The 57,671-nt window shown below is 34.8% G+C and carries 56 protein-coding genes and 9 pseudogenes (1 of these 65 running past the window's edge); 32 read left to right on the top strand and 33 right to left on the bottom strand.

Annotation, left to right across the window (positions count from 1 at the left end):
• From PYW37_RS13170 to hemH, 6 genes and pseudogenes are all read left to right on the top strand, one after another.
• Positions 1 to 490: pseudogene (locus tag PYW37_RS13170) on the top strand (IS6 family transposase); it begins 115 nt to the left of the window's first position.
• A 94-nt stretch (positions 491 to 584) separates the two neighbouring features.
• A complete protein-coding gene (locus tag PYW37_RS13165; RefSeq protein ID WP_021213209.1) occupies positions 585 to 2,114 on the top strand; it encodes a multicopper oxidase family protein in 1,530 nt (509 codons plus the stop codon).
• Between the two features lie 39 nt (positions 2,115 to 2,153).
• Entirely contained in the window at positions 2,154 to 3,527 is a 1,374-nt protein-coding gene (locus PYW37_RS13160) for an MFS transporter (protein WP_044009745.1), read from the top strand.
• Between the two features lie 225 nt (positions 3,528 to 3,752).
• Positions 3,753 to 4,499: a hydrogen peroxide-dependent heme synthase gene (gene hemQ / locus PYW37_RS13155; protein WP_025017229.1), complete on the top strand. Its 747-nt coding sequence runs from the start codon at positions 3,753 to 3,755 to the stop codon at positions 4,497 to 4,499.
• A 19-nt stretch (positions 4,500 to 4,518) separates the two neighbouring features.
• Positions 4,519 to 5,856: an MFS transporter gene (locus PYW37_RS13150; RefSeq protein ID WP_021214661.1), complete on the top strand. Its 1,338-nt coding sequence runs from the start codon at positions 4,519 to 4,521 to the stop codon at positions 5,854 to 5,856.
• A 5-nt stretch (positions 5,857 to 5,861) separates the two neighbouring features.
• A complete protein-coding gene (hemH, locus tag PYW37_RS13145) occupies positions 5,862 to 6,767 on the top strand; it encodes a ferrochelatase (RefSeq protein WP_021214662.1) in 906 nt (301 codons plus the stop codon).
• 201 nt (positions 6,768 to 6,968) lie between these two features.
• Here hemH and PYW37_RS13335 read toward each other — a convergent pair whose 3' ends face one another.
• Both PYW37_RS13335 and PYW37_RS13140 read right to left on the bottom strand, forming a co-directional pair.
• A complete protein-coding gene (locus PYW37_RS13335) occupies positions 6,969 to 7,073 on the bottom strand; it encodes a type I toxin-antitoxin system Fst family toxin (protein WP_017865282.1) in 105 nt (34 codons plus the stop codon).
• A 393-nt stretch (positions 7,074 to 7,466) separates the two neighbouring features.
• Positions 7,467 to 7,688, bottom strand: a complete 222-nt coding sequence (locus tag PYW37_RS13140) for a hypothetical protein (protein WP_021723396.1) — start codon at positions 7,686 to 7,688, stop codon at positions 7,467 to 7,469.
• 291 nt (positions 7,689 to 7,979) lie between these two features.
• Between PYW37_RS13140 and PYW37_RS13135 the strand changes: the two genes are divergently transcribed.
• A complete protein-coding gene (locus PYW37_RS13135) occupies positions 7,980 to 8,534 on the top strand; it encodes a recombinase family protein (RefSeq protein WP_003132846.1) in 555 nt (184 codons plus the stop codon).
• 349 nt (positions 8,535 to 8,883) lie between these two features.
• Here PYW37_RS13135 and PYW37_RS13130 read toward each other — a convergent pair whose 3' ends face one another.
• From PYW37_RS13130 to oppD, 8 genes are all read right to left on the bottom strand, one after another.
• The gene (locus PYW37_RS13130; protein WP_003132844.1) at positions 8,884 to 9,105 is read right to left on the bottom strand and encodes a hypothetical protein; all 222 of its coding nucleotides are present in this window, start codon (positions 9,103 to 9,105) and stop codon (positions 8,884 to 8,886) included.
• 34 nt (positions 9,106 to 9,139) lie between these two features.
• Positions 9,140 to 9,436 carry a BRCT domain-containing protein gene (locus PYW37_RS13125; RefSeq protein WP_003132842.1) on the bottom strand — a complete coding sequence of 99 codons (297 nt, stop codon included), beginning with the start codon at positions 9,434 to 9,436 and terminating at the stop codon, positions 9,140 to 9,142.
• Positions 9,437 to 9,682: 246 nt separating this feature from the next.
• On the bottom strand, positions 9,683 to 11,566 hold the full coding sequence (gene pepO, locus PYW37_RS13120; protein ID WP_014011541.1) for an endopeptidase PepO: 1,884 nt from the start codon (positions 11,564 to 11,566) through the stop codon (positions 9,683 to 9,685).
• A gap of 124 nt (positions 11,567 to 11,690) precedes the next feature.
• A complete protein-coding gene (locus PYW37_RS13115; RefSeq protein ID WP_058222315.1) occupies positions 11,691 to 13,493 on the bottom strand; it encodes an oligopeptide ABC transporter substrate-binding protein in 1,803 nt (600 codons plus the stop codon).
• A gap of 109 nt (positions 13,494 to 13,602) precedes the next feature.
• A complete protein-coding gene (gene oppC, locus PYW37_RS13110; protein WP_003140250.1) occupies positions 13,603 to 14,487 on the bottom strand; it encodes a murein tripeptide/oligopeptide ABC transporter permease OppC in 885 nt (294 codons plus the stop codon).
• Between the two features lie 9 nt (positions 14,488 to 14,496).
• A complete protein-coding gene (oppB, locus tag PYW37_RS13105; RefSeq protein WP_010906163.1) occupies positions 14,497 to 15,456 on the bottom strand; it encodes a murein tripeptide/oligopeptide ABC transporter permease OppB in 960 nt (319 codons plus the stop codon).
• On the bottom strand, positions 15,437 to 16,396 hold the full coding sequence (gene oppF / locus PYW37_RS13100; protein ID WP_010906164.1) for a murein tripeptide/oligopeptide ABC transporter ATP-binding protein OppF: 960 nt from the start codon (positions 16,394 to 16,396) through the stop codon (positions 15,437 to 15,439). Before oppF ends, oppB begins: the two co-directional genes overlap by 20 nt.
• Entirely contained in the window at positions 16,393 to 17,409 is a 1,017-nt protein-coding gene (oppD, locus tag PYW37_RS13095; protein ID WP_011669112.1) for a murein tripeptide/oligopeptide ABC transporter ATP-binding protein OppD, read from the bottom strand. The genes oppF and oppD overlap by 4 nt, the downstream gene beginning before the upstream one ends.
• 277 nt (positions 17,410 to 17,686) lie before the next feature.
• On the opposite strand from oppD, the gene PYW37_RS13090 reads away from it, so the two are divergent.
• The 5 genes from PYW37_RS13090 to PYW37_RS13070 all read left to right on the top strand — a co-directional run bounded on the left by PYW37_RS13090 (position 17,687) and on the right by PYW37_RS13070 (position 22,068).
• The gene (locus PYW37_RS13090) at positions 17,687 to 18,526 is read left to right on the top strand and encodes an IS982 family transposase (protein ID WP_059232551.1); all 840 of its coding nucleotides are present in this window, start codon (positions 17,687 to 17,689) and stop codon (positions 18,524 to 18,526) included.
• Positions 18,527 to 18,845: 319 nt separating this feature from the next.
• A complete protein-coding gene (locus tag PYW37_RS13085) occupies positions 18,846 to 20,000 on the top strand; it encodes a RepB family plasmid replication initiator protein (RefSeq protein ID WP_003129670.1) in 1,155 nt (384 codons plus the stop codon).
• A 145-nt stretch (positions 20,001 to 20,145) separates the two neighbouring features.
• Entirely contained in the window at positions 20,146 to 20,955 is an 810-nt protein-coding gene (locus tag PYW37_RS13080) for a ParA family protein (RefSeq protein ID WP_003129672.1), read from the top strand.
• Position 20,956: 1 nt separating this feature from the next.
• A complete protein-coding gene (locus PYW37_RS13075; protein WP_003129673.1) occupies positions 20,957 to 21,181 on the top strand; it encodes a hypothetical protein in 225 nt (74 codons plus the stop codon).
• 389 nt (positions 21,182 to 21,570) lie between these two features.
• On the top strand, positions 21,571 to 22,068 hold the full coding sequence (locus PYW37_RS13070; protein ID WP_225510063.1) for a hypothetical protein: 498 nt from the start codon (positions 21,571 to 21,573) through the stop codon (positions 22,066 to 22,068).
• 88 nt (positions 22,069 to 22,156) lie between these two features.
• On the opposite strand, the gene PYW37_RS13065 is transcribed toward PYW37_RS13070, so the two are convergent.
• From PYW37_RS13065 to PYW37_RS13050, 4 genes and pseudogenes are all read right to left on the bottom strand, one after another.
• Complete coding sequence (locus tag PYW37_RS13065; RefSeq protein ID WP_003129675.1) at positions 22,157 to 22,825, bottom strand: potassium channel family protein; 669 nt, start codon at positions 22,823 to 22,825, stop codon at positions 22,157 to 22,159.
• A 19-nt stretch (positions 22,826 to 22,844) separates the two neighbouring features.
• Positions 22,845 to 24,164, bottom strand: coding sequence for a TrkH family potassium uptake protein (locus PYW37_RS13060; RefSeq protein ID WP_225510062.1), 1,320 nt, complete (start codon positions 24,162 to 24,164; stop codon positions 22,845 to 22,847).
• A gap of 34 nt (positions 24,165 to 24,198) precedes the next feature.
• Positions 24,199 to 25,341 carry a cation:proton antiporter gene (locus PYW37_RS13055; protein WP_014011544.1) on the bottom strand — a complete coding sequence of 381 codons (1,143 nt, stop codon included), beginning with the start codon at positions 25,339 to 25,341 and terminating at the stop codon, positions 24,199 to 24,201.
• Positions 25,342 to 25,529: 188 nt separating this feature from the next.
• Positions 25,530 to 25,661, bottom strand: a pseudogene (locus tag PYW37_RS13050) (transposase); the annotation flags it as partial.
• On the opposite strand from PYW37_RS13050, the gene PYW37_RS13045 reads away from it, so the two are divergent.
• The 3 genes from PYW37_RS13045 to PYW37_RS13035 all read left to right on the top strand — a co-directional run bounded on the left by PYW37_RS13045 (position 25,661) and on the right by PYW37_RS13035 (position 27,605).
• Positions 25,661 to 25,918, top strand: a complete 258-nt coding sequence (locus tag PYW37_RS13045) for a helix-turn-helix domain-containing protein (RefSeq protein ID WP_225510061.1) — start codon at positions 25,661 to 25,663, stop codon at positions 25,916 to 25,918. The pseudogene PYW37_RS13050 and the gene PYW37_RS13045 sit on opposite strands and share 1 nt — an antisense overlap.
• A gap of 360 nt (positions 25,919 to 26,278) precedes the next feature.
• A complete protein-coding gene (locus PYW37_RS13040) occupies positions 26,279 to 26,836 on the top strand; it encodes a DUF805 domain-containing protein (protein ID WP_021214620.1) in 558 nt (185 codons plus the stop codon).
• 100 nt (positions 26,837 to 26,936) lie between these two features.
• Positions 26,937 to 27,605, top strand: a complete 669-nt coding sequence (locus PYW37_RS13035; protein WP_021214621.1) for a CPBP family intramembrane glutamic endopeptidase — start codon at positions 26,937 to 26,939, stop codon at positions 27,603 to 27,605.
• A gap of 68 nt (positions 27,606 to 27,673) precedes the next feature.
• On the opposite strand, the gene PYW37_RS13030 is transcribed toward PYW37_RS13035, so the two are convergent.
• Positions 27,674 to 28,630, bottom strand: a complete 957-nt coding sequence (locus PYW37_RS13030; protein WP_021214622.1) for a S41 family peptidase — start codon at positions 28,628 to 28,630, stop codon at positions 27,674 to 27,676.
• Positions 28,631 to 28,893: 263 nt separating this feature from the next.
• Between PYW37_RS13030 and PYW37_RS13025 the strand changes: the two genes are divergently transcribed.
• From PYW37_RS13025 to PYW37_RS13010, 4 genes and pseudogenes are all read left to right on the top strand, one after another.
• On the top strand, positions 28,894 to 29,133 hold the full coding sequence (locus PYW37_RS13025) for a helix-turn-helix transcriptional regulator (protein ID WP_021214623.1): 240 nt from the start codon (positions 28,894 to 28,896) through the stop codon (positions 29,131 to 29,133).
• Positions 29,123 to 29,473 carry a hypothetical protein gene (locus PYW37_RS13020; protein ID WP_021214624.1) on the top strand — a complete coding sequence of 117 codons (351 nt, stop codon included), beginning with the start codon at positions 29,123 to 29,125 and terminating at the stop codon, positions 29,471 to 29,473. The genes PYW37_RS13025 and PYW37_RS13020 overlap by 11 nt, the downstream gene beginning before the upstream one ends.
• Before the next feature lie 201 nt (positions 29,474 to 29,674).
• Positions 29,675 to 30,355, top strand: a pseudogene (locus PYW37_RS13015) (IS6 family transposase).
• A 54-nt stretch (positions 30,356 to 30,409) separates the two neighbouring features.
• Positions 30,410 to 30,850: pseudogene (locus tag PYW37_RS13010) on the top strand (tyrosine-type recombinase/integrase); the annotation flags it as partial.
• On the opposite strand, the gene PYW37_RS13005 reads toward PYW37_RS13010, so the two are convergent.
• Positions 30,847 to 31,269: a hypothetical protein gene (locus PYW37_RS13005; RefSeq protein ID WP_021214628.1), complete on the bottom strand. Its 423-nt coding sequence runs from the start codon at positions 31,267 to 31,269 to the stop codon at positions 30,847 to 30,849. The pseudogene PYW37_RS13010 and the gene PYW37_RS13005 overlap by 4 nt on opposite strands.
• A 169-nt stretch (positions 31,270 to 31,438) precedes the next feature.
• Here PYW37_RS13005 and PYW37_RS13000 point away from each other — a divergent pair, with 169 nt between their 5' ends.
• The 8 genes and pseudogenes from PYW37_RS13000 (at position 31,439) to PYW37_RS12965 (ending at position 37,772) form a co-directional block, all read left to right on the top strand.
• A complete protein-coding gene (locus PYW37_RS13000; RefSeq protein WP_021214629.1) occupies positions 31,439 to 32,221 on the top strand; it encodes a DUF2971 domain-containing protein in 783 nt (260 codons plus the stop codon).
• Between the two features lie 132 nt (positions 32,222 to 32,353).
• Positions 32,354 to 32,689, top strand: a complete 336-nt coding sequence (locus tag PYW37_RS12995) for a bacteriocin immunity family protein (protein WP_021214630.1) — start codon at positions 32,354 to 32,356, stop codon at positions 32,687 to 32,689.
• A gap of 268 nt (positions 32,690 to 32,957) precedes the next feature.
• A complete protein-coding gene (locus tag PYW37_RS12990; RefSeq protein WP_011834695.1) occupies positions 32,958 to 34,277 on the top strand; it encodes an IS4-like element IS1675 family transposase in 1,320 nt (439 codons plus the stop codon).
• Between the two features lie 217 nt (positions 34,278 to 34,494).
• Positions 34,495 to 34,791 (top strand): BRCT domain-containing protein, encoded by a 297-nt coding sequence (locus PYW37_RS12985; RefSeq protein WP_021215331.1) that lies wholly within the window; start codon positions 34,495 to 34,497, stop codon positions 34,789 to 34,791.
• A 30-nt stretch (positions 34,792 to 34,821) separates the two neighbouring features.
• Complete coding sequence (locus PYW37_RS12980; protein ID WP_021214632.1) at positions 34,822 to 35,277, top strand: hypothetical protein; 456 nt, start codon at positions 34,822 to 34,824, stop codon at positions 35,275 to 35,277.
• 3 nt (positions 35,278 to 35,280) lie between these two features.
• Positions 35,281 to 35,878, top strand: a pseudogene (locus PYW37_RS12975) (recombinase family protein).
• A gap of 580 nt (positions 35,879 to 36,458) precedes the next feature.
• Positions 36,459 to 37,610, top strand: coding sequence for a RepB family plasmid replication initiator protein (locus PYW37_RS12970; RefSeq protein WP_021214637.1), 1,152 nt, complete (start codon positions 36,459 to 36,461; stop codon positions 37,608 to 37,610).
• The gene (locus PYW37_RS12965) at positions 37,611 to 37,772 is read left to right on the top strand and encodes a hypothetical protein (RefSeq protein WP_021216441.1); all 162 of its coding nucleotides are present in this window, start codon (positions 37,611 to 37,613) and stop codon (positions 37,770 to 37,772) included. It abuts the gene before it with no gap.
• A gap of 19 nt (positions 37,773 to 37,791) precedes the next feature.
• Here PYW37_RS12965 and PYW37_RS12960 read toward each other — a convergent pair whose 3' ends face one another.
• Together PYW37_RS12960 and PYW37_RS12955 are read right to left on the bottom strand one after the other, a co-directional pair.
• Entirely contained in the window at positions 37,792 to 38,169 is a 378-nt protein-coding gene (locus PYW37_RS12960; RefSeq protein WP_050428207.1) for a hypothetical protein, read from the bottom strand.
• 5 nt (positions 38,170 to 38,174) lie between these two features.
• The gene (locus PYW37_RS12955; RefSeq protein ID WP_021216438.1) at positions 38,175 to 38,456 is read right to left on the bottom strand and encodes a hypothetical protein; all 282 of its coding nucleotides are present in this window, start codon (positions 38,454 to 38,456) and stop codon (positions 38,175 to 38,177) included.
• 249 nt (positions 38,457 to 38,705) lie between these two features.
• Here PYW37_RS12955 and mobQ point away from each other — a divergent pair, with 249 nt between their 5' ends.
• Entirely contained in the window at positions 38,706 to 40,727 is a 2,022-nt protein-coding gene (mobQ, locus tag PYW37_RS12950; RefSeq protein WP_025017233.1) for a MobQ family relaxase, read from the top strand.
• Positions 40,728 to 40,956: 229 nt separating this feature from the next.
• Here the strand turns inward: mobQ and PYW37_RS12945 are convergent, their stop codons facing one another.
• The gene (locus PYW37_RS12945) at positions 40,957 to 41,787 is read right to left on the bottom strand and encodes an AAC(3) family N-acetyltransferase (protein ID WP_015081734.1); all 831 of its coding nucleotides are present in this window, start codon (positions 41,785 to 41,787) and stop codon (positions 40,957 to 40,959) included.
• Positions 41,788 to 41,869: 82 nt separating this feature from the next.
• Positions 41,870 to 42,760: pseudogene (locus PYW37_RS12940) on the bottom strand (IS982-like element ISLll1 family transposase).
• 716 nt (positions 42,761 to 43,476) lie between these two features.
• Here PYW37_RS12940 and PYW37_RS12935 point away from each other — a divergent pair.
• A complete protein-coding gene (locus PYW37_RS12935) occupies positions 43,477 to 43,656 on the top strand; it encodes a putative holin-like toxin (RefSeq protein WP_098384394.1) in 180 nt (59 codons plus the stop codon).
• An 886-nt stretch (positions 43,657 to 44,542) separates the two neighbouring features.
• On the opposite strand, the gene mscL is transcribed toward PYW37_RS12935, so the two are convergent.
• The 10 genes and pseudogenes from mscL to lacA form a co-directional block, all read right to left on the bottom strand.
• A complete protein-coding gene (mscL, locus tag PYW37_RS12930; protein ID WP_025017224.1) occupies positions 44,543 to 44,917 on the bottom strand; it encodes a large-conductance mechanosensitive channel protein MscL in 375 nt (124 codons plus the stop codon).
• A gap of 250 nt (positions 44,918 to 45,167) precedes the next feature.
• A complete protein-coding gene (locus PYW37_RS12925) occupies positions 45,168 to 46,067 on the bottom strand; it encodes an aldose 1-epimerase family protein (protein WP_021214647.1) in 900 nt (299 codons plus the stop codon).
• A gap of 20 nt (positions 46,068 to 46,087) precedes the next feature.
• Positions 46,088 to 46,359, bottom strand: a pseudogene (locus PYW37_RS12920) (DUF3884 family protein).
• Positions 46,359 to 47,765, bottom strand: a complete 1,407-nt coding sequence (gene lacG / locus PYW37_RS12915) for a 6-phospho-beta-galactosidase (RefSeq protein ID WP_003131735.1) — start codon at positions 47,763 to 47,765, stop codon at positions 46,359 to 46,361. Before lacG ends, PYW37_RS12920 begins: the two are co-directional and overlap by 1 nt.
• Positions 47,766 to 47,869: 104 nt before the next feature.
• Positions 47,870 to 49,576 (bottom strand): lactose-specific PTS transporter subunit EIIC, encoded by a 1,707-nt coding sequence (locus PYW37_RS12910; protein ID WP_021214650.1) that lies wholly within the window; start codon positions 49,574 to 49,576, stop codon positions 47,870 to 47,872.
• Between the two features lie 3 nt (positions 49,577 to 49,579).
• On the bottom strand, positions 49,580 to 49,897 hold the full coding sequence (locus PYW37_RS12905) for a PTS lactose/cellobiose transporter subunit IIA (RefSeq protein ID WP_014011534.1): 318 nt from the start codon (positions 49,895 to 49,897) through the stop codon (positions 49,580 to 49,582).
• A gap of 27 nt (positions 49,898 to 49,924) precedes the next feature.
• Positions 49,925 to 50,905: a tagatose-bisphosphate aldolase gene (lacD, locus tag PYW37_RS12900; protein ID WP_003131732.1), complete on the bottom strand. Its 981-nt coding sequence runs from the start codon at positions 50,903 to 50,905 to the stop codon at positions 49,925 to 49,927.
• A gap of 2 nt (positions 50,906 to 50,907) precedes the next feature.
• On the bottom strand, positions 50,908 to 51,840 hold the full coding sequence (gene lacC / locus PYW37_RS12895) for a tagatose-6-phosphate kinase (protein ID WP_002290553.1): 933 nt from the start codon (positions 51,838 to 51,840) through the stop codon (positions 50,908 to 50,910).
• A 10-nt stretch (positions 51,841 to 51,850) separates the two neighbouring features.
• On the bottom strand, positions 51,851 to 52,366 hold the full coding sequence (gene lacB / locus PYW37_RS12890; protein WP_021214651.1) for a galactose-6-phosphate isomerase subunit LacB: 516 nt from the start codon (positions 52,364 to 52,366) through the stop codon (positions 51,851 to 51,853).
• 16 nt (positions 52,367 to 52,382) lie between these two features.
• Positions 52,383 to 52,808, bottom strand: coding sequence for a galactose-6-phosphate isomerase subunit LacA (lacA, locus tag PYW37_RS12885; RefSeq protein ID WP_003131727.1), 426 nt, complete (start codon positions 52,806 to 52,808; stop codon positions 52,383 to 52,385).
• 477 nt (positions 52,809 to 53,285) lie between these two features.
• On the opposite strand from lacA, the gene PYW37_RS12880 reads away from it, so the two are divergent.
• Together PYW37_RS12880 and PYW37_RS13330 are read left to right on the top strand one after the other, a co-directional pair.
• Positions 53,286 to 54,053: a DeoR/GlpR family DNA-binding transcription regulator gene (locus tag PYW37_RS12880; RefSeq protein WP_021214652.1), complete on the top strand. Its 768-nt coding sequence runs from the start codon at positions 53,286 to 53,288 to the stop codon at positions 54,051 to 54,053.
• A 270-nt stretch (positions 54,054 to 54,323) separates the two neighbouring features.
• Positions 54,324 to 54,425, top strand: coding sequence for a type I toxin-antitoxin system Fst family toxin (locus PYW37_RS13330; protein ID WP_109009866.1), 102 nt, complete (start codon positions 54,324 to 54,326; stop codon positions 54,423 to 54,425).
• A 125-nt stretch (positions 54,426 to 54,550) separates the two neighbouring features.
• On the opposite strand, the gene PYW37_RS12875 is transcribed toward PYW37_RS13330, so the two are convergent.
• Positions 54,551 to 55,132 (bottom strand): recombinase family protein, encoded by a 582-nt coding sequence (locus PYW37_RS12875; RefSeq protein WP_021214655.1) that lies wholly within the window; start codon positions 55,130 to 55,132, stop codon positions 54,551 to 54,553.
• Between the two features lie 92 nt (positions 55,133 to 55,224).
• Between PYW37_RS12875 and PYW37_RS12870 the strand changes: the two are divergent.
• Positions 55,225 to 55,757: pseudogene (locus PYW37_RS12870) on the top strand (IS3-like element IS981 family transposase); the annotation flags it as partial.
• On the opposite strand, the pseudogene PYW37_RS12865 reads toward PYW37_RS12870, so the two are convergent.
• Positions 55,744 to 55,863, bottom strand: a pseudogene (locus tag PYW37_RS12865) (O-methyltransferase); the annotation flags it as partial. The pseudogenes PYW37_RS12870 and PYW37_RS12865 sit on opposite strands and share 14 nt — an antisense overlap.
• 2 nt (positions 55,864 to 55,865) lie before the next feature.
• Positions 55,866 to 57,671: an oligoendopeptidase F gene (pepF, locus tag PYW37_RS12860; RefSeq protein WP_003132689.1), complete on the bottom strand. Its 1,806-nt coding sequence runs from the start codon at positions 57,669 to 57,671 to the stop codon at positions 55,866 to 55,868.

Raw genomic sequence — 57,671 nt, 5'->3', positions numbered from 1 at the left:
AGCAAAATAGACCGTCCTTCCCTTCTTGGAAAATGGACGAAACCTATATCAAAATTAAGGGACGTTGGCATTATCTTTATCGTGCAATTGATGCGGACGGCTTAACCTTAGATATCTGGTTACGAAAGAAACGGGATACGCAAGCAGCCTATGCTTTCTTAAACGACTCCATAAACAGTTTGGTGAGCCGAAAGCAATTGTGACCGATAAAGCACCTTCTCTTGGCTCCGCCTTTAGAAAGTTACAGAGTGTGGGTTTATATACTAAGACAGAGCACCGAACTGTGAAGTATCTTAACAATTTAATAGAACAAGACCATCGACCAATCAAACGACGCAATAAATTTTATCGAAGTCTACGAACTGCCTCAACCACGATTACGGGCATGGAGACCCTTCGAGGAATATACAAAAAGAACCGAAGAAATGCAACGCTCTTCGGATTTTCGGTATCTACTGAGATTAAGGTCTTAATGGGAATATTAGCTTAAGAACAAGAAGGATTATAAACCTTGTATTTGATTTTTAAACTTTGCAACAGAACCCTAAAAAGTGTTAAAATTCTTGTCAGAGGGGGAAATCACGATGAAAAACTATACGGACTATTTCTTTGATGAGCCAGCGTTTGATCTCCACGATGGCGGATACGTGCCGCTTGAGGTCAGTGATGCGCCTGAGAAGCCCTTAAATGTGCCGCCGTTGTTGAAACCGGATAAAGAGACGGCGACCGACGTTTATTACACGGTGACAGCAGAGGCTGGGGAAACGCAACTGTTACCTGGGGCGAAGACCAAGACGTGGGGCTATAATACCAGTCTGTTAGGTCAGACGATTGTGTATCGCCGTGGTCAGCATACGCATGTGACACTGAAAAACACCCTGCCTGAGTTGACCACTTTTCATTGGCATGGGGCTAATGTCAGTGGCCCTTATGTTGATGGCGGATGCCATGCGCCGGTTTATCCGGGTGAAAGTAAGCATATCGACTTCACATTGGAACAACCTGCGACGACTTTGTGGCTGCACGCGCATCCGTGCCCATCCACAGCCGAGCAGGTTTGGCATGGTTTGGCTGCCATGGTGATTGTCAAAGACGACCATGAAGCCAGCCTGCCATTGCCAAGGAACTATGGCGTTGACGATATTCCGGTCATTTTGCAAGACCGGCGTTTTCATGAGAACAACCAGTGGGACTACCGGGCTGATTATGATCCTGACGGTGTTGCTGGGCCAACTGCAATGATTAACGGTACAATCAATCCCTATTTTGATGTCACCACGCAAAAGGTCCGGTTGCGTTTTCTGGATGGTGCTAATCGCCGTGAATGGCGGTTGCATTTTTCCGATGACCTGCCATTTACGCAAATTGGCGGGGATGGCTCACTGTTACCGGAGCCGGTCAAATTTACCCATTTGATGCTGACTTGTGCTGAGCGTGCCGAAGTGATCGTTGATTTTGGCCAATACCATGAAGGCGACGAGGTCACCTTATATACGGATGATGTGCCATTGCTAAAGTTCCGCATTCATGCGTTCAAACCGGATCAGACTACCTTGCCTGATAAGTTGTTCGATGTGAAGGCACCAGTGGTTGACCCGGCTTTGCCAGTTCGCCACGTTGTGATGCAGGGGATGGACGAAGGTGTTGCGATTGATGGTAAAAAGTTTGCCATGCAGCGGATTGATGCCACGCAACCAATTGGCAAAGCCCAGTACTGGGATGTTACCAATAGCAATGATGCGCCTGGAATGGTTCATCCATTCCATGTGCATGGAACCCAATTCTTAGTCTTGTCGCGGAATGGGCATGCGCCGTATCCAAATGAACATGGTTTCAAAGATACCGTTGGCGTGAATCCTGGTGAAACGGTTCGGCTGCTGGTTCGCTTTGATTTGCCAGGGGTTTATATGTATCACTGCCATATCATTGAGCACGAAGATGGCGGCATGATGGCACAGATTGAAACATTCGATCCAGCCAAGCCAAAGCAAGAATATAAATTGATGGATATGGATACGTTAATGATGGCCTTGGCTAAAGAACGTGGCGTCAAACCATCTGAGATTTGGATGGGCGGTATGCAGTCTTATGAAAAAATGGGAATGAAAATGTAAACGTCCCACAATACTAATATAGAAAAAGATGATTTTAATATGCACTCTCCAACGATCAAACATCGCGGGGCTTTTGTCGCCACGTTACTGACAGGTACCTTTTCGATGTCAATTTCTCAGTCTTCTTTAAGCACCGCTTATCCTGCTTTTATGAAAGCTTTTGGTTTAGGAGCGGATACAGTTGCTTGGCTGACAACCGGCTTTATGTTGGTGATGACCTTGATGATTCCGGTTAGCCCATGGCTGTTGCATAATGTTACTTTCCGACGGCTTTTCCAAGCGATTGAACTCATTTTTGCCATTGGGACAGGCTTATGTATCTGGGCACCGAGTTTTACCGTGCTCATGATTGGCCGGTTGCTTGAAGCGATTGCGGTCGGGATTATTTTCCCGAGTTTCCAGACCGTGTTGCTGACGATTACGCCGCATAGTGAGCGTGGTCGGGTGATGGGCACGGCGGGATTGGTCATGGGCTCAGCCTTGGCAGTCGGTCCGATTATTTCCGGTGTTTTGCTGACATGGTTCCCTTGGCACGCTTTATTCTTGTTCTTCTTGGTCGTTTCGCTGCTTGTGCTGGCCGTTTCAACGGTGACCATTGCGTCTGTCATGCCATTGCAACCGACGCAACTGGACTGGGTGTCCTTCCTTTTATCCGCAAGTTTTCCAATTCTACTTTATGCCTTGGGTGCTTTGTCGAAAAAAGGCTTAACTGTTGGCGTGGTTGGTTTGTTGATTTTAGGCGTTCTGGCAGCTGGTATTTTCGTTGTTCGGCAATTGAATCGCCAACCACCAATGTTGCAAATGCGAGTTTTTGCCACTGGTATGTTTATTAAAGCGGTGTTTCTGACCGGAATTTCATACGTCGGTTTGATTGTCACCACTATCCTGATGCCGCTTTACTTTCAAACGCTACTTGGTTTGTCACCGTTGATTTCTGGCTTGTCCTTAGTGCCAGCTGCGGTGTTGCTGAGTATTTTGAATCCAATTAGCGGGCGCCTACTGGATCGCTTTGGACCGCGTGTCGTGGCCATGATTGGCATGTTGTTGATTACTGGCGGCTTTGGTCTGTTAGCAGTCTTTGCCCATCATTTACCGCTGATTGGGGCAATTATGTTGGCGATGGCGACTGAAGCCGGCAATGCCTTTGTGATGATGCCTTCAGTGACGGCTGGCGCGAATGCTTTGCCGAATGAGCTCGTGGCAGACGGCACTGCGGTTACAACGACGGCTCGTCAGTTATTCGGTTCTGCCGGTGTCATGTTCGCCACAGTGTTGTTGGATGGCATGCAAACCACGCTGCGAAGTCATGCTGGCGGTTTTGCTGTTACCTTCGCTGTGTTTGCTGGCGTGGGCCTGATTGGCTTGCTGTTGGCGTTGACGTTACCAAAGGAAGTCGCGAAGAAAGCGGTATAGCTGCGAATTCGTGATTTGCATCTACAAAAATGATCGCCTACCAGGTTCTGTTGCAAAGTTTAAAAATCAAATACAAGGTTTATAATCCTTGTATTTGATTTTTAAACTTTGCAACAGAACCTATGATATACTATTTATGTACACAAATATTAGTTTTTAAGGAGAGAAGAAAATGAAAAAAATCTATTGAATTTTCAGACAATAAAGAAAGGAAGGAAATAAATGATTGTTGAAGCAGTAGAAACATTAGATGGATGGTATTCACTTCATCTCACGTATCAAATGGATTGGGCAGCTTGGAATCAAGTAGCACAACCAAAAAAACAAGCGGTTGTAGCGGAATTAATCGCATTGTTGACTGAATGGGAGGAAATTGAACAAGCCAAAAAAGGGAGTCATTATGTCTGGAATGTGACTGGTCATAAAGGCGATATTGGTTTTTTTGTTTTACGTCCGGAATTAAAAGATGTAAATGCTGAAGAAAATCGTTGGCATCAGCTAGCATTATTTGATTACTTAACACCGTTACATAGCTATGTATCAGTGATTGAGCTGGGAACATATAGTGGGAAACCGACAACAGAAAAAGCCATGGAGAGAACGACGCAACATCTTTATCCAAAATTACCAAAGGATGACGAATATATTTGCTTTTATCCTATGAATAAAGTTCGTTCGGGTGATATTAATTGGTATACCTTGCCTTATGAAAAACGGCGAGAATTAATGAAAGAACACGGTATGATTGGTCGTAAATATGCGGGGAAAATTCATCAATTTATTACCGGATCGATTGGGTTAGATGATCATGAATGGGGAGTAACCTTATTTGCAAATGATCCATTAGAGTTTAAAAAAATTATTTATGAAATGCGTTTTTCTGAAGCAAGTAGTGTTTATTCGGATTTTCCTTATTTTATCGTGGGCGTATCATTAAATAGCCAAGAAAAAATAACAAATTATTTCAAGTAAGAATAGAGGAGTCTTTATAGTGGATGTACCAGTAAGTCAGTCGAAAAACAGAATCAATTTATTATTACTGATTAGTTTATTTATTACGCAACTTGATTCAGGTATCATGAGTACGAATTTGTCTTCTATTTCACGTACCTTTGCGCTCAGTCCTCAAGAGAAAAGCTGGGTGGTAGCAGTTTATACCTTAGGTTTACTTTTTGCGACGCCCATTATGGGGAGTTTTATTGATCGGTTTGGATACCGTACTGTTTTTTTAATGGAATTAGGCTTTTATTTTATAGGAGTTGTGGGGATTGCGACTAGTTCATCATTCACGGCATTATTAGTAGCACGTATTATTCAATCATTTGGCAGTAGCTCTATTTTGACACTCGCATTATCTCGAGTATTTATGATACATACACATAAAGTTAGTGGCAAAGTAGGAAATGTTGGAGCTTTAGTCGCATTGGCTACGATTGTGGCCCCAATTATCAGTGTTGTCAGTTTGGCTAAAACACAGGATTGGCGCGCTATTTATCTTGTATTAGCGGCAATGATTTTCCTTATTTTCCTTGTGGCATGGGTCATGATACCAAAAGAAATTTTATCGAGCACGGAAACATTTGACGTAAAGGGCAACACCCTCTTTGTCTTGGCCTTAGTTGCGTTTAATTTATTGTTAAGCCGATTATTTATTAGTGGTAATTTAGTCGAATTACTTGCTTATGGAATTCTATTTTGTCTTACGATTGGTAGTTTTTTAGTGATTGAAGCACGCCGCGAAGCAAATCAAGAAAAAGTAGTATTTTCGCGTAAATTATGGACGATAGCGAAATATCGGATGAGTTTAATTGGAGGGATTGTAACGGGGTTAAGTATGTCTTTATTTGCGTTTTTCCCATCGATGATTGAAGTGACATTTCAATTAAACGCGCGTAAAGCGGGCTCATTTATGACGATTATGGCCATTGGAACATTAATTGGCTCAAAATTAGCAGGTTATTGGACTGGGAAAAAAAGTGCGTATCATGCCACTCGCGATAGTATGATTGCAGTGATTATCAGCTTAATTATCCTGTATTTCTCGGTTGCTTCCTTACCACTTTTTTTAATGGCACTATTTTTATTTGGTATTGCAATCGGGATGATTATGACCGTACCGTTACAGGTCTTAATTGTGGAAGCTTCACCGCAAGATCGGAATACTTCCTTAAGTCTTTTATCTGTTAGTAAAAAATTAGGGATGACAATAGGCATTACATTAATGAGTATTTTTGCTCATTTCACACAAGCAACTGGTGTTCATTCAATGATTTTAGTCTTAATGGTGCTAACAATCGCTTTTGTGTGGACAATTCGACATAAGGAGTAGGGAAGATGGAAAAACAAGCTGTTTTATTAATGAGTTATGGTACACCAAATCGCACAGAAGAAATTTGGGATTATTATACCCATATTCGTCATGGAAAAGAACCTTCACAAGCATTATATGATGAATTAGTGGGGCGTTATGAAGAAATTGGTGGTGTTTCACCATTGGCGCATATTACAGAAGCCCAACGAGCAGCGATTGAAGAAAAATTAAATGAATCAGGAACTGGTGAGTATCAGGTTTTTAATGGATTACGCCATATTCATCCATTTATCGAAGAAACTTTAACAGAAATTTTAAATCAAGGTTTTACAAGCATTCATGGCTTAGTATTGGCACCTCATCGTTCAACATTCATCGATCAATATCATGAGCGAGTGGAAGCTAAATTGCAAACACATCCAGAGGTAACCTATCATCCACACTATCATTTTTGGCAAGCAACAGGTTTCTTAACTTTTTGGTCTGACCAAATTCAAGCAGCCTTGCATCCTACCCGCAAACAAAAATTTTTGTTTACAGCACATAGTTTACCCGAGCGTCTATTAGCAAACGGAGATCCGTATGTGGATGAAATTAAAGAGGCAGCACAAGCCATTGTGAATCAAGTGGAAGGCACTGTTGATTTTGCTAATGCTTGGCAAAGTGTCGGTCGAACAGCTGATAAATGGATTGGACCGAATGTGGAAGATGTAACAGAAGCATTAGTAACGCAAGAAAATTATGAAGAAATTATTTATTTACCTTTTGGTTTTGTAGCAGATAATTTAGAAACCTTATATGACAATGATATTGAGTGTAAGGAGCAAGTTGAAGCTTTAGGCGGTCACTATAAACGGCTAGCAATGCCGAATGTTCACCCTGACTTTATTGCAGGTGTGGTGAGCGAATTGTTGTCATCCAATGAGTAGTAAGTGAAAAAGTTATCTTGACAGATTTTTTGGTAATAAAAGGGTTGTATAATTGGACAAGATGTTGTACAATAAGTTTAACGAATAGAATTTGGAGTGTTAATTCACAACAGATTCAAAAGGGTCACAGGGAGCTGTGGCTCTTTTTTTATGCAAAAAAACTGTCAGATTGAGTAAGTCTGACAGCTTAAAAATGTGGAATTAGTGGCGCTTGTTGTGTTGGTCTTTCAACCAGCTCTTGATTATCTCAAGAGCAACACCTACCACAAGAGGTGCAACTACAGTTACGAATAGAATTTGAAGCATATAATTCACCTCCTTCCTAAGGCAGTAATGCTCCAAGAAGGTGCGCCAAAAATCATTATATCATAATGCAAACAAAAAAATCGTCTAAGTTGAAAACTTCGGCGTTTTTTTGTTTTTTCGCCCCCTGCGATAAGAGAAAATTGAATTAATCTCTATTTTTGGAGTAGTTCTCTATCCAATCTTTTACAGTTCGCATATCTTCTTCCGTAAAGGAGTATGTGTAGGGTTTCTATGAAGATAGGTCAAGGTATGCAACAACACCTTTTAAATATTTTGATGGTACTCCTAAAATATTAGTGATTTTAAGGGGTTTAACCCCCTCGCTCCCATTGACTGTAACACGAACAAAGCGTAGATATTAGAAATGATATTCTTATAGAGTTTTATATATTATCATCTCCACTTTTGTCTTGAAGGAAGTAATGTATGTTCAGGAATAGTCTTTAAGATATCGTTTAATTGGTCTTTTGATTCTTGACTTATAATAGGACTCATTACGATTTCAAGGCCTTTTAGTGTTTCTTCTTTGAAAGGAATATCAAAATACTCGTACTCAATGGGATTATTTCCTATAGAGTTTAAAAATTCATTACTATTAAATGGAATTCCATGCATTGTGTTTTTTATTAGTGTAAAAATACCAATAGGCTGTGTGAATAATTGATATCGCCACTCTTTGGACTAATGTCAAATATTTAGACACAAAATGAGATACATCTTCTTAGCCCAATGTTCTTTTATATTTGAGTGTTCAGAAAATGGTCATTTTCTGGACACTCTTCTTTTGTTATAAAAACTCTCAAAATCATTTACATTTCTCGTTCATTAACCCGTAATTTATTCTATGTTCATTTATATATATATTTTTAAGTTATGATACAATAAATTAGAACAAAGGAGAATAAAATGAATATCGGATATGCACGAGTTTCAACTGGACTTCAAAATTTGGATTTACAAAAAGATAGTCTTAAAAAATATGATTGTGAGAAAATATTTACTGACCATCTGTCAGGAAGTAAAAAAGATCGACCTGGTTTAAAATCCGCCATCGAATTTTCTCGTTCTGGAGATACAATTGTTGTTTGGCGGTTAGATCGATTAGGAAGAAATATGGAGGACTTAATTAGCATAGTTAATTCACTTAATGATAAAGGAGTAAGCTTCCATAGCTTGCAAGAAAATATTACAATGGATAAATCAAGTTCGACTGGACAATTGATGTTTCATTTGTTTGCGGCTTTTGCGGAATTTGAGAGAAATCTTATTTTGGAGCGTTCTGCCGCTGGTAGAGAAGCTGCACGTGCAAGAGGACGACTTGGAGGAAGACCTGAGAAATTTTCGGAGCAAGACGTAAAGCTTCTTAAAACCTTGGTAGAAAGTGGTACGCCGATTAAGTCGATTGCGGATTCTTGGGGAGTGTCAAGAACAACGATTTATAGATATATTAATAAGTTTTAGAATAAACTAAAAAACCAGCTCACAACTATTAAGGTGCAAGCTGGTTTAATTTTTTTACTTTGGTATAATTAGTAACTCATACTAATTTTACAATCTTCGATAAGATATTGACTGATATTTCTAACAAAAGATTTCAAGCGTTCCTTTTTGTTATGTAAATCTAACGCTGGTTGATTTTCCCAATTTTCTGCAATTACATATTGAGTACTGTCTTGGACAACGAACTGAACCAACTTTGCAATAGGTTGCTTTCAGTGAATCTTGGGCGAAATGAATATGAATTCTCTCCAAGGTCAATAAGTTAAGCAAGATACAAAAAGCTTATCATTATGATAAACTTTTTACGTTTTCAGTTTAAGTATTGCATATTTTCAACTCGTTTTTCCGACCATTTGTGGCATACTTTTAACAATTCTACTTTTTGTTCTTCATTCAATTGCTCGAAGTAAGCTCGTGGGTCATTGGGGACATGATTGGGGATAACTCCCATCAGATATCCTGGTGGAAGTTGGAAGTATTGGGACAAAACTAAAGCAATTTTATTAGCAATAGCTTTTCCTAAAGTTTTCATAATTCCTCCTCTATCAATAATATAACAAGCATAATTATAACCCTTTTGAGAGAAGTTGAAAAGTTTGAGCTAAAAATTCGATAAATTCTTTTTCAGTCATTATCATTATTCGTTGTCCTTTTCGTTTAGATTGCTTAGCCTCTGATATTTTATGCGAATGATGATAGCCTTTTATTAAATCAATCGGAAAATTGCCTGTGACTAGTCTAGTCGTTTTTTTAGTCACAGCGTTCTGATTATGCCCTTTTAAACCTATAATGATTGATTGTGCTTGTTTTCTTGTCATCGTTGTAAGGGTGCCAGTAAATACAAAATATTCATTCTCTAGCATTAAACCACCTCTGCTGTTTTTCTGAATGGACTCGATGATCAACTTATTTGACCTTCTAGGAATCCAATTATATCAGAAAATAAATATAAACCTTTGAAGTATACTCTGGTATCCTAACCGTGCTAGCAATAACTCTTTTTATAATATATCAAAAAGTGGAAAAAGCACTCATAACTTTGTGATTATAGGTGCTTTTTCTAAATTATTTGACTCAATTTAAATATATCATTAATATAAATTCAATGATTACCAAATTTTAAGACGATTTTCTGGTGCACGATACATCTTATCTGTTTCTTTAACATCAAAAGTATCGTAAAATTCTTCGAGATTTGTTGGAGGAATATTTGCACGAAGTTTAGCGGGTGCATGAAAATCCATTGACAAAAGCATTTGTTGGAATTCTTTACTTGCTTTCATGCGCCAAATCTTAGCCCACTGACTAAAGAAAGCTTTCAAATCAACGTCTTTCTCATCTTTAGCTGCTGTCAGTGCCGCTGTAATTCCTCCTTGGTCAGCAATATTTTCTGACACAATGAGTTTTCCGTTTGCTGGACCAGCTTCGGTTTCTACGCCGTCAAAGAGTGCAATCATTTCTTTTTGCTTTTCTTCAAAAGCTTCATAATCTTCATCTAACCACCATTTGTTCAAATTTCCTTCTTTATCGAATTGGGCACCGTTGTTATCAAAAGCGTGAGAAATTTCGTGAGCAATAACTGTGCCGATTCCACCGTAATTTTGTGATGAAGATTGTTCAAGAGAGTAAAAAGGAGCTTGCAAAATTGCTGCTGGAAAAACAATTGTATTACTATCAGGACTATAATAAGCATTGACCATATGAGCAGGCATATGCCAGCTTGTTTTATCAACATCTTCTGAGAATTTTTCAAAAGTTCGAGCAGTCAAAATTTCATCGAATTTAAGGGCATCTTCATAGAGAGAGCCAGAAGTTGTTTTTAAACGACTATAAATTTCAGGCAATTTATCTGGGAAACCAATGAAAGGAGTAATAGCATCCAATTTTTCAATGGCTTTTTCAGCTGTTTCTTGACTGAGCCACTCATTTTTAGACAAACGCGCTTGGTAAACTTTAATCATTGCAGTGACCATCCGTTTGACATCGGCCTTACCAGCTTCACCAAAATATTTTTTACCATAGAATAAACCAATCACTTGGCTAAAATAAGACTCAGTCAAATCAAGTTGATGTTTTTCTTGACTTCTTGCTTCTTGAACATTTGAAAGGAAACGTCCATAAGCTCCACCAAGAATTCTAAGGTCTTCATTGAAGAAAGAAGTAGCGCCACGTGCAATTTTTGTCAGCATCCAAGCTTTAATGAGTGACCAATTTTCTTCATTGATAAGTGAATCAAATGATTCATAAAAACGATCTTCGTAAACAATGACTTTATCAGGTTCAGTTTTTACTAAATCTTTAATTAAAGATTTTAAATCCAGGTTTTTAACTTTACTGACAAAGCTGTCAGTAGAAATTGGATGATAAAGTTCAGCATATTTTGCCCACTCTTCAGAAGTATTTGCTGATGGAACTAAAAGAGCATCGAATTTAAGGGCAGACTTTGCAATCTCTTCTGCATTTTCAACATCAAATGTCTTTAAAATTTCGCTTGTGTTTTTAGCCCAAAAATCAAGTAATTCTTTTTTTCTAGGGTGTTCATCATTATAATAAGTGGTATCAGGTAAAATCAAACCCGGGCCAGAAAATCCAAGAGAATAGTGAATAGCATCTTTCATATCAGGTTCAACACTAAAAGAAAACGGAAGAGGTGCCTGTGAATGGAAAACGAGTTGAGTCAAATTATTTTTAAAATCTTCAAAAGTATTTAAAGTTTCAACTTTAGCAAGTTCATTTTTTACGGCAGAAAAGTCCGCTTTTTCTCTGGTTTGCCAATCTCCTGCTTTATTATAAAATTTGATTGCTTCAAGCAACTCTGGATTATCAGTAGGTAGGTTTTGTGATAAATCAGCTAAATCTTTAGCCAAATTTTTCTCATTTTTTAGTACTAATTCATCAAAAGCTGAAATTCTTGGTTTGTCTGCAGGAATTTCTGCATTTTCTAACCATTCAGCATTAACAGTAGCGAATAAATCATCTTGAATCCTTGTCATATCAAACTCCTTTTTTAATAAAAGAAGCTCAAATCATAAATTTGAACTTCTGTGACTTTAGAATTGCGAAAACTAAAGTGAGGGTATTTTTACAAAAAAACTTGTAAACAAAAGTTAAGTAAAACTATTTGGTGGCCAACTTAGCAGAAGAAACACCAATTTCTGACCAAGTATTCATTGCACCATAATCAAGCGTCATTCCAACTACACGTTTGTTAACAGGAGTATAATTCAACATAAAGTTAGTTGGAATCACATAAGCTTTTTTATTCATATCTTCTTGATATTTAACGAAAGCTGCTTTACGGTAAGTTAGATTTTCAGACTTGGCAGAATCAATATCATTTAAATCCTTAGTGATTTCTGAATCATTAAAGTGACCAAAGTTATAAGGTGCTGCTGCTGAGAACAAATCTTGTTGAGAAGGTTCAGATGCCAATGACCAAGAACCGTCAGTGATATCCCAGTCATTTGCTCCTGGAGGAGTCGTCATATGGTCGACCCAAGAATTAAATTCCATCAATTTACCGTTATAAAGACTCACTTTTACCCCAATTTTCTTCCATTGTTGGATATAGTTTTGGGCAATGGTTTCAGCGTTTGCATCACCTACACGAGCCGCATAAACAAGCGATAATTCTTTTCCATCTTTTTCACGGTAGCCTGTAGATTTATTCAATTTCCATCCGTCTTCATCCAAAAGTTTATTAGCTTTATCAAGATCTTGTTTTTCATATCCTTTAACTGATGAACTCGTAAATTGTTTAAAGATAGGTGGAATCAAACTATTTGCAGGAGTTGAAAGTCCGTTTGAGAACTTATTATCCACTTCTGCGACATTTCGAGCATAACCAATGGCTTGACGAACATTTTGGTCTTGCAATGGCGTTTTACGATCTTGGACATTAATTGAATTTTTAGCATCATAGTGCCCTAAGTTATAGTACATTAAGGAAATATACATCGCTTGTTGTCCTAAAACCTTGTATCCCTTTAAGTTTTTCACTTGCTTATACTGGCTACTAACCATGCCGTTAATAATATCATATTTACTTGATGAAAGTGCTGCGACTGATTTTGCTGTTGATACAACTTCATAAGTAATTGAATTTAGTTTTGGTTTTTCACCCCAATAGTAAGGATTTGGGACATATTTAATAGATTCACCAGCAACAACATTTTCCGGTTTAAAAGGCCCTGTAACTAATGGTTTCGTTGTCGTTTTTGGACTAGAAGCCAAATCTTTAGGAGCGACATCTTTCAAATATTGATAAGGCGCTACCGTTTCAAGGAAGTAACCATTTCCTGATTGAGTCATCCCCGGTTTCATTTCTTTAAATTGAACCTTGATGACTTTTCCATTTTCACCATCAGGGAAAGTGATCCCTGAGATTGTTTTAGCTTTACCCGTATGATAATCACTCAAGCCAACAATATTTGCCAGAGAATCAGTCCAACGGTCGGAACCATAAGCAGGATTAGCAATCGTTTCATAGGTAAATTCATAATCTTTAGCCGTTACTTCTGAACCATCAGACCATTTCAAATCTTTACGAAGGGTAATCGTTGCCGTTTTAGACTCTTTATCTAGAGCAACATCGGCAGCTCCTCCCTTAATAAATTTGAATCCACTGTCTGTGAAGAACAAACCATCTTGACCTCCACCAGGACCAGACATTGTAGCAAAAGTTGCATCATTAGAAAGTCCCGATAACCATTGTGCTTTCATTGGAGAATCACTTTGATATGCGACTTTTAAATTTCCACCTTTGATTGCCTTGTCTGGATTTTGATAAGCAACGTCAAAGTTCCCCGCTTTTAATTTTTTTGTACTTGTACTTGAGCTTTGATTAGAACCACAAGCACTTAGGAGTGTAGCTGCTAAAACTACACTACTTGCCAATAAAGTTACTTTTAATTTGTTCATCTTAGTTTCTCCAATAATTTCTTTTTATTTCTTGCTTGCTTCAATATAATATTTAATTTATCATATCCATTTTTAATAGATAAACATTTTTATCACTCTTGAATGTTGTTTATCTTGTAGCTTGTCTTTGGTCAGCCACTCGTCTTAGTGCATTTCCGATAAAGATAATAGCAAGCACCACAATTAGGATGACCACTGTTGCTGGAACCCAAGTCCAAGGCTTATCAGTCATTGTTTCTGGATTAGTCGCTTCATTTATCATTGTTCCCAAAGATGGTGTCCCCGCTGGAAGTCCAAAACCTAAGAAAGAAAGCCCTGTTTCTAAACCAATATTTCCAGCAAAAACAAGCGTTGCTTCAGCAATGACTAAGGTGGACAAGTTGGGCCATATTTCCCGAAACATAATTTTAAAATCAGAGGTTCCCGAAGTTTTTGATGCTCGAACATAATCTCGATTGACTTCCGTCATTGTTCTTGCCCGAATCAGACGCGTTGTCCCTATCCAACTAAAGATACTGATAATCCCAATCAAAGACCAAGAATTAAACCGTGGGATGATAGTTACAAAAACAATAATGATCATCATTGATGGTAAAATCATGACAAAATCAGTGAAACGCATGAAGATTAAATCAAACCTTCCGCCAAAGTAGCCCGTAATTACCCCTAAGATATTTCCTACAACTAAAGTAATGAGTGTAACTGCAAAAGCGATATTGAAAGAGTTTCGTGCAGAAATCATTAACATCATGATAATATCTCGTCCACCATTATCAGTTCCCAGTAAATGTCCATTCGTCAGCGGTGCCAGATATTGGTCCATGATATTCACATCAACATAATTTGATTGTTTTAAAAACATCGAGTAAATATAAACGATTAGAAAGACAGCAACTAGAAAAATTGTTGAAATCATCGCTAATTTATCTTTTTTTAGTTCTTCTTTGATTGAGTGAACTAATGATAAAGAATTTTTGTGTTTTTTTTCTGTCATTTTCACTCCTTATTGAATCCGAATTCGTGGGTCAACCATTGCCATGATAATATCCGACAGGAGGGCTCCAAGAAGTCCCAAAAAACCATTTAATAAAATCAAAGCCGTAATCATTGAATAATCTCGCCCAGATATTGAAGTAATAAAAAGTTGTCCTAAGCCAGGATAGCCGAAAATTGTTTCAGCAAATATTGCTCCTCCCAAGAGTCCAGTAATCACAAATCCAAAATTAGAAGCAATTGGTAATGAGGCATTTCTCAAAATATGACGTCTAAAAATCACTTTTTCCTTAACCCCTTTGGCTCGAGCCGTTCGTACATAATCTTGTGTTTGTTCATCTAAAATTCCTGAGCGGAAGTAAGTAAAGATTCCAACTGTTCCAAAGACCGCCAAACTAAAAGCCGGAAGAATCATGTGATAAATCTTACTAAAGAAAACAGGAATTATTCCCATCGCATCTGGACTTACCGTCCCACCTGTCGGAAACCAATTAAGACTATAACCAAAGATAAAGATAATCAAGAGATAGAATACGTAAGGTGGAATACCAAAAGTAATTGAATTATAGGTCAACCACAATTGGTCTTGCCATTTTCCTTCATTTCGAGCTGCAACTATCGACATCGGAATAGCAAATAAGTAAGTTAAAATAACTGACAAAAGTGACATCCAAAAAGTATTAATCGCTCTATGTCCAATGACAGTCATCACAGGCTCTTTGAGATTATAGGACATTCCTAAATTCCCATGTATGGCATTCCCTAGCCACCTGAGATACTGCTCCCACCAAGGGTCATATAAACCTGCTGCCCGTCTTAATGCTTCAACTTCATGTGGGTCGGTATGAGGACCAATCAACCCTGAAAAAGGATCACCAGGCATCAATTTAGCAAAGAAGAAAACAAGAATACTCAAGATAAATAATTGAGGGATCATCAATAAAATACGTCTAATAATTACTTTCCACATTTTCCCCTCCTTTTGGCAAAGCAGCCCAATGACTTTCACTTAATTTTTTTAAGGGCAAAGCGTGTCCATCTTTGTCATAAAAATTTGCTTTTTTATCCTCAAAGTCTTGTTCAACTTTTAGACGGTTTTTCCGATTTTCCGCTCTTCTTGTAACATCAATCGAAGGGATAGCAGATAAGAGTCGTTTAGTATAAATGTGCTGTGGCTCATCAAAAATATCTCTTCGTGTTCCTTTTTCGACAATTCGACCGTTGTGCATGACTGCAATATTATCAGTCATATGGCGGACAACCCCTAAATCATGAGAAATAAAAAGAAATGCAATTCCCAAGTCCTTTTGAATGAGCTTCATGAAATTCAAAACCTGAGCTTGAACAGATAAGTCTAATGCTGAAACTGGTTCATCTGCCACAATTAACTTAGGATTAGTAGCAACTGCCCGTGCGATTCCAATTCTTTGTTGTTGACCTCCAGAAAATTGGAAAGGATACTGTTCTAAAGCTTGTTTAGGTAGTCCAACAATATCCAATAATTCATGAATCCGTTTATTTTCCGTATTAGCATCTATTTTTTCAAAATTTCGAATAGGCTCCGCAATGATATCGTAAATTGTTTTCCGTGGATTCAAACTCGAAAATGCATCTTGAAAAATCATTTGAACATCTTTATTGTATTTGAGCTGGTTTCTTATCTTTTTTTTGCTGACATCTTGTCCTTTGTAAATCAATTGTCCTGATGTCATTTGTTCTAAACCAACAATTGTTTTGCCAATCGTTGATTTTCCAGAGCCAGATTCACCAACTAAACCGACAGTTTCTCCTTCATGAATCGTTAAATCTACTCCATCAACGGCTAAAACATTATCTGTCACTCGATTAAAGAAACCAGATCGAATAGGATAATAAACTTTTAAGTCCTTTAAATTAAGAATTTCGCTCACTTTTTACCCCCTTTCAATTTTTGATCTGGAAATTCAAATTTTTTCCAAGCCTGACCTCGAACAAAATGATTTGAAGAAATTTCAGTCATTTTTTCCGAAATTACTTTTTGAGCTTCTTCTTTCATCCAAGGCACTCGAGCGAGAAATAAATCTTTGTCATACTCAATTTCTGACAGAGAAGGCACAGACCCTGGAATCACATATAAATCATCCGAAACTGTTTCGGCAGATGGATTTGAACGCAAAAGTGACCGGGTGTATGGATGTTTGGGATTTTGAAAAAGCTCTTCAACAGAAGCTTTTTCGACGAGTTGTCCGGCATACATCACCGCCACTGTATCAGCAACTTCAGCAACAACCCCTAAATCATGAGTAATTAGAATAACCCCAGCATTCTTCTTCTTTTGTATTTCTAAAATCAAGTCTAAAATCTGAGCTTGAATGGTAACGTCTAAAGCAGTCGTTGGCTCATCAGCAATAATCAAATCTGGGTCATTGGCAATGGCTATTGCAATCATTACTCTTTGTCTCATCCCGCCTGAAAGTTGGTGGGGAAATTGATTAACGACTCTTTTAGGATTTGGAATTCCTACTTGTTCTAAAAGTTGAAAGATTCTACTTTCATACTGATTTTCTGGATAAACATCATGCACGGCCAGCATTTCCTTGATTTGCTGCCCAATTTTCATCAATGGATTAAGCGCAGTGAGTGGATTTTGAAAAATCATTCCAACTTTACTTCCTCGAATACTTGCCATGGAGTCACCCGTTTTACCAATCACTTCTTCCTCATCCAATAAAATGGAGCCTGTAATTTGAGTTTGATTTGGGTTGTGTAATCCCATAACAGCAGTTGCCAAAGTTGATTTCCCAGAACCTGATTCCCCAACAATGGCTAAAACTTCACCACGTCTAAGACTTAAATCAATATCATAAATTGCTTTTTGAAATTTACCAGCAATCCGAAAGGCAACACTCACTTGTTTTGCTTCCAAAATATTTTCACTTTCCATATTTACCTCAATGAAATCTTTCTAAATAGACTTAATAAAAGTATACTGCTTTTTCTGTATATTTGCAAAAAATTATCATTTTGGATATCTTCATGAATTTTCTGAACATTACGGGAAATGAAGGTAAAACAACAGTTTTGGAGGAAATAATAAAAGCAGTAATCATATTAAAAAATGCTTTTATTATACCCGAATTGCTAGTTAATTTCATTGGAAAATAAATAAGTCGTGCTATCCTAATCTTAAACCACTAAGCATTAGAAAGCGCACGACTTATATGACTTATAATAGCACACTTCCAAAAGTTTTTGTTTATTTACTGACAACCATTGAGACGCTTTATCAAACGAGTGTTCCCCTTGAGGTTCAAAACCGAAAGAACGTCCATCTCGCAACATCAGATTGCTTAGTTATCGCTTGTTACCTATGGGGCGTACTGCATTTTAGTGAAACGCTTAAAGCTAAGCACCAATTGGCTCAAAGTTTATTTCCTAATTTCCTAGAATATTCTCGCTTTGTCCGCCGTTGTAATGCCCTCTTACCGAGTATCCAAGTCATTCGCCAAGCACTCGTCTTTAAAGAGGTTGAAGGAATGAGTGTATCCATTATTGACAGCTTCCCCATTCCTTTGTGTCAGCCTATTCGTAATTTCATAAGCAAATTTCTTGGAGATTATGCAAATGTTGGCTACAATTCTACAAAGGGACAGTACTTCTATGGATGTAAATGTCATGCTTTAGTCAGTGAATCAGGCTATGTCATAGACTACACAATTACTCCTGCTTCAATGGCTGATAGTTCAATGACCGAGGAAGTGTTGAGTCAATTTGGGACACCAACAGTCCTTGGAGATATGGGATATCTAGGTCAGTCACTGCATGAAAGGCTGGAATTAGAAGGAATTGATCTAATTACACCTGACATGAAGCAAAAGAAAATCCTTTTCCCTAATTTTTCAAAACGTAGAAAAGTGATTGAGCGAGTTTTCTCTTTTTTGACAAATCTAGGAGCTGAGCATTGTAAAAGTCGTTCGCCTCAAGGTTTTCAATTGAAATTAGAGATGATACTTTTAGCGTATTCTTTACTGTTAAAATCAGCTAAATCACTGGAACCATAGACTTTAAGATATTCTATCGGGTATCAAGTCATGGCTAAATAATCAACTAGCAATTCGGGTATTTTAAAAAAAGAAAATTGGGACTCCTTAGAGTCCCTTTTAATTATTTTATATTATATATTTTGTCTTTTGTTCTTTTGCGAAAAAAAAAATATAGTGTTTGCAAGGGGTAACAGGATTATAGTCCTACAAAAAACTGTGCATAGTCCTACAAAAAACTGTGTATAGTCCTACAAAAAACTGTGTATAGTCCTACAAATTATTTGTGTTTGTAGGTGCTTTGTGTTATTATTTATTTAAATCATAAAAGGAGTGGATTATGCAAGAGATAGACACAGGAGAAAGAAATAAACAAATACAGGAAATAAGTTCAAGGAAGGTGGCAGAGCATAACGATTTAATTAGCTCAGTTGCAAAAATGGATAAGACACCATTAAAAATGTTTGAGCTAGCTGTTTCATGTATAGATACTGATGCTCCTCCTAAAGATAATATAGTATTCTTGTCAAAAAAGGAATTATTTACTTTTTTTGATGTTTCTGATAATGATAAACATCGTCGTTTTAAGGAAGCTGTTGAAAAAATGCAAGAACAAGCTTTTTTCAGAATAAAGGAGAAAAAGAATAGAGGGTTCAAGTTTAAACGGATAGTACCTATACCTTATGTTGAGTGGAATGATTATAATGATAAAGTTTTGATACGTTTTGATCAAGCTATTATGCCTTATCTCATAGATTTAAAAAATAATTTTACGCAATATGCCATATCAGATATTATGGAACTGAATAGCAAGTACAGTATTATTTTATATAAATGGTTCTCTATGTCTTATAATCAATTTGAGCATTACCAATATAAACCTAATAGAACGAAGAAACAATTGGAAGATTACAAGAGTCCTAGGATAATAATTAGTGACTTAAGAGAATTAACAGATACTGTTGATGACTATAGTAGATTTGATAATTTTGAAAAAAGAGTCATAAAAGATGCAATTAAAGAAATAAATTCTTTTACTCATTTTAATGTTGAGTATAAAAAAATAAAAAAAGGACGTTCAATCGATTCAATACAGTTTCATATAGTTAAGAAAGCAAATTGGAAAGATGAGAACTATAAACGTAATGATGTACAAGCACAATTAACTGAAGAACAAAATCAAGCTCAAAATCAGGTTAATTATGCAGTAGCAGTTGCAAATCCTTTTACCATGAAACTTATAAATTCCTCTTTGTTGTATGCAACTGATATAGCAAACCAGGACACGATTTTAGAGCTTGCTGAGAGTGTTTATCCTGTGTATGATAAACTTGTAAAAGAACTCGGAGAAGATGCCTTAGAAACGCATATGGACTATGTACGAAGAAAGATGGTAGATTATTCAAATGATAAAAAGAATATCGTAAAGTATTTAAGTATATCAGCAAAACAATATCTTAATTCAAGGTTGAGTAAACAGCAAATGAAAGAGTAAGGAAGAAGTTAACACAAAAGAAAGAAAAAGGTCGTGCAAAGGTATGACTTTTTTCTTGACTTTATCTTACGCAAGTGTTAAGATATAGGTATGACTTAAGTAATACCTACGGAATACTAAAGTAGTTGAAAGAGGAGAATAAGGTATGCAAGTAATTAGTTTTATGGCAATTAAAGGTGGTGTAGGAAAGACTACAATGGCTTTCCAATTTGCAAAATATTTGCAAGAAAATAATAAAAGTACATTATTAATTGATTTGGATTCACAAAAAAGTTTAACTGGTACATTTGAGACAAAAGATTTTAATTTTAAAGATAAACACAATATTTCAGAAATTCTCAGCAATCCCCAAATTGGAATCATTGCTACTACGGTTGAAAAAAATATTGATGTAATTCCTTCAACTAGTAATTTAGAAGAAATCGCAGATAACTTGGCAACTAAACCTAATAAAGAATTATTGTTATTTATGTGGTTTGTAAAAAATTCAAAAGAACTAAATCAAAAATATGATTATATTATTTTAGACTTACCACCTGCATGGAATTTATTAACCAAAAATGGTGTGGCAGTTGCGGATAAGGTAATATCACCAATGGAACCAAGTCGTTTTGGATACGAAAGTCATACCAAGGTATTACAAAGCGTTTCAACTTTAAAAAATGAAGTTGTTGATCCTGTCAGTGGTAAATCATATGTTAGCGCAAAAATCTATTTTTTAGGAAATAGAGTTAAACACAATACTAATTCATCTAAAGAATTTTTAGAAGCGTTAAAAAGTATAAATGATGTAATCGGAATTGTACCTGAAAAAGAAGCTATTAATACAAGTATGCTTCTTAAAAAGGGAATATTTGATTATTTAGAAGAGACAGGGCAAACTCATACACAAAATAAATTCATTGCATCATTAAAAAAAGTATTCAACCAAATAGAAACAAAGGGGATAGAGTAAAATGGCAAACAAGTTTGAAGATATGACCTTTGATAATAATGATTATCAAGTAGTAAAAAAAATTTCGGAAGATAATAACACAAATTTGGGTTGGGAGAAAAAAATCAAAACTAGTTTTTCAATAAAAAAAAGTAATTCAGAAAAACTAGATGAATTAGTAAAAAAATTTAATGCTAAATCAAGGTCAGTAATTATTGACATGCTAATTGAAAAAAGTGAACTATAAAAAGTATTACTAAAGTAATACTTTTCTCTTGCTAAGGTGTGCCTTTGGTATTTAATTGGTAAGAACATGATAGTACCTCATAGGTTATTCTTTGAATTATGAAAGAGGTTTAAATAGATGATAGTTTAAAAGAGTTAGAAGAATAGTTTATTAATTTAAGTAGGTAGTAAACGAAGAGTAATAGCATTTATAATCAAAGATGATGTTAAGAAAAAAGGTATTACTTTACGAATACTTTTCTCTTGATAAAGTAATACTGCTTTAGGGAAAACAGGCAAAAAAGACTAGCAATTTTGCAACTAGTCTTGTCATAGATCAGATTTTACTTTTATTTTATATTTAAGAAATATTTATAATCTGTTCAATGGATATAAGGTAAATTTTATCTGTTGATTTTATTCTCAAACGAAGAAGTAGATAACATTTCTCAGATTATGGAAAGCAACACAAATTACGTAGTGCTTCCAATACAAGGATGCACTACTACACTGTTTATTACTATTTTTAAAAAATTTCCACATATAGATATAATTCATATAGCTGGACATACTGATAATTCAAGAAGAAATGTTATGCTAAAATTTGTGGACTCAAATATGAGGTTTGAAGCATTCAAGAGAGCTACTCATTCACATCAATTTTCTCTTGCAGTACTTAATTGTTGTTCAACATTCGAATTTGCATTAGGAAATAAAATACCTAATGCATCAACCTGTATTCTTCATCAAGACTTAGTCCTTAGAGATGTTGCATATAACTTTATGGAATGCTTTTTTCAAACGTTTGAGCATACTAAAGATGTTCATCCCTCTTGGGATTATGCGGTTCAAAATTCAAATGAAAATCCTCCAAGATATTATTGTATTCTTCCTAATTTGAATAGTTGACGTACGCAAAGACAAAAAAATATAAGTTTCAGGAAAAGTTGTCTTTTTCGGATAGATATATACTATAAATATTGGTGAAAAATTTTCTTTATTCCTGAATATATTCAATAATTGTCGATTGCCGCCCAACAACTACTATCACATCATTCTCTCTAAAATGCTCCTCTGGCTCAGGGACAACATTTACAGAACCACTGTTCTTTATTGCAATAATATTTAATCCTAATTTTCTTCGAAGGTTGAGTTCCGTTAATGAGTTACCAATCCAGTGCTTTGGGACGTCCATCTCTATAATAGAATAATCTTGGTTCAACTCTAAATATGATTTCATTGAATAACCCGTATGATATTTCAGGGAAAGTTTTTCTGCAAGCTCTTTTTCTGGATATATAATTTCGTCAGCTCCTATTTTTTTCAAAAGATCTGACTGTAAATCACTTCCGGTTTTTACCACAGTGTACCTTGCTCCCAATTTTTTTAAAAGCATGGTTATTGTTATAGAAGCTTCAAAATTCTCACCGATCGTGACAAAACAAATATCAAAATCTGTAATACCTAAAGATTTTAAAACCTCTTCATTTGTACAGTCTCCAATAAATATATCATCAATTTTAGTTGCAAGTTTTTGACTTTCTGCTTCCTCTTTATCTACGACCATAACTTGATTACCAAGCTCTTGCATTTTTAATGCTAAATACCTTCCAAACTTACCCAGACCAATGATAAGTATAGATTTTTTAGACTTTTTAGATTTCATATTCTTCTATTCTCCAATTCTATCCAACAATGATTTCTTCTGAAACTCTACTTATTGGCGCTTGTTGATTTCTACCAACAATGGCAAAAATTAATAACATCCAGCCCACTCGACCTACAAACATTAAAACTACTAAAGTTATTTTAGACAGTGCTCCTAAATTAGGAGTAATACCAAGTGTAATTCCCACTGTTCCTAAAGCCGAGAACACTTCAAAAATAATTTCTTCCAAAGTAGAGGAATTAAGAGAACTTAATATGAGAGCTCCAACGCTTCCAATAATTAAGTAAAAAGTAAACATTGCGCTAGCTTGTTTGATTGTATTATCGGAAAATCTCCGTTTCAATATAGAAGATGTTGGTCTCCGCCTCGAATTATCAAAAGCGCTGAAAAACAAAACAGCAACAGTAGTAACTTTTAAACCACCCGCTGTTGATCCGGATGAACCTCCAACAATCATTAAAAGGATCGTTAAAAAAATACTAGCATTGGTAAGCATTGGTAAATCTACAGCATTGAAACCCGCTGTTCTAGGGGAGATAGACAAAAATAAACTGGATAGTATTTTTCCCTTTACTCCCACCTCTTTAAAAATATGATTATTTTCAATAAGAAGGAATAAAATACTTCCAACTAAAGTGAAGGCAATTGAAGTAATAAGCACTATTTTTGTATGCAAAGAGTATTTTTTAAAATTTAGTTTATAGCGTAAAATATCATCCCAGACAATAAAACCTAGGCCTCCTAAAAATATCAGAATACTAACTGTTAATATTACTAATGAATCAGTACTATAGGGAGTTAAGGAGCTATATTTTCCAAATCGGCCCATGAGGTCAAATCCAGCATTACAAAATGCCGAAATTGAATGAAATACCCCATAGTAAATTCCCGTTTTTATACCAAATTCTGGAATAAAACGTATTGAAAGTAAGGCTGCTCCAATGGCTTCTATCATTATTACGAAAATCGTGATACGCTTTACTAAAAATGAGAGATTTGCGGAATGTAAAAGTCCTGATGATTCAACCAATAGTTGTCGCTCATGTAAACCGATTTTATGTCCTAATCCCGTAGATATACTGATAATAACTGTCATGAAACCAATCCCACCAACCTGAATTAGACATAGAATTACCAACTGTCCCAAAAAAGACCAATGAGTAAAGGTATCATAAACAGTCAATCCTGTGACACATAGTGCACTAATTGAAGTAAATAAGCTATCAAGTAGTGGAGTCCAGTTACCTGTTTTGGATGAAATAGGCAATGCCAATAAAATGGTTCCTATCAATCCTAATAGAATAAATCCCAAAACTATTTTTTGAGAATAAGTCAACGTCTTGAAAAGCACCATATTCCTCGATTTCTAATTATATATTCCTTGCACTATCTTTTTTTATTACCATTTTAATTAGAAATGGAGCTAATAGTGTCGTCAAAATAATGACAATGACTAATTCTGAATAGATATTTTTATTAATGATAGCTCCACTTAATCCAATTTGTGCAACTATAAGTGACATTTCTCCTCTTGATACCATTCCTGTACCAATAAGAAGTGACTCACTTTTTTGTAGGTTACACGCCTTACCAGAATAATATGCAGGAAGAAATTTAGTCAAAATGGCTAGTAAGGTAAATAAAATAACAATAAATGGATGTTCAAACAAAACATCAAAACTTATAGAAATTGCTATTGAAACAAAGAAAATTGGAATAAAAATGACATAACCGATTGCAGAAACATACTCTTCAATTATCTCAGAAACTTCTGTTTGACTAATTGCAATCCCTGCAAAAAAACTTCCGATTACAGCTGACATACCAACTTTATCGGCAAGTAAACTTAAACCCAAGCATATTATTAATGCTGATGTCGTATTTTTGGCATAAATTGGCAGTTTATTTATAAATTTCCAAACTTTAGGGATAAACTTATGTACAAAAAACAAAAATACAAAAAATAATATTTCCATTGAAAACTGCACAATTAAATTTCCTTCACCATTCTTAAAGCTTTTAAACACGGAAAGAATCAATATAGCTAAAATATCGTCAACAACTGCAGCACCTAGTATAATATTCCCCGCTTTTGTTGAAAGATAACCATACTCCTGCAGTACTTTAACTGTAATAGATACAGACGTTGCTGCAAATACTATACCATAAAAAAGACTAGTAGAGATAGATCTTCCCGAATAGAAAGCAACTATTCCAAAGATAGTTATTGGAATAATAACGCCTGATAATGCAACCAGAATTGAGGGTTTCAGATTTTTTTTAAGAACTTCTAAATCACTTTCAAGTCCTGCTAGAAACATTAAGAGGATAACTCCAATTTCTGACATTACTTCTATAGTATGTCCTCCATTAATTAAACCCAGTACTGATGGGGCAAGAATTATTCCTATCAACATCTGACCAACAACTTCCGGAATTTTTAATTTCTTTGAAAGCAACGTAGCTAACATAGAGAAGAAAAGTATAATTGTAATTTGAAAAATATCTTCCATTTTTGAGTTCCTTCGATTTCTTTATTGAATAATATTAATTATAACATCCAGGATACTGATTTTTTTAAATTAATTTAGAATAATATTTTCTATTGATTAATTTTATCAAAATAATTAGTTTGCTTCTCAGCATAAAACCTATTATCAATATTAGTTTCGGAAAAATTTTAATTTTTCCGAAAGTTATAGATGTCTCGTTCTTCCTTAACTTTAGCCAGTTGTCTTTTTAATTCTAGAAAATCAGCTTTAGAGACGGAGCTTTCATTAGATTTAGAGTAGAGGTCTATCCATTTATAAATTGTTGCAGGGGCCACGTCGTATGACGTTAAGTCAAGTTTTTAGAGTAACAAACGTAGAATTAGCTAATCAACTTTTAGTTAGTAGCAAAACTATATCTAATTGGGAAACTGGGAAGACGACTCCTGATATTGATAACCTTATTCGTATAGCTTCTTTATTTCAAATATCTTTAGATAATTTATTAACGGAGGGGTCAGAAGTGGTAGAAAATATAAAGAAAAAGGCAGAGATTAATAATTTAAAAAATATTCATACTGTACAGTCATTACAGATTTAGTTTTTTTATTCATAATTTTGATTAGCCATTATGGTGCAGAGTTACCAATATCAATTTTAAAAGCCACTTGTATTGGTATTGGTGTAAATATTGCAGGGATGTTCTATTTTTTTAAATAGAATTAAAATTTTGGAAGATAAAACTAAAAAGCAACAAAGAAAAGAGATTTTCATAACAATAATCTTATGCATACTAGCTTTCGTTGTTACAATGCTCGTCTCATGGTTTAAGCATTAATAATGAACAAGTGACTAATAAAATAGCTATTTTGGGGTTGGATATTAGAGAATTAATCTATAGGATTCTCTTTTTATTCTTTATTTTGTTATGATTGATTTAGAAGAAGGAGGATTTTTAATTATGGAAAAAATAAATGAAGTTCCTGGGCAAGTGAGTTTTGGACGAGCATTGAAGGATTTTTTTATTGGATATATTGATTTCAAGGGAAGAACGACTCGAGCTGGATATTGGTGGATGACGTTAATTTTAATGATTATTTCATTTGTTCCAATTATATTTTTTGTCTATGTAGCAATTGGTTCTGCTATGAGTATTTCAGGGAGTGCAAACGAAACTGATTTTTTGGCTTCTACGTTTGAAAGCTTTATTATTCCATTGTTTATTATGGCTTTTATTGGGATATCATTATTTCTTCCAAGCCTCGCTATGGCTGTGAGACGCTATCGAGATGCTGGTTTACGAGGGCGAGGATTTTTAGTTTTATGGGGCATATCCATTGCTTCTAGCTGCACAGAAACAATAAGTACCTTACAACAAAGCGGCGGAAGTGCAATATTCACATTTTTGACATACGCGATAGGGTTACTGTTCTTTATTTTGACAGTGTTACCAACTAATGCAGTTACTACAAAATCGGATAATGGCTTTATACTCTTTTTCTTACGAGCAAAAGAATAATAATAATCTATATTTGAATTCAAAAAGAATAAAAAGGGTTCTGTTATAAAAATTTCCAGTACCCTAAATTTAATCTATTAATGAAAGTTGGAAAAGAATTTTGAATTATATTAAGAAATTTTTTATTGTATTGGGGCTTGCAATACTCAGTCAAATAGGGATGGCTGTTTATGGTGGAGCAAAAGGTTTTTCTTTAGAAACCGGTGCACACAAGTTATCCTTACTAGCTGTACTCATTCTAATTATATTTATTGTGGGGAATATCTACTTATTAATGTATTTAGGTAAAAAGTTAGGCTTTTTAACGCCAAGCAAAGATTTCCTCACTAAGAAAAACATTATATACATCTTAGTGGGTACCCTAATTGCTCGGACTGTCGGAATTGGTGGTACATTATTGCTTAATGCCACAGGAGTCACACAGACGGCAAATGATGAAGCGATAGGACAACTTTTTACAGGTGAAAACCCATTATTAATTATCTTACTTATTGGGATTGCAGCTCCAATAATGGAAGAAATCGTATTTAGAGGAGGAATTGTCGGCTATTTATTTAAAGACCTTCCAGTTGTTGGAATTATTGTAAGTAGTGTGCTTTTTGGGTTGATGCACTCCCCAACAAACATCATCAGTTTTCTTATTTATGGTTTAATTGGATTGACCTGTGCTATAGCTTACTTTAAGACAAGACGATTAGAAGTTAGTATAGCTATACACTTTTTAAACAACATTTTACCTGCATTGGTACTTGCTTTCGGTATATCATAGTAAGTAACGTTAAGTTTTGACTAGCAAAAAAGACTTACCATATGTTTTTCTTGGCAAGTCTTTTTGCTTTACTTTATTTGAGATTTTATCCATTCTATTGCAGAACTTTTAGCATTATTTGTTTGAATGTCCGGACTAATAGGAAAATTTTTATAAATATTATTTGTTCTGTCTTTTACAAAAGCAGAAGTTATTTGTAATGTTGAGCCATCATATAAATAGACGGTTTGATTAGCAGAAGTATAACCTGCTGAATCAGAACCCAAAAATTTAACATTAGGTATTCCCTTAAAGCACAAAGCGGTTAATTCGCCGGAGCTCCCTGTATTATTATCTATTAATACAGCAATAGGAGCTTTTTTAATTTTTTTATTATCACTTACTTTTGTTGATGACCCGCCACTATTTATTTCTCCATTTTGTAGTTCAACAGGTTTAGAATGACTACTTTTATCAACATAAGTAAATAGAGTTCCATCAGGCAATAGGGGGGATAATCCTAATACCATAGGAGATAAGTCTCCACCTCTATTCCCCCTCAAATCAACAATTACCCCATTATAGTTGTTTTTATGCAATGAAGATTCTAAAAAATTAGCGTAATCAGATGCTTGACTATTATTTCCAGTAAATTCAGGAATAGTTAATATTAAAGTGTTGCCTTCGATTTCTGCCTTTGGTTTTATATATTTTGTAATGCTTCTTTTTGATATGTCTTCTTCATGTTCAATAAAAGAATGCTTTCCTCCTGCAACTTTAATCGCTTTTTGTAAAAAAGGGATTGTTTCTGCATAGTTTTTAGCATTTGATGTTTCTTCTATCGTCTTTTTTTTAGTTTCTACCCATTCTTTTGAATCAGTAAATAGCCCAAGTTCATCCATATTTTTTAAGGCAACTCGAACATACTTCTGAGGGGAGGGTGGTACTAAATATATGTTGAATTTATACCCCCAAAAATAGATAATTCCTAAAAATAAAGCACATACTGCCACTAAACCTAATAAAATTCGCTTACCTATTTTCATATTAAATATTCTCCATCAGTTATTTTAATACTATTAAAACATAATTTGAATGGAAAATCCTGAAACTTTGGACTGATTGTAAACGATAAATCTAGGAAGTAATTTTGCGCTCTCATATCAACTCAAAGTTTAAAAATTAGACATGATGGGAAGTTATGACTAGTTTTCTATTTTTGGTTAAGTAAATAATAAATATATTAAATATAATTATACTTTACTTTTTTTAAAAGTTTGTTGTATTATTGTTTTAAGGAGGTCAGTTTATGAAAAAAGACTTTGGCGATTCCATTAACAATAAAGTATATGAATTTCGTGTATTAGCTCGATTATCTCAAAAGGAATTAGCAGATAAAATAGGAGTGTCTAAACAAACAATATTTGTTATGGAAAAAGGGAAGTATATTCCTACTCTTTTGTTAGCATTTAGAATAGCAACTTTTTTCAAAGTAGATATAACAGATATTTTTTCTTATGATTTAGGAGGAGCAGAAAATGAAAATTAAAAGTTTAAGTGATATACCAGAAGCCATGTTCTATCCTCTGAAGGAATGGTCGGAACAATCAATTGGCAATTTTAATCTACTTGTGGGAATTGGTTTTATATTTGTTATGTTCAGTGCTATTTTTGTAGTTACTTATTCTATAAAAATGGGTAAAAGTGACGAAAGAACCTTGTTGATTAGTTTAAAAAGCGCCTACGTTATGTTGGTTGCTATTATCGCATGTGATATGTTTTTTCCAAGAGGATATTTAGTCAATCAATTTTTTATGTTTAAATATGGGATTGCTTGTTTTGTTAGTGGACTATATTTATTTCTTCAATACCGAAAAGATTTTAAATGATAACAGTTATAAGCTAGAAGATGAAACGTACAAAGGAGCAACCGCTCAAAACAAGCAAATAGAAATTTTGACTAGTTTGCTAGACCAGCAACAACGATTAGCTTTACAAGATAAAAAATTACTTGAAGGGTTCTGTTGCAAAGTTTTCCAAAAAATCTATTTTAGTGTAAAATTGAGAAAAAAGACAGAGAGGACAGAGTAATGAATCATTTTAAAGGCAAACAATTCCAAAAAGACGTCATTATTGTCGCTGTTGGTTACTACCTGCGTTACAATCTAAGCTATCGTGAAGTTCAGGAATTGTAATATGATCGTGGAATAAATGTTTGTCATACTACGATTTATCGTTGGGGGCAAGAGTACAGCAAAGTCCTCTATTATCTTTGGAAGAAGAAAAATAGACAATCCTTCTATTCATGGAAAATGGACGAAACCTATATCAAAATTAAGGGACGTTGGCATTATCTTTATCGTGCAATTGATGCGGACGGCTTAACCTTAGATATCTGGTTACGAAAGAAACGGGATACGCAAGCAGCCTATGCTTTCTTAAAACGACTCCATAAACAGTTTGGTGAGCCGAAAGCAATTGTGACCGATAAAGCACCTTCTCTTGGCTTCGCCTTTAGAAAGTTACAGAGTGTGGGTTTATATACTAAGACAGAGCACCGAACTGTGAAGTATCTTAACAATTTAATAGAACAAGACCATCGACCTATTAAACGACGGATTAAATTTTATCAAAGTCTCCGTACAGCCTCTTCCACGATTAAGGGCATGGAGACCCTTCGAGGAATATATAAAAAGAACCGAAGAAATGGAACGCTCTTCGGCTTTTCGGTGTCTACTGAAATCAAGGTATTAATGGGAATAACAGCCTAAGATATTTGGAGTTCAGAGAGAACGCATTTGATTTTCAAACTTCGCAACAGAACCACTAAATCTGTTTACTATGTAAATAAAACCAACCACGTAAATAGTACAAAAACAAGAGATGTAACAAGGTATATAACTTTAAATCAAAAACTCTTGAATACTTTGAAAGAGTGGAAAAATAAGCAGGGTGAAATACTAAGTCAATTTACCACTTCGACACAAAACTTGCAAGTTATTCAATCAACACCAGTAACAGTAACTAAAAATATGATTGATAAAAAGTTTAAACAAATACTTCAAAGAGACCCTAGCTTGAAAAGGATAAGAATTCATGATTTTAGACACTCACACGCTTCATTATTGATTAACCAAGGAGAAGATTACCTAGTAGTAAAAGAACGTTTAGGACATGCTTCTATCACAACTACGATAGATACCTATTCACATCTATACCCTAGCAAACAAAAATCAATAGCTGACAAATTAGATAATTTATATTAAAAGCCTCTAAAATCATAAAGTAAAAGTGAAAGTTTTTCATTAATCGCAATAAATTCTAAAAGATATTCTTTAGAGATAACAAATTGTAAATTATCATCTTTTACTTTAGTCTTAGTTGCTAAGATCTGTGAATCATCTTGAGTAATTTGAAAGCTGTGAATTATTCTATTTCTTCTCTTTACAAGGTCAAAAAAAATGTTGACAATATCTTCAGGAAAACTTTCTTCCATTTTCTTAAATTGTTTTTGTAGCTTTCCAGATTCTAAGTCCATTAAATTGTACCAACTCAGATCATTCGAATTAGCTAAAACATTTTCAATAATAAAACTATTATTTGCATTGAAAACACATAAACAAGTACCTAATAATTCACGGTACTCCTTTGATGGCAAAACCTGTCGTGTATAACTTTCATACATAATATCACACCTCAAAATAATTTATGGTACCATTTTGGTAACTGAATAAATTATATTATCAAATATACAAAAAGACAAGGTTTCTTGACCTTGTCTTTTTTGTTTTTTATGTATATTATATAATAAAAGTTACTAATAATTACTATATAATCTAAAGAAGGATAATTTTATGAAGACTCTCTATCATTATACATCGGTTGACACGTTGCTACTTATCTTACAGAATAAGACTTTAAGGTTTAAAAGTTTGCTTTATGTTGATGACCCATTAGAACCTACAACTTCAGACTTCGGCAACTTAGGTGGATTTAAGTATGTTTCTTGTTGGACTGATACACCTAATAGCATTCCACAATGGACGATGTATTCTAATAATATGACTGGAGTATGCATAGGTATCAGTTTTGAAAAAGAAACTGAGGTTTTTTTGACGGAAAAATTTTCTTTTTCTAAATCTTCTGAACCAATTGATATAGTAAAGATATTACATCCTTTGAAATCAGGCTTATTAGTTACTAATAATAAATATGTGCCATCTTTGGAACAAATACAGTATACTGATGATATTTCCTTGACTACTCCACAGGTAATTTCCTCAAATGAAACTCATACATCTATTAATTTAGTTTCAAATGGAATATATAAGACAACTGAGTGGAGTTTCCAAAATGAACAAAGATTTTCTTTCCAGATTTTTCCTCTATCAATAGATTTAATTTTAAAATCAATGAATGCAAATGTAGGAGATATGTCTGAAATAGTAAATAGTTTTACTTCTGTTCAACCCACAGAATACTTGGATTTAGATCTAAATCCAACTATATTCAATAATATGACAATTACTTTTGGCAAAAGATGTTCAGCTGAAGATAAGTTGAAAGTAACCAAATTTTTAGAGGATAATAAATTAGATATTCCTTTATTTGATAGTTCTGTTAATATAAAGCCTTAAATTAGGTTATCTAATTTGTCAGCTATTGATTTTTGTTTGCTAGGGTATATATATAGAAATAGGTATATAATGAAATACATTCATAGGGAATGAAAACTAAACTATTGATGATAGTTAATAAAGGAGATTAAAATGTTTAGTGAAAAAAAGGTTGAATTGACAGAAGGGGAAAAACTCTTCTTGGATAGTATTTATGATTTAATATTAAATCCTGATATTACTGAAGAGGAAAGAGGCGTTTTGATATCAGCTAAAACAGATTTAGAAAAAACGGGATTTTTGCCCAGAGTAATGAACCAACTCATACTTGCTTTTAGAGGAAATGCTATTAATAGAACACTAACAAAACCTGTTTCAAACTTTTATGTTAATTTGTACAATACCACAAGTCTTATGGAGAATATTAGTGGAGCAGCCACCTTATCCGCTGCTATGATTCCAATTTGGTCGGTTGGAGGTAATAATTGAATTGAGAATACTATTTAACAATTAATATCAGAAAGTAAAAGAAGTACCTGTAACTTTTAATTACTCAGGTACTTTTTATATATATCAATTTAAAAACAGGACACCAGGGTATACTCCAATGTCATTAAGTTAAGGAAAACAGAAAAACAGGAAGGATCTAATCACCTCCTGTTTTATTTTATTCTAAGCAAGAAGAACACCCTCTTGATACAATTATTTTATCAATAATAAAACGTCAAAGCGTTACGTATTCTGGAGGGATGTCCTATTGCTTAATACTACCAAAGTTCCATCAACACTTCAAGTGTCTCATCAAATAAAGAAAAACTTAGAAGATCAAATCCACGAGATTACCAATCATCCTGAAATTTATGCTCAATCTCCTTTTGATTTTTCTAGAAATAGAAAGTTATCTTTTGAGACAACGATTAAAATCATCCTCTCTTTTGGAGGGCAAAGTCTATCTAGTGAATTACTCTCACATTTTAATTTCACCCTAAAAACCCCTACCGCGTCTGCTTTGGTACAAGCTCGTAGTAAAATAAAGTTAAAAGCATTTGAGCAACTCTTTTACCGAACTATTCCTTCAGCACAACCCAATAAATTATACAAAGGCTATCGAATATTTGCCCATGATGGTTCTGATCTTAATATCCCTTACAATGAAAAAGAATCAGATACCCATTATAGAGTTGGGAAATTTGGGAAGCATGTTGGATCACTTCACCTTAATGCTTTATATGATCCTTTAAATAAACACTACGTGGCAGTGGACTTTCAAAAAATTAAGCAGTTAAATGAACGTAAAAGTTTGTGTCAGATAGTTGATGATTTTGATTTCACAAGTCCAACAATTATTATTGCGGATCGTGGGTATGAATCTTTTAATGTTTATGAACACATTAAAAAAAGCGGACAAAAATTTTTGATTCGAGCAAAAGATACAAAGAGTAATGGGTTGCTTAATGGCCTTGATTTGCCATCAGATGGAACATTTGATAAAAAAATAACCCTTCAATTAACAAGAAGACAGACAAATAAGGTAAAAAAAGATAAACATTATCATTTCTTGCATAAAAGAGCGAATTTTGATTATCTTCCTATCCGCTCCAAAGAAACTTATCCGATCAGTCTCAGAGTCGTTAGAATTAAGTTGAATGAGGACACCTATGAATCCTTAGTGACAAATCTGGATCCGTTCCTATTTACAAGCGAAGACCTAAAAGTCCTTTATCACTTGCGTTGGGGAATTGAAACTTCCTTTAGAGAATTGAAATATGCTCTAGGTTTAAGCCACTTCCATTCAAAGAAACTTGACTTTATTATCCAAGAAATCTTTGCCCGTCTCATTATGTATAATTTTTCAATGACAATTACTTTGGCTGTGGTCTTATCTAATCGTTTAAAACACTCCTACCAGATTAATTTTACACAGGCCTTTGGGATTTGTAGGCGGTTTTTCCTTGATCAAAACGTCAATGTAGAGCAATTGATAAGCCGATATCTTCTTCCCATAAGGCCGAATCGGAGTGATCAAAGAAGATTAATAAAAAAGAAATTTCCTGGTTTTTTATATCGTATTGCCTAAGATTATCAATCGGACTATACAAGTAGGACGTTTTTTTGCGTGATTCATTTATGAAATTAGAACGTCAATGAGATAGAAAAACAAAATATTTAAGAATAAAATGATACTGTTTTCCTTAACTTAATGACATTGGGGTATACTCTATTGAACTATTTTTAGTTAGTGGTATAATAGCTATTGCAGGTGTTCATTAGACTTGTTCAAAAAAGGTGGAAAATTGTTAGAAAATGAATATTTCGTGTTCACTGGAACACTCACCACAATGACGAGAAAACAGGCGCAAGCTATTATTTCAGGGCTAGAAGGTCATAATCAAAGTAGTGTCACGAAAAAAACCACACGGCTGGTGACAGGCTATTTCCCCATTGATTTAATCAAGGGCTATTCCCCTTCTCGAAAACTGACAGAAGCAGAACAAGCGATTGAATTAGGACAGCCTTTGATTATCATGAGTGAAAAAGAGTTTGTGGACTTTTTAGCACAATTTTTCCAATTACTATCAAAAGGATTGTAAACAATCATAAAAGAAAGAGAGAAACTATAAATGAAAAAAATAATCGCATTTAGTAGTATTGTTCTTCTAGCTATTTTTGGACTTGTAGCATGTGGTACGAACTCCCAAAAATTATCGAAAGAGAATATTGACCGTATTCATTTTACCATTACCAATGGGAGTAACTATCAATTTCAAGAAACGGATATGAATATCAAGAAAAAAGAAATGGTTTCATCAATTGTCGATTATCTTGATGAGTTGGATTTATCCAAAAAAAATGAGGTCAAAGATACTGGCGGTTTAGTCGGTGCTGATACGTATACACTGGATTTGAACCGTGGAACAAAATTTGTCAGAAGATACATGATTTATGGCGATTACATCACCATTGGTAAGGATAAAAAACAGCAAGTGATTTATAAAGTGAAACACGATAAACTATCTGATTTACTTAAAACGTTGGACGATTTGGCAGAAGCCAATAATGATAAAGAGGAGGAGTAGAAAATGGCAAAAATAGGTTATGCTCGTGTTTCAAGCAAAGAACAGAACCTAGACCGCCAGTTAGAAGCCTTACAGGACGTTTCTAAGGTGTTTTCAGATAAGGCAAGCGGACAATCCTACTGAACGTCCTCAATTACAAGCCATGCTGACTTATTTACGTGAGGGTGATATTGTCGTGGTGACAGAATTAGACCGCTTAGGACGAAATAACAAAGAATTGACCGAACTGATGAACCAAATTCAACAAAAAGGCGCAACGCTGGAAGTCTTAAACTTGCCATCCATGACAGGGATTGAAGACGATAATTTAAGGCGTTTAATCAATAACTTAATGATTGAATTGTACAAATACCAAGCAGAAAGTGAACGAAAACGGATTAGAGAACGGCAAGCCCAAGGTATTGCCATTGCCAAACAACGCGGACGATTTAAAGGACGAAAAAAGAAATATTCTTTTGAAGATGAGGGCTTGCAACATGCCTTTGATTTATACCAACAAGGATTAACAGAAAAAGAAATCGAGCGTAAAACTGGAATTAATCGAACGACTTTTCGACGTTATCGTCAAAAATATAACGTGATAAGAGAAGACAGAAAATAATAAGCTGATATTAGCCCTCAGAAGGGCTTTTTCTTTTAACTATGATATTTATTACCAACTCACGTTTAAAATGTCTTAGAATGCAAAATATGAGTTTCTAGGACTATTTAAAGCTTTTCATCTAAACAAAGTAGTCACGACCGTTAGGGAGTTCTTTTTAGTGGCAGAATGAATCTAATATAAAATTAGAGTGTACAAGCGGAGCGACAAGAGCAACGTAGGGAGTTTAAATTTAGAACCTCAATTCAATGGTTTTGACTTTTTCTTTTGACCTTGATTTTAATTTTTGAAAAAAATAAAAAAGGCGAAGCCTATTTATATTTATCATATATATTTTAATCTTTTATTCTTTTGCGTGCTAAAAAAGCAAGTGTTTGCAAGGTTTTACAGAATTTAATGTGTACAAAAAACTGTTTACATGTGTACAAAAAACTGTTTACATGTGTACAAAAAACTGTTTACATGTGTACAAAAAAATTGTTAAAGTACACGTGTAGTGATATAATAAAAGCATAGAGAAATTCACTCGCAAAAATGGTTTCTCTATGCCAGACTAAAACACGCAAAGGAGCGTATTTATATGCCCATTATAACAGAAAAACAAAATAATCAAAAGCAGGTACTGACCTTGAATGACCTTGAAAAACGCAAAGTGGTAGAGCATAACAGCTTGATAACGTCTATTGCTAAAATGGATAAAACACCCTTGAAAATGTTTGAATTAGCGGTGTCGTGTATTGATACGGAGAACCCACCGAAAGACAATACCGTTTATCTCTCAAAGACTGACCTTTTCGCTTTCTTTAAAGTTTCCGACAATGATAAGCATAGTCGCTTTAAACAAGCGGTTGAGAAAATGCAAAAACAAGCTTTTTTTCAAATCAAAGAAGAACAAGGAAAGGGTTTTAAATTCAAAAGCATTGTGCCTATCCCTTACGTAGAATGGACGGATTATAACGACGAAGTAAAAATTGAATTTCATCGTGAAATTATGCCTTACTTAATCAATCTCAAAAAGAATTTTACCCAACACGCTTTATCAGATATAGCCGAACTCAATAGCAAGTACAGCATTATCTTGTATCGGTGGTTATCCATGAATTACAATCAATACGAGCATTACAGCAACAAGGGCGGGCGGAGAGTGGAGCAAGTGGAAGCCTACCGCAACCCCACCATTTCAATGGAAGAGTTACGAATTATGACAGATACAGTTAATGAGTATAAAGATTTTAGAAATTTTGAAAAAAGAATTTTAAAAAATTCTATTGAAGAAATTACAGAACATACCTCTTTTAACGTGACTTATGACAAGATTAAGAAAGGGCGTTCGATTGATTCTATCGTCTTTCATATTACGAAGAAACGCCGAGCAGACGATAACAGTTACAAGCTAGAGGATAAAACGTACAAGGAAGTGAAAATTGAAAAAGAACAAAGTGAAGCTATTTTAGTTAAGCAAGCAATGGAAAGTAAATATACAAGGTTATTATTGGAGAATTTCCTTTTATCGCCTTATGAAATGACAGATACAACACTTATGGCTGGCTTGCAAAAAAATGTTTATCCAAAGTATGACGAACTCAAAACATTACGAGGACTTGAGGGGGTCAAAAAGCACCTCTCATACGTTCGTGAGAAGCAAGAACCTTATTCAAAAGGGAACATTGCAAAGTATCTTAAAAAGGCAATTGAACAATACCTACCAACGGTTAAAAGGCAGGAACTTTAAATGAACAAAATAATTAGTATCAAACAAAAATTTTTGTGTAAAGATTGTGATTATATTTTAGAAATTTCTCGTTTAAAAGTAAAAAAAGCAAAACAATATGGTGGTGTCTATTGCCCAAGGTGTGGCAAAAAAATTATGGATAATAAAATAAAAAAAGTTTAGAGATTACTCTAAACTTTTTTTATTTTTTATACTTATCAGGTTTTTGTTCATTTATCATATTTGCAAAAACTTGTAAAAGTTGTTCTGTTTCATCAACAGTTAAATGTTTTGCTTCAAGATATTTTTCAAGTAAAGCGCCTTTTTGAATTAATTGCCGTGTCCGTTTTTTTCGTTCTTTATAGTTTTCAGAATTATTCTGTAAAACAGAACGATTAATTTTTATTTGAACTTGTTTTGCTTTTTCTCTTTCTTGAATCAACAAATTTTCTAATTTCTTAATTTGTTCAAAATCAAGTTGTTCATTATCAAATTTTTTTAAAATTGTTTCTTGCTTATTGATTGCCTTTTCTAACTGTTCAATCGAGGAAGATAAATCTTTTTTATTTTTAATAGTCATAACTATTACTCATTCAAAGGTTTATTTTCATTTTCTAAAGTCGTATTTTTGAATTGTTGATGAACTGCATTTTTTGAATTTGAAATGACTAAAGAAACAAATTTTTTAATCTTATCTTCTGAATCAAAATCAGAAATAGAAATTTCTAAACCTTTTAAGAGTTCTTCTCCAATACGAGTATTAATGTATCTTTTTTGTTGTCCAATTTTTCTATTGATAATTTTAATGTCTTCTTGTTTCTTTGCTAATTCTTTTTGTAAATCTTCCAAGCTTTTTTTCTTTGCCATAACTTCCTAGTCCTTTCTTATTTGAAACACTTCTTGATAATTATATTCTATCAAATCCATCAAAATAAGGCAAAAGACAGATAAGTACAAAATACTAATAAAAAGTGGTAAAATATCCCTATAAGATATAAGGGCGCACTTATATACCATGAAAAATCATGTTATAAATTGCCAATCTTTCAGATTGAACGTGTTGAAAAAACTCGCTTTGCTCGTGTAAAAAATAAAAAAGAAAGGAGAACACTTCTTATGGCTATTTATCATTTTGAAGCTAAAGTTATTTCAAGAGGGAAAGGACAGTCTGCAATTGCTAGCGCCTCTTATCGTAGTGGGGAAAAATTATACAGTGAACGCTATAACAAATTTAATTTCTATGGTCGAAGTGTTGCTCCTAAAACTTTTATTTTAAAACCAAGCAATGCACCGGACTGGACGTTAGACCGTCAAAAATTATGGAACGAAGTAGAAAAAATCGAAAAATCAAAAAATGCTCAACTAGCAAGAGATTTTATTTTAGCGTTGCCTTCTGAATTGAACGAAGAAGAACAAGAAGAACTCCTTTTAAACTATTGTCAAGAAAATTTTGTCAATCATGGCATGGTGGCTGATATTGCTATTCATAGAGATAAAGACGGTAATCCTCATGCTCATATTATGACAACAAACCGTCCATTTAAAGAAAACGGGGATTGGGGAACTCGTCAAAAAAAAGTTTATCACTATGATGAACAAGGCAACAAAATTTACGATAAAGAAAAGAAAACTTATCAATGCTCCACAGAAAAAACAACGGATTGGGATAGTAAAGAACGCTTAAAACAATGGCGTGAAAATTGGGCAATTGCGATTAATGACTCTTTAGAAAAAAAAGGATTAAACATAACCGTAACGGATAAAAGTTTTAAAGAACAAGGAAAGAAAGAACTCCCAACAAAACACCTTGGAAGCTATGCCCATCAACTTGAATTAAAAGGATTGCCTAGTGAAAACGGGGACATCAATAGAGAAATTAAAAAGTATAATCAACTCTTATACAAACAAGAACAACTAGAAAAAGAAAACGAAGAAAAGAACCAAACAAATCCGTTTACTCGTCATTTTACGCCCAAAGAAAAACGTATTTTATCTGACCTTTCTAAAGAACTTAACGTCTTTATTTCCTTTGAGAAATTGGAAGATAAAAAGCGTATGTTAAATAACTGGAAAAACTCTGCACTAGCTAAACAAGCGATGACGAATGGGCAAGAACAAGAACCGATTTTAAGTAAAATTAAAGACCAAAAAGAAGCGGTTGAACAAGCAGAAATTCTTTTAAATAAAGAAGCCCAACGGTTTATTTCTGCTCACTATCCAAAAGTCAATACAAACGCACTTAGTCCTTATATGGCAAGAGAATTAGTTGATAAAACCATTCATAATGAACAACTTTTTGACTTAAAAGAAACGGAACAAATTTTATTTAAAAGCCAACAACAGGAATTGTCACACAATCTATCCTTGCTTTTAAAAGACCCGTATATCAGTGTTCGTGTGATGAAAGAAAAACTGAATAAACAAGAAGCTATTCTTAAAACATTCTGTGCTAAACACGATATTCAGTTAGAGAATAAAGAAAGTGTTGCTCGTCAATCCGACGAAGTTAAAAAAGCTTTCCAAGGCATTATCCAACCCCTTGCTCGCTATGAAATGGCAATAAAAGCCGTTCATTATTACCATGAAACAACGATAAAAGAACACTTGCCAATGATTGACAGAAAGCAATTGAATGGACTACAAAAAGAGCAATTGTGCAATGCTATTCTCTATTTTGGCGACCAACTCGAAGAAAAAGTAGTGATTGATGTTTTGAATGATAGACAACCTATGAAGTACGATACCGCAACGAAAGAACGCTTGCTTACAGGTTTATTAGAAGAAGGACACACTCACTTATCAGAAATAGAAAAACAGTTCTTTGAAAATCCAAGCATGAAAGTTATGTTTTTCAATGAATGTGTTCAAACGAAAGATTTTAGTCAAGCAGGCAAGCAAACATTAAAAGCTGTGTTTGATAAAAACTATACGAATGTCAAAGATGAACTTAACAAAGAAAAAAATGTGGAAGAAAAAAACTACTACCGCAACAATACAAATAATTTCAATCTGCTCAAAGGACTAGGAACAAATCTACTCTTTACGATTTTACGAGGGGAAAGCGAACCTGAACGTCTCGCTCATAAACCGAAGAAGAAAAAGCATAAAAACGATAGAGGATACAGTCCAAGAATGTAAGGGTTCTGTTGCGAAGTTTGAAAATCAAAGGCGCCCTCTCTGAACTCCAAATATCTTAGGCTGTTACTCCCATTAATACCTTGATTTCAGTATCTACTGAAATCAAGGTATTAATGGGAGTAACAGCTTCAGAGGAACACTGGTCAGAAACGTTGTTTTAAAATTTCAAACTTTGCAACAGAACTGATTGGGTTATACTGGACTATTAGGTGAATTTGTTGGTAGACGGCTATTGACTACTTCTGTTGTTCCCTTCGATAAAATCTTTTAATTTATAATACTCTATTGCCTGTTCTACTACATCTCTAAAATTATAAACAGATAAATAGCCTTTATAAATTTTCCTTCTATTAATCTCATTTTTACTTTCAAAATACCTTTGAAATTCTAAAAAATCATCATAAATATCTAAAGGAATATCCTTAAAAATAACTCGGCTCTTCTTTAAATTTTTTAGTACATATGAACTTTGGATTATTGTTTTTCTATTTAAATAGTGTTCTGCTAAGTGTATTGACGTATTTGACTCAAAATCTGTCCCAATTAATACTATTTTTGCATTATTATTTTTTAAATACAATTTTCCTAATGGGGAGTGCTTTCCTAATCCATAATCAAGTTCTTGAGTATTTAAGTATCTCGCTAATTCACCCCAAATTGCAAAAGAGTATAGCGGATGTGAAGTTCTAATAACACCATTAAATTTTCTAAAAGTTTCCGGTATCACTCCAATTCCTTTTGATACAGGAGTAGTATCTTTGTTGTATGGTAAGAGAGCTTTTCGAATAATGTCCCAAAATTCAGGAGCTACTGGAGGATACAACCATGTGCTTGGATCACTCATCTCAATGGTCTGAGTAGGCATTATAATTGTCCCTTTTTCTCCCACCCTGTCTATAATGGCATTTATTACTGCTTCTGCACCCCCAATAACATACCCTAAGGATTTCAATGAGGAATGTACAAGTACAGTATCGCCACGTTTAATATCTAACTCTGTAAGTATATCTACAATGTTTTTTTGGGTTAAAATTGGTTTTCCATCAATAGTTGGTGCCATTTTTTTACTTTTGCATTAATGGTTACACATTAATACAGCCTTTCTATAATTTTCATATACTTAAACCCGAATTGCTAGTTGATTATTTAGCCGTGACTTGATACCCGATAGAATATCTTAAAGTCTCTGGTTCCAGTGATTTAGCTGATTTTAACAGTAAAGAATACGCTAAAAGTATCATCTCTAATTTCAATTGAAAACCTTGAGGCGAACGACTTTTACAACGCTCAGCTCCTAGATTTGTCAAAAAAGAGAAAACTCGCTCAATCACTTTTCTACGTTTTGAAAAATTAGGGAAAAGGATTTTCTTTTGCTTCATGTTCTTCCTGACAGGTGTAATTAGATCAATTCCTTTTAATTCCAGCCTATCATGCAGTGACTAACCTAGATATCCCATATCTCCAAGGACTGTTGGTGTCCCAAATTGACTCAACACTTCCTCGGTCATTGAACTATCAGCCATTGAAGTAGGAGTAATTGTGTAGTCTATGACATAGCCTGATTCACTGACTAAAGCATGACATTTACATCCATAGAAGTACTGTCCCTTTGTAGCATTGTAACCAACATTTGCATAATCTCCAAGAACTTTGCTTCTGAAATTACGAATAGGCTGACACAAAGGAATGGGGAAGCTGTCAATAATGGATACACTCATTCCTTCAACCTCTTTAAAGACGAGTGCTTGGCGAATGACTTGGATACTCGGTAAGAGGGCATTACAACGGCGGACAAAGCGAGAATATTCTAGGAAATTAGGAAATAAACTTTGAGCCAATTGGTGCCTAGCTTTAAGCGTTTCACTAAAATGCAGTACGCCCCAGAGGTAACAAGCGATAACTAAGCAATCTGATGTTGCGAGATGGACGTTCTTTCGGTTTTGAACCTCAAGGGGAACACTCGTTTGATAAAGCGTCTCAATGGTTGTCAGTAAATAAACAAAAACTTTTGGAAGTGTGCTATTATAAGTCATATAAGTCGTGCGCTTTCTAATGCTTAGTGGTTTAAGATTAGGATAGCACGACTTATTTATTTTCCAATGAAATTAACTAGCAATTCGGGTATGAATATATAATAAACTATTTTTTTAAACATGTACACGACAGATAGACGACAAAAGAACGACAATCTACCGACACAAAGGTAAAACAACAGTTTTGGAGTAAATAATAAAAGCAGTAATCATACTAAAAACTGCTGACGTTAAGTCAATTTTCAGACGGAAAAACATATACCGACCCTGATGGCTTTGAATTTGAACTTCCCCTGTGGGCAACAAATAAAAGTGCCGCTGAAAAATATTTCAAACAAGAAGGCTGGCACTATTATAAAAAGTCAGCCTTTTGTAAGGACTCCTTTGAAAAAATAAATAGTGGATACTTCGTCATTGACGGCTTCAATCAGTTTTATTGTCATGACCTGATTTGCGATACTCCAGACCCTCGTTTCTTGATGACCTTAGACCAGGCACGACCATTTGCTTCAGCAACTTATAATGATGAACTCGTTCGCTTTAAAAAGGCCTTCCCTATTATGTGTCAAATCCTGAGAGGAGAATGGAGAGTTGATGTTGTGGGACATTATAAATCCCACCCTGAAATGACTTTAACCTTTGCCGGCCCAAGGTTTTAATGAATATTTCAAAAGCCCTGTAAGTCTATGACTTACGGGGCTTTTTTTGTTATAATAATGTTTGTAGAGTTTATGAACGGTAGCCTGATTGGAGGTGGTGCTTATGATTATTTCGTGGGCAAACCCTCACAAAACATGAAAGGCGAAAATTTTTTGACTGTATTTCAGGCATTGAGTCTCATGATTGCTTTTGCGACCTTGATGATTCTTGTGATAAATACAAGTAATAAAAAATGACCGTTCAGCTTAGCACGCAGTAGGCCATTTTGATGTATGTAGTGCTACCGTTCTTAAAACGGCTACATTAGAGCTTGTTAGTGCAAGCTCTTTTTTCTTTACCTTTATTTTATCACAACTTCTTTTTTTTGTCACTTCCTCTATTTTAAAAAACTGCCTTCGGAGTTCCAAAAGGAAGGCAGCTCGATAGAAAGGAATATATTTTAGGGATATCTAAAATATAAAACGATTATAACACATTACTTAAAATGGACGCACAAAAATAATCAATAAAAAAAGGATACTCTGACGAATCGTGTTAAAAATCAGAATATCCTTTTTGCACTATGTTAAGGCTAATTAAAAACACTCTCATACTCTCATAAAGTTGCCATAATAGGTGCTTTTTTTGCTTTTGTAAACCTTTGAAAAACTAAAACCGCTTAACCATGCGTTTTATGTTGATTATAAGTTTCGGAAAAACAATAATTTTTTCGAAACTTATTATTTCTAGAGTGAAAATCATTAAATTCCCTTTTAAAAATTTTTTCTTTTTTATAATGAGAAATCTCTTTCAGTCAGAAGTAAATTTTACTATGGAGATTTTAAAATTAATGACTGAGATTTTTGATGGAAATATTTATTTAAAACTGAACTCAAAAATTATTTTCGAAAGATATTGTTCATTTTGTGTTTAGATATTTGATTGTAGTCCAATAAAATATAAATGAATCTTTATCAATATTTATAAAAAGGAGAAAATTAAAACAAAAAAACTGATCACAGCACATAATGATCAGTTTTTAGCGTCTGCGCTTAGATTAAGAAGAGCAGTTTTTGATTAGTACAGTAAAATAATACCATAGTTAACTACCAAAATCAATTTATGATAATTTTCTAAGCTTTTTTACTTAGATTTTATTTTTAATAAGTCACGTATCTCAATCAGAGTGTCCAATTCTTTATTTTGATTTTCTTGCTTTTCTTTCTCTTTATGTGGAATTAATCTGTTAACAAACTTTATTATTATGAAAACAACAAATGCAGTAATAACAAAGTTAATGGTATCATTTAAAAAGGCTCCATAAGTGAATTTTATTTTATCAATATAAAAGTAGAAGTTAGCCAAGGCTGTACTTTGAACAAACATTCCTATTAAGGCGTTAATGAGATTATTAACCAAAGAAGTTACTAATCCAGTAAATGCGGACCCAATAATTACCCCAACTGCTAAGTCTAATACATTTCCTCGTAGAATAAAATTTTTAAATTCTCTTAACATTATGATTTCCTCCGTACCCAAACTATTTTCTGATTTGTTTTTGTAGCTGTCTGATGTCCTTTTTGGTTTCATCTTGTACGCTATTGATCATCTTTTTTACATCATTAGCTTTTCGTCACACACTACAGTTGACATAGACCCATAAAAAACTTAAAAACCTTGCGATGTAAGATTGGCACGAAGAAGACCAATCTATAACCACAAGGCAAACGTATTCAAATTTTATTTAAGGCTAAAATTATAACAGATTTTAATTAAGGATCGTAATGTCATAGGACTTTTTAGAAGTATCTAGAGGTAAAACTTTCGTTACCTGTCGTTTATCTTCTAAAATATTACCTTCTTCAAGTGAAGTGGAAAGCCCACTCCAAGGTTCTAAGGCAATGAATGGACTTTTATTGGTTGTAGACCACAGAATCAAGTTTGGAAAATCATCAAAATCAACTCGAAGACCTTTACCAGACTTTCTCGAGCGAAGTGTCACGCTGCGAGATTTCAGTCGGTCAAGTGTAATGGCGTCATGAGAAAAAAGTGAGTAATCCAAATCAAGAGACTTTTGGTTTTCCAAAAATGGCGTCCGATCTTGTAAATCTAATAACCCTGTCTCAGGGAAACTCTTTGGTATCGAACAAGACTCAACCTCACTAAATTCAAGAGAATAGTCCTCATACTTTTCGCCTTCTACTAAAGGACAATTGAATGCTGGATGGGCTCCAATGAAGTAAGGCATCGTTTTTTCAGTTTCCAAGTTCGTTACCTGAAACTCGGTTCTAATGGATTTCCCATTTAAGGTATAAACAACTCTTAGTTCAAACTGATAAAGGTAATTATCAAGCATCTCAGCATTTGGTTTAATACTGAAAGTCACGCTATTTTCATTAACTTCTTCAAGAGTAAATTCTTCTTTTCGAACAAAACCATGTCTACGAATTAGACCTGTAAAAAAAGGTCTTTCTTGAGGTCTATAAATAGCCCAATCATTACGTAAACTACCACAGATAGGAAATAGAATTGGTGCCTGTCCATTCCAATACTCTGGATCAGCTTGCCAGAGATATTCTAACCCATCTTTGTCTTTAATCGAAGTCAGTTGGCCACCAAGTGTTTTAAACTGAACCGTAAGATACTCGTTTTTTAATTCGATAGTCACAGTCAATTCCTTTCTTTTTGTTATTGGAAAGGCAAATAATCTACCTCGAAGTGAACAGTCTCACATATTGCTACATCGAGTAATTGTAAAACTTCCCATTCAAATTCGGATAATGCTAAATCAGAATGGCAAATCCATTCTTTTCCAGGTGAAACATACCAGTTACTACATTTTGTAGTGAGGTAGCTTCAAGCTCAGGAATTATAGGACAATCTTCGAAATTAATAATATATACCTTTTCAAAGCCTGATCTAAAAATCAGATAACAAATTATTACATTCTCAGCTGATATTACTCTATCACTTGAGTTTCTGCTAATTTCTTATACCAATGTGCTGATTTCTTAGGATAGCGTTCTTGCGTATCAAAGTCTACATAGAACAATCCATACCGTTTTTCATAACCATTTGACCATGAGAAAACGTCCATAAGTGACCAAATGAAGTAACCTTTAACATTTGCACCATCCGCAATCGCGTCTGATAAAACTTCCAAGTGTTGCTTCACGTAATCAATACGACCATCATCATAAACAGTATTATCTACAAACTCATCTTTGTATCCGAGACCGTTTTCAGTGATGTAAATCTTCTTGTAATTCGGATAATCATTTTTCACTCGCATGATTTGGTCATACAAGCCTTCAGGATAAATAATCCAATCCCAGTCTGTGCGCGGAACATAGTCAGGAGCTACTCGACGACCAACACCCTTAATTTGGTACTTAGAGCTTCCTTTTTCACCCTTACCATTGTGAATGATTTCAGTCTCACCATCAAAAGCTTGCATCCAATCACTCATGTAATAGTTGATACCAAGGAAATCATTCAAATCTTTAGCTGCGTCAAGAGCTTGGAAGTCTTCATCACGAAGATCAAGTTCTCCACCATTCTCAGCTAGGATATGGTTGACACCTTCCATTGTTTTATCTGAATAGTGCCCAAGATAGGTTGCATCCAAGATAAATTTGTTATGGATGATGTCTTCAAGTTCAGCAGCACGAACATCTGCTGGATTTTCCGGATCATAAGGGTATTTAGTTGGTAAAGCATGAACAACACCAATTTCACCTTTATAACCTTTATCCTTATACAATTTTACAGCACGTGCATGAGAGACCATCATGTTGTGGTGTGATTGGAAGACTTTGGCAAGATCATATTTAATGCCTGGAGGGAATTTACCAACCAAGTATTGACCATCACCAATTGGGCCAATTTCATTGAAAGTTGTCCAGTAGTTTACTTCTGGAAACTCTTCAAAACAGAAAGCGGCATAATCTATAAAGTGTTCTATATTTTCGCGGTTTAAGAAATCTCCATTTGAATGAAGAGCTTCTGGTGTGTCAAAATGATGCAAAGTCACAAATGGTTCAACATGACGCTTGTGGCATTCAGCAAATAGTTTATGGTAGAATTCAACACCTTTTTCATTTACTTCACCGTAACCCGTTGGGAAAATACGAGACCAGGCAATAGAAATACGAATACCATTAACACCATATTCTTCAGCTAATTCTAAATCAACTGGGTATTTATGGTAAAAATCACTTGCAGGTTCTGCTGTATACCAATAATTGTCTGCAAGATACTTATCCCATGCTACTGGGCCCTTACCATCTGTGTGAGTTGCACCTTCTGCTTGATAAGCAGCTGTAGCACCACCAAAAATAAAATCTTTAGGAAGTGTTTTAGTCATAAGTGTAAGTCCTTTCAAAAAAAGCATTTGAGACGAGATTCTGTGTTCTGAAAACCAAGGAAATGGAATGAGTGATCTCGTCTCAAATAACTTTTACAAATTTATTAATCAAACTGTTGTTGAACAAATGCAAGAGCACCTTTTCCGTCACGTGTCAATTTGATATATTGAGCTCCTTCAGTTTTTACAAGTTTAATGCCCAATTTATCTGTTTCAGCCTTCATATCATCGAAGTTTGAAGCGACCTGTGGAGCCAAGATTACCAAGTCAAACTCTGGCAACATTTCACGGTGAGCACCGTAACCACCCGCTGCCGCCTTGACTGGAACATTGTATTCTGCTGCTGCTTTGTTCAAGGCATTGGCAAGCAAGCCACTTGTACCTCCACCTGCACAAAGAACAAGGACATTAGTTTCTTTTGTGATATTATTGTTTGCTGCTACATCTTCTTTAGCAACGCCTGCTTTTCCAAGAACGGCATCTGCTTTAGCAGTATTGAAGTTTGCAGCTACTTTTTCTTTAAGAGCATCGTTTGTTTTACCAGAACGTTCTTCTTCAAGAATTTGTTCATCATATACCTTAACAAATGGGTAATAAATGATAGTATCAACAACTACCAAGAGTCCGGCTAAGATAAATGATAGAACTTGGAAGTTAGTACCGAGTACAATTCCCAACGGACCAGGAGTAACCCATGGAAGGTTGGCAGAGAATGAGTTCATGTTCAATGTGTCAACAAAGAATTTAAAGATCCAAACGTTGACAATCGGAGTGAAAATGAACGGTACAAAGAAAATCGGATTCAATACGATTGGTGCACCAAATAAGATTGGCTCATTAACCCCAAAGAATGTTGGAACAACTGAGGCACGTCCGATGGCACGGTTACGATCTGATTTACAAATCCACATGAACAAGAATGGAACAATCAATGTAGCTCCTGTTCCACCCATGGTAGCAATAAACATTTGAGTACCAGAAGTGATAACTTTATCTGCATGTTGTCCAGCTTGGATAAGATGCAAGTTGACATCGATATTGGCATAAGTGATAGCAGCGATTGCTGGTTCGACAATTGAAGGACCGTGAATACCAACAAACCAGAAGAAGGCATAAGCACCAAAGATAAGTGTAATTCCAAGGTAACCATCTGCAGCTGAGAAAAGAGGAGCAATAAGGGTACCGATTGATTCTGCAACAGTTACACCAAGAGTTCCCTTAACAAGGAGTTCAAGTCCATATAGGAGAACAACTGAGACGGTGAACGGAATCAAGTCCTTAAATACTTGAGAGATATTTGGTGGAACATCTTCAGGCATACGAATGGTAACATTATTTTTTACACAGACTTTATAAACATTAACTGTCACAAAGGCTGCGATAAATGCTGTCAAAAGGCCTTTTGTTCCCATGAAGGCTGTCAAGAAGCCTCCTTCTTTTGCAGGCTCAGCTGCCATCAAAAGGAACCCTACCATAGACGCTAGCATCGTAGATAAGAAGTTAATCTGATTGGTCGCAGGTAGGTCCCGGTTCTTTGAGTCCGTCAAAGCTTTAGCGGTAGTACCACCAACAAAGAATGCTAGGATACCCATCGAATAGCTATAAGGAGTCATCAAGAAGGTCTCAATGTCTTTTGACCAGTGGAATCCCCAAGCATTTGGGACATAGGCAATAAGGATAAAGATAGATGAGAAAAGGATGACTGGCATACCAGCAATAAATCCATCACGAATAGCACGAAGATAGATGTTTCGAGAGATTTTCTCAAAGAATGGTTTCCCTTTCTCAATAAGTTCAATGAGTTTATGCATTAATTACTTTGCTCCTCTTTTATAAAGTTCGATGAGGTGATGAATCACATCTTTTAATAAGATCGTAGTCATCAAGTGATCCTGACCATGCATCATAGTAACACTGTATGGAAGTTCCTCTCCAGAAGCTTCTCGAGCCAACATACCTGTCTGAGAACTGTGAGCCTCTGCAATACAGCTTCCTGCTTCTACTACAAGACTATCTGCCTTAGCGAAATCACCATTTTCAGCCGCTTTAAGCGCTTCTAAAAGCTTAGAGCGAGCATCTCCAGCATAAGCAACAATTTCAAACCCTAAGAGAGTCATCTCTTCTCTGTTCACACCAATATCCTCCGTTTTATGTTTTTACTATACTTTATCAGTCCATGGACTAGCTGTTTTAACAAGAACTTTGTTAAGTTCATCAATATTTTCGAATCCAGTAGTACGCAACCATTCACGTGCTGCTTTTTCACCTTCTTTGATGTAAGGTTCTACAGATCCTGCCCAAGTAGCACGTCCACAAAGCACCCCATTAAACTTGGCACCTGAGTCGTGAGCAAATTGCAATGTTTCTTGGAACAATTTAGCAGATACACCTGCACTTAGGTAGATGTATGGAAGGTTAGTCGCTTCTTCTTGTGCTTTAAAGAAGTCAGCAGCTTCAGCTTTACTGTAAACCACTTCACCATCAGCAAAACCTTCGACATATTTAACGTTAACTGGTACTTCTACTTTAAGAACATCAATGTTAAAGCGTGGATCAGAGAAAACTTTCATCGCTTCAATAACTTTGCGAGGTTTCACTTTTGCATATTCAACGGAACCTGCATCTGAGATTTCTTCATCATAAGCAAGGATTTCCAAGAAGAAAGGAATATCTTCAGCGACACATTCAGAACCAACACGTTCAATATAAGCTTGTTTTTGTTGGTTAAGTTCATCTGAGCTGTCTACATCATAGTAAAGCAAGAACTTAACGGCATCAGCGCCTTGCTCTTTGATACGCTTTGCAGACCAAACATCCAAGCAGTCAGGCAAACGTTTTGTACTTGATGTATCATAACCTGTTTTTTCATAGGCAAGAAGAAGACCTGCTTCTTTATCCAATGCTTTTGTTGCTGGAAGTCCATATTCAGGGTCAAGCAACATTGAAGAAGCGTATTTTGTAAGTTCATCAGCAACCAAAACCTTTAGTTCTTCCATTTGAGCTACAGTTGGTTCTGTATCTTGATACTGTGCCATCAAACGTTTCAAAGCACCACGTTGGTCAAATGCCAAAGCTGAGATAAAACCGTTTTTATCTGAAAGTTTTTCCAAAGATTTGCGTTTCTGTTCTGTAAGTACCATTTTTATACCTCTTTTACTCCAATTTGTGAGTTTAGTGTTTCGTAATTAGTCATATTCACATGCCCTGTCATTGTTTCTTGAGCATTTAACATACCCAATGTCATCGCATGTTTTAATAAGTCAGCGTCACTTTTTTTACTATTTAAAGCTGATGCAATACCAGCTACCGTTGAGTCCCCTGATCCGACTGGATTAACAACTGGGATATCAGGAATATCTACTTTATAGAAAACATCACCATGTTTTGCAAAGGCACCGTTTCGACCTAATGAGACCACTATCCATTCGATACCACTAAAAAGTGACTCTTTAAGAACGTCTTTGAGTTCTTCAATATCTTTTGTTACTTCTTTTCCAAGCAACTGTGAAAGTTCCTCATTATTAGGTTTGATGGCAGTAGGTTTAGCCGACGATTTTAGAACTGTTTCAAGTGGTGCACCTGAACAATCCAAAACGACTGCTACTCCTTCATCCGAAGCAAGTTGGATAAGTTTTTCATAATAATCGTTGGGAAGTCCTGAAGGCAAACTTCCTGAAATTGTGACAACTTCTGATTGCTTAATAAGATTGCTATAGTGGTCAAGAAAGCCTTCTGCTTCTTCATGAGAAATTGTTGGTCCTTGTTCCAAAATTTCTGTTTGGTTACCCTCGTGTAAGATAGCAATACAGTTTCTAGTGTTTCCTGAGATTTTATAAAAAGCTGGACTAACAGGAGATTGTTCTAATTCGCTTTCAATAAATTCACCAATTTTACCACCTAAGAAACCTGTAGCAGTAACTTTATCACCAGATTCATACAAGACTCTAGTAACATTTAAGCCTTTTCCACCAGCTGTCTTACTAACATCTTTCACCCTATTCACTGTATCAATTTTCAATGTTTCTAGAGGATAAGAGATGTCTACTGAAGGATTTAGTGTGACTGTCAGAATCATTGGTTATACCTTAATCGTGGTACTCACCACGGTCCCATTTTTCAAGGAATTCTGTAAAGAAATCCCCATCTGCTTGATGTGCATTATGTGTTTCAACGTGTTCGATTTTTGCAATCAATTTTTTATTTTCTTCTGTTGGTTTGTACTCAGCTTCAATGAAAGCTTCAATGATGTCATTCATAAGAAGACCACCAGTAATCATTCCACCAAAACCGATAACATTCGCATTAAGTTCTTCCTTAGCATATAGAGCTGACGTCATATCACGAACCAACGCTGAGCGAACACCTGGAACTTTATTGACTGCATTGTTAATGCCGACACCTGTACCACAGATACATACTCCCAAGTCTGCTTGACCACTTACTACTGCTTCACCGACTTTTTTACCATAGATAGGGTAGTGAGTACGTACGTGGTCATATGTCCCGAAATCAAGGACCTCATGTCCTTTTGATTTCAAGAATTCTGATACTGCCATTTTTACATCTGTGACAATGTGGTCACATCCAATTGCGATTTTCATTTTTTAACTCCTTTTCTTAACACATCTTGTTAAGCATATCTACTCGGACTTGATGACGTCCGCCATCATATTTACCATTGACGAAAGCTTTAGCGATGTTTTTAGCAAGCTCATCACCGACGATTTCAGCGCCAACCGTAATCATTCGTGCATTGTTATGTCCACGTGTCATATAAGCTGAGCGTTCATCTGAAACTTCTGCTGCAACCATACCTTTAATTTTAGTTGCTACCATGAATGGACCAGCTCCATAAGCATCAATTACAATACCTAAGTTTTGCTCATCTTTATTTACTTCAGAGGCAACTGCCAAGGTAACATCAACAAAATCTTGTCCGTCCTTAGTCACATCAATTACCTCAAAACCTTCTTCTACAAGAAAATTTTTCACAACATCTTTTAATCTCGTACCTTTGAGATCTGCACCAACAACAATAGCCATTTGGACTACCTCCTAAATTTTAAAAAGAAATGCTACGTAGAAGTAGAAAATATTTTGCAAAATGTTCAAGATAACGTTTTCCTCATTTCTTTGTTTATATGATATCAAACATTCAAACAAAAAGCAACTATTTTTGTTAATTTTTTGTTTGTTTTATTTGTTTTTTTAAAAAATAGATAACACCGTTAAATTATTGTTCATTTAATCCATCACAAAATGGACGTGAAATATCTATTCAGGTATTACAAAAGTCTTTTACTTTCTATAACTTACTGATTAAGAGGTCCTACTTTGTTTTCGTCTTATACAAAATCTGACCTAAGCTAATATACGTCAATCCTCTGTTCTTATTTCACCATCTAACGTTTGTTTTTGTTTGAAATTGTTTGTTTTACCTTGAAAATATTATCTTTTATGATACAATTAAAAGAGAGTTATCTTTGGAAAAAAATTACTTTATGAAAGAAAAGTCTTCATATGAACAAAAAACGACGATTAGAAAAAATTTTAGATATGTTAAAGATTGATGGGACCATAACCATAAAAGAAATAATAGATGAACTAGATATTTCCGATATGACAGCCCGTAGAGACCTTGATGCTCTAGAAGCTGATGGACTTTTAACACGTACTCATGGTGGTGCACAATTGCTTTCCTCTAAAAAGCCACTTGAAAAGACACATATCGAGAAGAAAAGTCTAAATACAAAAGAAAAAATTGACATTGCTAAAAAAGCCTGCTCTTTAATCAAAGATGGCGATACTATTTTTATTGGACCCGGAACTACACTTGTACAACTGGCATTAGAATTGAAAGGTCGTAAAGGTTATAAAATTCGTGTCATTACAAATAGTCTCCCTGTGTTCTTGATTCTAAATGATAGCGAAACCATTGATTTATTGCTTCTTGGCGGTGAATATAGAGAAATAACTGGAGCTTTTGTAGGTTCAATGGCTTCGACAAATTTAGAAGCAATGAGATTTGCCAAAGCTTTTGTTAGTGCAAATGCTGTTACCCATAATTCTATTGCTACATATAGTGACAAGGAAGGTGTGATTCAACAACTTGCCCTAAACAATGCTGTAGAAAAATTCTTATTAGTAGACAGTACTAAATTCGATCGATACGATTTCTTTAACTTCTACAATCTAGATCAACTCGATACCATCATTACAGATAACCAGATTAGCCCTCAACACTTAGAGGAATTTAGCCAGTACACTACTATTTTAAAAGCGGACTAGAATTATGACTTATAAAAATATTGGACTACTCTTAAATAATTAGACATAAAAAAAGCACCGTATGAATCAAACAATTCTACGGTGTTTTTTTATTATTTCTAATGTATGGTTTGTCGAAAATATGTACACATTATTTAACTTTCCAAAAAATTGGAGTTTTCTTGATAATTGGATATCTCCTACTACGAACATATCTATTCCCTTTTTATGGTATACTTTTTAGTGGCGTACCTTACCAATGCAGAAATGCCTTAGGGAGGGGGTGAGATAATGCTTCTGCAAATCTTCGTATCAGTAGTCGCTCCTATTGTGGTTGGAGTAATCCTTGAGCTGGTCAAGGATTGGTTAAAATACCGACGTAAGCGCCATTAATCCACATTCGCTCAGTTTCGCAGAACTGGGCGTTTTTTGTACAAAAAACTGAGGAATTCGCAGTTCCTCAGTTCCTATTGTGAGATACCACTCCCACAAATCTTCGTTAACTAAATTATAACATTTCAATAGTCTTTGTCAATAGCTTGATTTTTTGCTTTTATAAATCTTCGTTTTTGAGTCGCAATACTGATACCAGTTTTTCGCTCAATCATCTTGTAAGTCATTCCTTGCTGTTTTAACTCATAAGCAAATTGAATTTGTTCTTCGGTAAATTTTTGAGGACGCCCTTTCCTAAAACTTGGATCATGAAGCTTAGCAAAATTTTTTCCTTCCTGAGTCCTGGTTACAATAAGGTCTCGTTCAAACTGCGCAAAAGCACTGAAGATGGTAAAAATCAGCTGACCAGTAGGTGTATTATCAATAAGACCAATATTTAATATATGAACCTTAATTCCTCTATTAAATAACGATTGAACAATTTCTAAAACTTCTCTAGTGTTCCTGGCTAATCGGTCTAACTTTGTCACAATTAAAGTGTCACCATCCTTTAACTTTTTAAATACTAGATTAAATTGTGGACGTTCGACTGTAGTTCCAGTAAACTTTTCTTGGAAAACTTCTTCTGCTCCTGCTTCTTTCAGAACTTCAATTTGAGATTCTAATTTTTGTTCAAAAGTACTGACACGTGCATACCCAATTTTCATATTTTGACCTCTATTAATAACCCTAAGTTGTGAGTGATGTTATCCTTAAATCTTAGAGTCACTATTGTATAATTTAGACAAAGGACAAAAACATGCAAAAACGCTACTCAAAAGAATTTAAAGAAACCCTTATCGCCTTCTATCATTCTGGTCAATCCGTCACCCAGCTGTCTAAAGAATACGACGTGGCCCCTGCAACAATTTATAAATGGATAGACCTCTACTCTAAATCTAATGAAAGCTCCGTCTCTAAAGCTGATTTTCTAGAATTAAAAAGACAACTGGCTAAAGTTAAGGAAGAACGAGACATCTTAAAAAAAGTATTGACCATATTCGCCGAGAAAAAGAAGTGAGTGCTGCGGATATGGCTCAAACCATACAAACTTTAGCACTCAATGTCAGACTAAGCTGTCAACTCCTTGATGTTCCTGAATCAAGTTATTATGAACGGATTAACCGACATCCATCTAAAACTCAATTAAGGAGACAATACCTGTCACTCAAAATTTCTCAACTCTTCAATGCTAACCGAGGAATCTATGGTGCTCCTAAAATTCATCATCTTCTACTTAAACAAGGGGAAAAAGTCGGGTTAAAACTGGTACAGAAGCTAATGAAGCAAGTTCTCCGGTTATTTGTGTTTGACTTGAACGCATCCATTCTACTAACTCTGCTTTGACAACTGGTCGATTCATCATGGGGTTACTTGTACGTTTATATGTTTCAACCATTTTTAAAGATGGACTCCTTTTTCAACTAATTTTTCTAATTCACTCAATCGATTTTCAAAAAGCTCAAAGGCAGCATCTAAATAATCGGTAGATTCCATATCAACTCCAGCTTTGGCAATTACTTCTAAAGGATAAGCTGAGGAACCAGCCTTTAAATATTCAAGATATTTTTGACGATCCTCAGTTGAACCATGAACAACTTTTTCAGCCAAGAAAGTTGCCGCAGCAAAACCTGTTGCGTATTGAAAAACATAGAAATTATAATAAAAATGCGGAATTCTAGCCCATTCATACTGAATTTCTGGATTTTCTTTGACTGCTAAATTATAGTATTTTTCATTTATTTCGCCATAAAGTGAGTTTAAGTATTCACTTGTTAACACTTCACCGGCAGCATCTGCTTCATGAATTTTTTGTTCAAATTCGGCAAATTGACTCTGACGGAAAACAGTTCCACGGAAACTATCAAGCCAGTGGTTCAAAAGGGCGAAGCGCTCCTTATCATCTTTACTTTCCTTTAATAAAGTTTCAGTTAAAATATTTTCATTTGTAGTTGAGGCAATTTCAGCTAAAAAGATTGGATAATCCCCATAAACATATGGTTGGTTTTCACGCGTGAAAGCACTATGCATTGAGTGCCCCATTTCATGAACTAAAGTAAAAAGATCATCTAACGTTTCTTGCCAATTTAGAAGCATAAAAGCATTGGTATCATAAGATCCACCTGAATAAGCACCCGAACGTTTTCCGATATTTTCTTCGACATCAATCCATCTTTGTTCAAAAGCTGCTTTAACTTTTCCTTTATATTCTTTACCAAATATCGCTAAAACTTCTTCTGCTTTTTTCACTCCATCTTCATAGTTAAATTTATAATCTAAATTAGATAATGGAGTATAGATATCATACATCTTTAAATCAGTAATTCCTAAAATTTTCTTGCGTAGTTCAATATAACGATGTAAAAGTGGCAAATGTTGATGAATGGCCTCCATCAAAACATCGTAAACTTTTTCTGGAACAAAATTATTAGCCAGAGCAGCTTGACGGGCTGAATCATAAGAGCGGATTTGGGCTTTAAGATTATGGACTTTTACATTAGTCTGTAAGGTCTTTGCATAAGTATGCTGATATTGTTCATAATTACTATAAAGTGCTTTGTAGGCTGCTTTTCGTACTCCCCTATTCTTACTTTCCATTAAGGAAGAGTAATTTCCATGCGTGAGTTGGATCATCTCATCAGATTCATTTTTGACCATAGGTAACTTAATATCCGCATTATCAAAAATTTCAAAAGTTTCTGAAGGACTTTCAAAAATTTCACCAGCCGCAGCCAATAACTTTTCCTCTTTTTGACTAAGAATATGCGCTTTTTTTGCAAAAAGGCGCTCAAACATATGGTCATAGTTTTTTAATTTTTGAAGCTCCCCCAACCATTTGTTATAAACTTCTTTTGAAATTTTCAAAAATTCAGGTTCATAGAAGGCATAGACCTCTCCGAATTTCACATAGAGGGCTGTTGCTTTTGATTGATACTCCTGATATTTAGCCTCTCTGGTATCTTGATCATTTTTCATTGAAGCATAAACATATAGTTTTTCAACTTGTTGAGAAATGGATAGCATTTTTTCGGTAATTGTCAGAAGACTTTCAGCTGAATCAAGTAAATGACCAGGGTCTGTCTCTTCAACGAGTGAAAGTTCGCTTTTTATTCTAGTTAGCTCTGCTTCCCATTCTTTATCTGTTTTATAAATTGTTGTCAAATCCCAAGTTAATTTTTCAGGAATTTCATTTCTATTCTTAGCCAT

The sequence above is a fragment of the Lactococcus lactis genome, from assembly GCF_029023865.1.
Classification (GTDB): Bacteria; Bacillota; Bacilli; order Lactobacillales; family Streptococcaceae; genus Lactococcus; species Lactococcus lactis.
Note: the sequence above shows the minus strand (reverse complement) of the source record. Positions and strands in the feature narration are given on the sequence as shown.

Bases quoted from the DNA above. Each gene is read 5' to 3' on its own strand.
- PYW37_RS13115 (WP_058222315.1), bottom strand. From the start codon at position 13,493: ATGAACAAATTAAAAGTAACTTTATTGGCAAGTAGTGTAGTTTTAGCA.
- lacG (WP_003131735.1), bottom strand. From the start codon at position 47,765: ATGACTAAAACACTTCCTAAAGATTTTATTTTTGGTGGTGCTACAGCT.
- pepF (WP_003132689.1), bottom strand. From the start codon at position 57,671: ATGGCTAAGAATAGAAATGAAATTCCTGAAAAATTAACTTGGGATTTG.
- PYW37_RS13075 (WP_003129673.1), top strand. From the start codon at position 20,957: ATGGCAAACAAGTTTGAAGATATGACCTTTGATAATAATGATTATCAA.
- PYW37_RS13065 (WP_003129675.1), bottom strand. From the start codon at position 22,825: ATGAAATCTAAAAAGTCTAAAAAATCTATACTTATCATTGGTCTGGGT.
- PYW37_RS13130 (WP_003132844.1), bottom strand. From the start codon at position 9,105: ATGAAAACTTTAGGAAAAGCTATTGCTAATAAAATTGCTTTAGTTTTG.
- PYW37_RS13135 (WP_003132846.1), top strand. From the start codon at position 7,980: ATGAATATCGGATATGCACGAGTTTCAACTGGACTTCAAAATTTGGAT.
- PYW37_RS13005 (WP_021214628.1), bottom strand. From the start codon at position 31,269: ATGTATGAAAGTTATACACGACAGGTTTTGCCATCAAAGGAGTACCGT.
- PYW37_RS12945 (WP_015081734.1), bottom strand. From the start codon at position 41,787: ATGGCACCAACTATTGATGGAAAACCAATTTTAACCCAAAAAAACATT.
- lacD (WP_003131732.1), bottom strand. From the start codon at position 50,905: ATGGTACTTACAGAACAGAAACGCAAATCTTTGGAAAAACTTTCAGAT.
- PYW37_RS13000 (WP_021214629.1), top strand. From the start codon at position 31,439: ATGAAGACTCTCTATCATTATACATCGGTTGACACGTTGCTACTTATC.
- hemH (WP_021214662.1), top strand. From the start codon at position 5,862: ATGGAAAAACAAGCTGTTTTATTAATGAGTTATGGTACACCAAATCGC.
- PYW37_RS13125 (WP_003132842.1), bottom strand. From the start codon at position 9,436: ATGCTAGAGAATGAATATTTTGTATTTACTGGCACCCTTACAACGATG.
- PYW37_RS12995 (WP_021214630.1), top strand. From the start codon at position 32,354: ATGTTTAGTGAAAAAAAGGTTGAATTGACAGAAGGGGAAAAACTCTTC.
- PYW37_RS13085 (WP_003129670.1), top strand. From the start codon at position 18,846: ATGCAAGAGATAGACACAGGAGAAAGAAATAAACAAATACAGGAAATA.
- mscL (WP_025017224.1), bottom strand. From the start codon at position 44,917: ATGTTAAGAGAATTTAAAAATTTTATTCTACGAGGAAATGTATTAGAC.
- PYW37_RS13330 (WP_109009866.1), top strand. From the start codon at position 54,324: ATGCTTCTGCAAATCTTCGTATCAGTAGTCGCTCCTATTGTGGTTGGA.
- oppB (WP_010906163.1), bottom strand. From the start codon at position 15,456: ATGTGGAAAGTAATTATTAGACGTATTTTATTGATGATCCCTCAATTA.
- PYW37_RS12880 (WP_021214652.1), top strand. From the start codon at position 53,286: ATGAACAAAAAACGACGATTAGAAAAAATTTTAGATATGTTAAAGATT.
- lacC (WP_002290553.1), bottom strand. From the start codon at position 51,840: ATGATTCTGACAGTCACACTAAATCCTTCAGTAGACATCTCTTATCCT.
- lacB (WP_021214651.1), bottom strand. From the start codon at position 52,366: ATGAAAATCGCAATTGGATGTGACCACATTGTCACAGATGTAAAAATG.
- PYW37_RS12965 (WP_021216441.1), top strand. From the start codon at position 37,611: ATGAACAAAATAATTAGTATCAAACAAAAATTTTTGTGTAAAGATTGT.
- PYW37_RS12960 (WP_050428207.1), bottom strand. From the start codon at position 38,169: ATGACTATTAAAAATAAAAAAGATTTATCTTCCTCGATTGAACAGTTA.
- lacA (WP_003131727.1), bottom strand. From the start codon at position 52,808: ATGGCTATTGTTGTTGGTGCAGATCTCAAAGGTACGAGATTAAAAGAT.
- mobQ (WP_025017233.1), top strand. From the start codon at position 38,706: ATGGCTATTTATCATTTTGAAGCTAAAGTTATTTCAAGAGGGAAAGGA.
- PYW37_RS13025 (WP_021214623.1), top strand. From the start codon at position 28,894: ATGAAAAAAGACTTTGGCGATTCCATTAACAATAAAGTATATGAATTT.
- PYW37_RS13160 (WP_044009745.1), top strand. From the start codon at position 2,154: ATGCACTCTCCAACGATCAAACATCGCGGGGCTTTTGTCGCCACGTTA.
- PYW37_RS13090 (WP_059232551.1), top strand. From the start codon at position 17,687: ATGACTTATAATAGCACACTTCCAAAAGTTTTTGTTTATTTACTGACA.
- PYW37_RS13030 (WP_021214622.1), bottom strand. From the start codon at position 28,630: ATGAAAATAGGTAAGCGAATTTTATTAGGTTTAGTGGCAGTATGTGCT.
- PYW37_RS13020 (WP_021214624.1), top strand. From the start codon at position 29,123: ATGAAAATTAAAAGTTTAAGTGATATACCAGAAGCCATGTTCTATCCT.
- oppC (WP_003140250.1), bottom strand. From the start codon at position 14,487: ATGACAGAAAAAAAACACAAAAATTCTTTATCATTAGTTCACTCAATC.
- PYW37_RS13140 (WP_021723396.1), bottom strand. From the start codon at position 7,688: ATGCATGGAATTCCATTTAATAGTAATGAATTTTTAAACTCTATAGGA.
- PYW37_RS12910 (WP_021214650.1), bottom strand. From the start codon at position 49,576: ATGCATAAACTCATTGAACTTATTGAGAAAGGGAAACCATTCTTTGAG.
- oppD (WP_011669112.1), bottom strand. From the start codon at position 17,409: ATGGAAAGTGAAAATATTTTGGAAGCAAAACAAGTGAGTGTTGCCTTT.
- PYW37_RS13045 (WP_225510061.1), top strand. From the start codon at position 25,661: ATGACGTTAAGTCAAGTTTTTAGAGTAACAAACGTAGAATTAGCTAAT.
- PYW37_RS13335 (WP_017865282.1), bottom strand. From the start codon at position 7,073: ATGCTTCAAATTCTATTCGTAACTGTAGTTGCACCTCTTGTGGTAGGT.
- PYW37_RS12935 (WP_098384394.1), top strand. From the start codon at position 43,477: ATGTTTGTAGAGTTTATGAACGGTAGCCTGATTGGAGGTGGTGCTTAT.
- pepO (WP_014011541.1), bottom strand. From the start codon at position 11,566: ATGACAAGGATTCAAGATGATTTATTCGCTACTGTTAATGCTGAATGG.
- PYW37_RS13165 (WP_021213209.1), top strand. From the start codon at position 585: ATGAAAAACTATACGGACTATTTCTTTGATGAGCCAGCGTTTGATCTC.
- PYW37_RS12955 (WP_021216438.1), bottom strand. From the start codon at position 38,456: ATGGCAAAGAAAAAAAGCTTGGAAGATTTACAAAAAGAATTAGCAAAG.
- PYW37_RS12980 (WP_021214632.1), top strand. From the start codon at position 34,822: ATGAAAAAAATAATCGCATTTAGTAGTATTGTTCTTCTAGCTATTTTT.
- PYW37_RS12875 (WP_021214655.1), bottom strand. From the start codon at position 55,132: ATGAAAATTGGGTATGCACGTGTCAGTACTTTTGAACAAAAATTAGAA.
- PYW37_RS13080 (WP_003129672.1), top strand. From the start codon at position 20,146: ATGCAAGTAATTAGTTTTATGGCAATTAAAGGTGGTGTAGGAAAGACT.
- PYW37_RS13055 (WP_014011544.1), bottom strand. From the start codon at position 25,341: ATGGAAGATATTTTTCAAATTACAATTATACTTTTCTTCTCTATGTTA.
- PYW37_RS12970 (WP_021214637.1), top strand. From the start codon at position 36,459: ATGCCCATTATAACAGAAAAACAAAATAATCAAAAGCAGGTACTGACC.
- PYW37_RS13040 (WP_021214620.1), top strand. From the start codon at position 26,279: ATGGAAAAAATAAATGAAGTTCCTGGGCAAGTGAGTTTTGGACGAGCA.